Origin of the sequence: Pseudomonas sp. D(2018), assembly GCF_005502555.1 — a bacterium.
Lineage (GTDB): Bacteria > Pseudomonadota > Gammaproteobacteria > Pseudomonadales > Pseudomonadaceae > Metapseudomonas > Metapseudomonas resinovorans.
This window is the reverse complement of sequence record NZ_SCOK01000001.1, coordinates 57106-114529: the sequence shown is the minus strand read 5'-3', so window position 1 is coordinate 114529 and position 57424 is coordinate 57106. Positions and strand designations below refer to the sequence as shown.

General features: G+C 63.3%; 46 protein-coding genes, 1 other RNA gene and 4 pseudogenes (2 of these 51 running past the window's edge). 27 read left to right on the top strand and 24 right to left on the bottom strand.

All coding sequences use genetic code 11. From position 1 onward, the window contains the following. Nucleotides 1-1796 carry the 3' portion of an NAD-dependent DNA ligase LigA gene (gene ligA / locus FFS60_RS00480; RefSeq protein ID WP_137820795.1) on the top strand. Its footprint begins 580 nt before the window's first position, so the window shows 1796 of its 2376 coding nt (coding positions 581-2376); its start codon lies off the left edge, out of view; its stop codon occupies nt 1794-1796. Between the two features lie 69 nt (nt 1797-1865). Here ligA and FFS60_RS00475 read toward each other — a convergent pair whose 3' ends face one another. Then, nucleotides 1866-2165, bottom strand: a complete 300-nt coding sequence (locus tag FFS60_RS00475) for an HU family DNA-binding protein (protein ID WP_256658019.1) — start codon at nt 2163-2165, stop codon at nt 1866-1868. A 255-nt stretch (nt 2166-2420) separates the two neighbouring features. Here FFS60_RS00475 and FFS60_RS00470 point away from each other — a divergent pair. Together FFS60_RS00470 and ffs are read left to right on the top strand one after the other, a co-directional pair. Continuing rightward, nucleotides 2421-2699, top strand: a pseudogene (locus FFS60_RS00470) (methyl-accepting chemotaxis protein); the annotation flags it as partial. 104 nt (nt 2700-2803) lie between these two features. Continuing rightward, nucleotides 2804-2900: signal recognition particle sRNA small type (gene ffs, locus FFS60_RS00465), an RNA gene on the top strand. Between the two features lie 30 nt (nt 2901-2930). On the opposite strand, the gene FFS60_RS00460 is transcribed toward ffs, so the two are convergent. Beyond that, a complete protein-coding gene (locus FFS60_RS00460; protein ID WP_137820794.1) occupies nt 2931-3659 on the bottom strand; it encodes an ABC transporter substrate-binding protein in 729 nt (242 codons plus the stop codon). A 142-nt stretch (nt 3660-3801) separates the two neighbouring features. Here FFS60_RS00460 and dnaX point away from each other — a divergent pair, with 142 nt between their 5' ends. The 7 genes from dnaX to FFS60_RS00425 all read left to right on the top strand — a co-directional run bounded on the left by dnaX (nt 3802) and on the right by FFS60_RS00425 (nt 11036). Next, entirely contained in the window at nt 3802-5973 is a 2172-nt protein-coding gene (dnaX, locus tag FFS60_RS00455; RefSeq protein WP_137820793.1) for a DNA polymerase III subunit gamma/tau, read from the top strand. An 11-nt stretch (nt 5974-5984) separates the two neighbouring features. After that, on the top strand, nt 5985-6311 hold the full coding sequence (locus tag FFS60_RS00450; protein WP_009619439.1) for a YbaB/EbfC family nucleoid-associated protein: 327 nt from the start codon (nt 5985-5987) through the stop codon (nt 6309-6311). A 143-nt stretch (nt 6312-6454) separates the two neighbouring features. Next, nucleotides 6455-7054: a recombination mediator RecR gene (gene recR, locus FFS60_RS00445; protein WP_137820792.1), complete on the top strand. Its 600-nt coding sequence runs from the start codon at nt 6455-6457 to the stop codon at nt 7052-7054. 107 nt (nt 7055-7161) lie between these two features. Beyond that, nucleotides 7162-8310, top strand: coding sequence for an acyl-CoA dehydrogenase family protein (locus FFS60_RS00440; RefSeq protein WP_137820791.1), 1149 nt, complete (start codon nt 7162-7164; stop codon nt 8308-8310). 97 nt (nt 8311-8407) lie between these two features. Continuing rightward, on the top strand, nt 8408-8941 hold the full coding sequence (locus tag FFS60_RS00435; RefSeq protein WP_137820790.1) for a PaaI family thioesterase: 534 nt from the start codon (nt 8408-8410) through the stop codon (nt 8939-8941). 613 nt (nt 8942-9554) lie between these two features. Next, entirely contained in the window at nt 9555-10304 is a 750-nt protein-coding gene (locus FFS60_RS00430; RefSeq protein ID WP_137820789.1) for a tetratricopeptide repeat protein, read from the top strand. Between the two features lie 123 nt (nt 10305-10427). Then, entirely contained in the window at nt 10428-11036 is a 609-nt protein-coding gene (locus tag FFS60_RS00425; RefSeq protein WP_028629784.1) for a flavin reductase family protein, read from the top strand. 55 nt (nt 11037-11091) lie between these two features. Here FFS60_RS00425 and FFS60_RS00420 read toward each other — a convergent pair whose 3' ends face one another. Next, nucleotides 11092-13767, bottom strand: a complete 2676-nt coding sequence (locus FFS60_RS00420; RefSeq protein WP_137820788.1) for a cation-transporting P-type ATPase — start codon at nt 13765-13767, stop codon at nt 11092-11094. 189 nt (nt 13768-13956) lie between these two features. Here FFS60_RS00420 and FFS60_RS29325 point away from each other — a divergent pair. From FFS60_RS29325 to FFS60_RS00390, 7 genes and pseudogenes are all read left to right on the top strand, one after another. Continuing rightward, a pseudogene (locus FFS60_RS29325) lies at nt 13957-15138 on the top strand (HAMP domain-containing protein); the annotation flags it as partial. Beyond that, entirely contained in the window at nt 15112-15993 is an 882-nt protein-coding gene (locus FFS60_RS29320) for a methyl-accepting chemotaxis protein (protein WP_371926345.1), read from the top strand. The pseudogene FFS60_RS29325 and the gene FFS60_RS29320, both read left to right, overlap by 27 nt. 90 nt (nt 15994-16083) lie before the next feature. Then, nucleotides 16084-16704: a glutathione S-transferase family protein gene (locus tag FFS60_RS00410; protein ID WP_137820787.1), complete on the top strand. Its 621-nt coding sequence runs from the start codon at nt 16084-16086 to the stop codon at nt 16702-16704. 114 nt (nt 16705-16818) lie between these two features. Further along, nucleotides 16819-17751: an ABC transporter ATP-binding protein gene (locus FFS60_RS00405; protein ID WP_028629789.1), complete on the top strand. Its 933-nt coding sequence runs from the start codon at nt 16819-16821 to the stop codon at nt 17749-17751. Then, complete coding sequence (locus FFS60_RS00400; RefSeq protein WP_028629790.1) at nt 17748-18527, top strand: ABC transporter permease; 780 nt, start codon at nt 17748-17750, stop codon at nt 18525-18527. Before FFS60_RS00405 ends, FFS60_RS00400 begins: the two co-directional genes overlap by 4 nt. A gap of 109 nt (nt 18528-18636) precedes the next feature. After that, entirely contained in the window at nt 18637-19653 is a 1017-nt protein-coding gene (locus tag FFS60_RS00395) for an efflux RND transporter periplasmic adaptor subunit (RefSeq protein WP_137820786.1), read from the top strand. Further along, nucleotides 19650-22709: an efflux RND transporter permease subunit gene (locus tag FFS60_RS00390; protein ID WP_137820785.1), complete on the top strand. Its 3060-nt coding sequence runs from the start codon at nt 19650-19652 to the stop codon at nt 22707-22709. The genes FFS60_RS00395 and FFS60_RS00390 overlap by 4 nt, the downstream gene beginning before the upstream one ends. 297 nt (nt 22710-23006) lie before the next feature. Here the strand turns inward: FFS60_RS00390 and FFS60_RS00385 are convergent, their stop codons facing one another. From FFS60_RS00385 to FFS60_RS00365, 5 genes are all read right to left on the bottom strand, one after another. Then, on the bottom strand, nt 23007-23564 hold the full coding sequence (locus FFS60_RS00385; RefSeq protein ID WP_028629793.1) for a putative glycolipid-binding domain-containing protein: 558 nt from the start codon (nt 23562-23564) through the stop codon (nt 23007-23009). 4 nt (nt 23565-23568) lie between these two features. Further along, the gene (locus FFS60_RS28930; protein WP_305955940.1) at nt 23569-23703 is read right to left on the bottom strand and encodes a hypothetical protein; all 135 of its coding nucleotides are present in this window, start codon (nt 23701-23703) and stop codon (nt 23569-23571) included. Nucleotides 23704-23771: 68 nt separating this feature from the next. Next, nucleotides 23772-24119, bottom strand: a complete 348-nt coding sequence (locus FFS60_RS00375; protein ID WP_028629794.1) for an MmcQ/YjbR family DNA-binding protein — start codon at nt 24117-24119, stop codon at nt 23772-23774. 16 nt (nt 24120-24135) lie between these two features. Continuing rightward, a complete protein-coding gene (locus FFS60_RS00370; RefSeq protein ID WP_137820784.1) occupies nt 24136-25317 on the bottom strand; it encodes an MFS transporter in 1182 nt (393 codons plus the stop codon). Nucleotides 25318-25415: 98 nt separating this feature from the next. Next, nucleotides 25416-26324, bottom strand: coding sequence for a LysR substrate-binding domain-containing protein (locus FFS60_RS00365; RefSeq protein ID WP_137820783.1), 909 nt, complete (start codon nt 26322-26324; stop codon nt 25416-25418). A 151-nt stretch (nt 26325-26475) separates the two neighbouring features. Here FFS60_RS00365 and FFS60_RS00360 point away from each other — a divergent pair, with 151 nt between their 5' ends. Next, a complete protein-coding gene (locus FFS60_RS00360) occupies nt 26476-26982 on the top strand; it encodes a DUF1993 family protein (protein ID WP_028629797.1) in 507 nt (168 codons plus the stop codon). Between the two features lie 220 nt (nt 26983-27202). Here the strand turns inward: FFS60_RS00360 and FFS60_RS00355 are convergent, their stop codons facing one another. Then, nucleotides 27203-28471, bottom strand: coding sequence for an OprD family porin (locus FFS60_RS00355; RefSeq protein WP_137820782.1), 1269 nt, complete (start codon nt 28469-28471; stop codon nt 27203-27205). Between the two features lie 174 nt (nt 28472-28645). Here FFS60_RS00355 and FFS60_RS00350 point away from each other — a divergent pair, with 174 nt between their 5' ends. Continuing rightward, nucleotides 28646-29992 (top strand): cache domain-containing protein, encoded by a 1347-nt coding sequence (locus tag FFS60_RS00350; protein WP_137820781.1) that lies wholly within the window; start codon nt 28646-28648, stop codon nt 29990-29992. 25 nt (nt 29993-30017) lie between these two features. Further along, a complete protein-coding gene (locus tag FFS60_RS00345) occupies nt 30018-30650 on the top strand; it encodes a response regulator transcription factor (RefSeq protein ID WP_137820780.1) in 633 nt (210 codons plus the stop codon). 145 nt (nt 30651-30795) lie between these two features. On the opposite strand, the gene FFS60_RS00340 is transcribed toward FFS60_RS00345, so the two are convergent. After that, nucleotides 30796-33159: a DNA polymerase II gene (locus FFS60_RS00340; protein WP_137820779.1), complete on the bottom strand. Its 2364-nt coding sequence runs from the start codon at nt 33157-33159 to the stop codon at nt 30796-30798. 225 nt (nt 33160-33384) lie between these two features. On the opposite strand from FFS60_RS00340, the gene FFS60_RS00335 reads away from it, so the two are divergent. Next, complete coding sequence (locus tag FFS60_RS00335; RefSeq protein ID WP_028630484.1) at nt 33385-33615, top strand: hypothetical protein; 231 nt, start codon at nt 33385-33387, stop codon at nt 33613-33615. Further along, nucleotides 33612-33911, top strand: a complete 300-nt coding sequence (locus FFS60_RS00330) for a cell division protein ZapA (protein ID WP_028630485.1) — start codon at nt 33612-33614, stop codon at nt 33909-33911. The genes FFS60_RS00335 and FFS60_RS00330 overlap by 4 nt, the downstream gene beginning before the upstream one ends. A gap of 44 nt (nt 33912-33955) precedes the next feature. Here FFS60_RS00330 and FFS60_RS00325 read toward each other — a convergent pair whose 3' ends face one another. Together FFS60_RS00325 and FFS60_RS00320 are read right to left on the bottom strand one after the other, a co-directional pair. Then, a complete protein-coding gene (locus FFS60_RS00325; protein ID WP_028630486.1) occupies nt 33956-34906 on the bottom strand; it encodes a phospholipase D family protein in 951 nt (316 codons plus the stop codon). A gap of 163 nt (nt 34907-35069) precedes the next feature. Continuing rightward, complete coding sequence (locus FFS60_RS00320; protein WP_028630487.1) at nt 35070-35555, bottom strand: GNAT family N-acetyltransferase; 486 nt, start codon at nt 35553-35555, stop codon at nt 35070-35072. A 118-nt stretch (nt 35556-35673) separates the two neighbouring features. On the opposite strand from FFS60_RS00320, the gene FFS60_RS00315 reads away from it, so the two are divergent. After that, a complete protein-coding gene (locus FFS60_RS00315) occupies nt 35674-36609 on the top strand; it encodes a YeeE/YedE thiosulfate transporter family protein (protein ID WP_137820778.1) in 936 nt (311 codons plus the stop codon). Nucleotides 36610-36750: 141 nt separating this feature from the next. Here FFS60_RS00315 and FFS60_RS00310 read toward each other — a convergent pair whose 3' ends face one another. Together FFS60_RS00310 and FFS60_RS00305 are read right to left on the bottom strand one after the other, a co-directional pair. Then, complete coding sequence (locus FFS60_RS00310; protein WP_028630489.1) at nt 36751-37566, bottom strand: gamma-glutamyl-gamma-aminobutyrate hydrolase family protein; 816 nt, start codon at nt 37564-37566, stop codon at nt 36751-36753. A gap of 323 nt (nt 37567-37889) precedes the next feature. After that, nucleotides 37890-38804: a LysR family transcriptional regulator gene (locus FFS60_RS00305; protein WP_028630490.1), complete on the bottom strand. Its 915-nt coding sequence runs from the start codon at nt 38802-38804 to the stop codon at nt 37890-37892. A 158-nt stretch (nt 38805-38962) separates the two neighbouring features. On the opposite strand from FFS60_RS00305, the gene FFS60_RS00300 reads away from it, so the two are divergent. The 3 genes from FFS60_RS00300 (at nt 38963) to FFS60_RS00290 (ending at nt 42195) form a co-directional block, all read left to right on the top strand. Beyond that, complete coding sequence (locus FFS60_RS00300; protein WP_137820777.1) at nt 38963-40288, top strand: nucleobase:cation symporter-2 family protein; 1326 nt, start codon at nt 38963-38965, stop codon at nt 40286-40288. Between the two features lie 37 nt (nt 40289-40325). Continuing rightward, the gene (locus FFS60_RS00295; RefSeq protein WP_028630492.1) at nt 40326-40832 is read left to right on the top strand and encodes a nucleoside deaminase; all 507 of its coding nucleotides are present in this window, start codon (nt 40326-40328) and stop codon (nt 40830-40832) included. A gap of 265 nt (nt 40833-41097) precedes the next feature. Next, nucleotides 41098-42195, top strand: coding sequence for a DUF1615 domain-containing protein (locus tag FFS60_RS00290; RefSeq protein ID WP_137820776.1), 1098 nt, complete (start codon nt 41098-41100; stop codon nt 42193-42195). A 472-nt stretch (nt 42196-42667) separates the two neighbouring features. Here the strand turns inward: FFS60_RS00290 and FFS60_RS00280 are convergent, their stop codons facing one another. From FFS60_RS00280 to FFS60_RS00240, 9 genes and pseudogenes are all read right to left on the bottom strand, one after another. Continuing rightward, nucleotides 42668-44461, bottom strand: coding sequence for an alpha/beta fold hydrolase (locus tag FFS60_RS00280; protein WP_137820774.1), 1794 nt, complete (start codon nt 44459-44461; stop codon nt 42668-42670). 1139 nt (nt 44462-45600) lie between these two features. Then, nucleotides 45601-46059 (bottom strand): annotated as a pseudogene (locus FFS60_RS00275) (IS5 family transposase); the annotation flags it as partial. A 260-nt stretch (nt 46060-46319) separates the two neighbouring features. Further along, on the bottom strand, nt 46320-47339 hold the full coding sequence (locus FFS60_RS00270; protein WP_137820773.1) for an NAD(P)-dependent oxidoreductase: 1020 nt from the start codon (nt 47337-47339) through the stop codon (nt 46320-46322). A 30-nt stretch (nt 47340-47369) separates the two neighbouring features. Continuing rightward, nucleotides 47370-48392, bottom strand: a complete 1023-nt coding sequence (locus FFS60_RS00265; protein WP_137820772.1) for a TauD/TfdA family dioxygenase — start codon at nt 48390-48392, stop codon at nt 47370-47372. 61 nt (nt 48393-48453) lie between these two features. Beyond that, a complete protein-coding gene (locus FFS60_RS00260) occupies nt 48454-50967 on the bottom strand; it encodes an amino acid adenylation domain-containing protein (protein ID WP_137820771.1) in 2514 nt (837 codons plus the stop codon). A 1-nt stretch (nt 50968) separates the two neighbouring features. Then, on the bottom strand, nt 50969-53440 hold the full coding sequence (locus FFS60_RS00255) for a Pls/PosA family non-ribosomal peptide synthetase (protein WP_137820770.1): 2472 nt from the start codon (nt 53438-53440) through the stop codon (nt 50969-50971). Continuing rightward, nucleotides 53437-54450, bottom strand: coding sequence for a 2,3-diaminopropionate biosynthesis protein SbnB (gene sbnB, locus FFS60_RS00250; protein WP_137820769.1), 1014 nt, complete (start codon nt 54448-54450; stop codon nt 53437-53439). Before sbnB ends, FFS60_RS00255 begins: the two co-directional genes overlap by 4 nt. 11 nt (nt 54451-54461) lie before the next feature. Then, nucleotides 54462-55499 carry a 2,3-diaminopropionate biosynthesis protein SbnA gene (gene sbnA, locus FFS60_RS00245; protein ID WP_137820768.1) on the bottom strand — a complete coding sequence of 346 codons (1038 nt, stop codon included), beginning with the start codon at nt 55497-55499 and terminating at the stop codon, nt 54462-54464. Between the two features lie 350 nt (nt 55500-55849). Continuing rightward, nucleotides 55850-56065, bottom strand: a pseudogene (locus FFS60_RS00240) (transposase); the annotation flags it as partial. Nucleotides 56066-56561: 496 nt separating this feature from the next. Between FFS60_RS00240 and FFS60_RS00235 the strand changes: the two are divergent. Beyond that, nucleotides 56562-56786 (top strand): hypothetical protein, encoded by a 225-nt coding sequence (locus tag FFS60_RS00235; RefSeq protein WP_137820767.1) that lies wholly within the window; start codon nt 56562-56564, stop codon nt 56784-56786. Between the two features lie 144 nt (nt 56787-56930). On the opposite strand, the gene FFS60_RS00230 is transcribed toward FFS60_RS00235, so the two are convergent. Then, on the bottom strand, nt 56931-57424 hold the end of the coding sequence (locus FFS60_RS00230; RefSeq protein ID WP_137820766.1) for a DEAD/DEAH box helicase. The gene runs 1453 nt beyond the window's last position; 494 of the gene's 1947 nt are visible here — the last part of the coding sequence; its start codon lies off the right edge, out of view; the stop codon is at nt 56931-56933.

Here is a 57424-nt window from a genome sequence, read left to right as displayed (position 1 = left end):
TCGAGGCGCTCAATGCCCGCAACCTGGAGCTCGGCGCCAAGACCTTCGCCAATCCGCGAAATGCCGCCGCAGGGAGTCTGCGTCAGCTGGACTCGAAGATCACCGCCAGTCGCCCGCTCGAGTTCTGTACCTATGGTTTCGGTCGGGTGGAGGGCGAGCTGCCAGATAACCAGTTCGCCATACTCCAGGCGCTCAAGGGCTGGGGCCTGCCCATCAGCCGTGAGCTGAAACTGGTCACGGGTGCCCAGGGCTGCCTGGCCTATTACCGCGATATCGGCGAGCGCCGCGACAGTCTCGCCTACGAGATCGATGGCGTGGTCTACAAGCTCAACAACCTGGCCTGGCAGCGTGAGCTGGGCTTCCGCGCCCGAGAGCCGCGCTGGGCCCTGGCTCACAAATTCCCGGCCCGGGAAGAGCTCACCGAACTGCTGGATGTGGAGTTCCAGGTCGGTCGTACGGGTGCCGTGACACCGGTCGCTCGCCTCAAGCCGGTGCAGGTGGCCGGCGTCACCGTTTCCAACGCCACCCTGCACAACATGGACGAGGTCGCGCGCCTGGATCTGAGGATCGGCGATACCGTGATCATCCGCCGGGCTGGTGACGTGATTCCGCAGGTGATGCAGGTCGTTCTGGATCGTCGCCCTCCCAATGCGAGCCCCGTGCATGTTCCCGAGCAATGCCCGGTATGTGGTTCCGCAGTCGAACGTACCCAACTGGTCAAGCGCGCCAAGGGCAAGGAAACCACCAGTGAAGGCTCGATCTATCGCTGCGTCGGTCGTCTGGCCTGCGGTGCCCAGTTGAAGCAGGCGATCATCCACTTTGCCTCGCGCCGCGCCCTGGACATCGAAGGCCTGGGCGACAAAATCGTCGAGCAGTTGGTGGACGCCGGGCTGGTCGCTTCGCCGGCTGATCTGTACACCCTCAAGTACGAACAGGTGGTAGAGCTGGAAGGCTTCGCTGACCTCTCCACTCGCAACCTGCTGGGCGCGATTGCCGACAGCCGCAAGCCCGCCCTGGCGCGCTTCGTCTACGCCCTGGGTATCCCGGACGTGGGGGAGGAAACCGCCAAGCTGTTGGCTCGCGCCCTGGGTTCTCTGGAGCGCATTCAGCGGGCACTGCCTGACGTGCTCACCTACCTGCCTGACGTGGGGTTGGAAGTCGCCCACGAAATCCACGCGTTCTTCGCCGATGCTCATAACGAGAAGGTGATTGGCGACTTGATGGCGCGCGGTATCGAGTTGCAGGAGGAGGGGGATCTGAGTCCGGAGTTTGCCGCCTGCGCAACCTTCGCCGGCTTCATCGAAAAGCTCAACATTTCCGGTATCGCGGCCACAGGCGCGAAAAACCTGGCTGAAAAGACCGGCAACCTGGATGGCCTGATTGCCCTTAGTCGCGACTGGCTGGACCTGAGCGTGATGAAAGGCCTGAACGAAAAGGCCAAGCAGGCCCTGCGCGAATTCTTCGTGGCGGAGGAGAGCGTTCAGCGTGCCCGCGCAATCGAAGCCCAGCTGCGCGACTTTGGCATGCACTGGGAAAGCGAGAAGAAGGCCGTGGATGGGCTGCCGTTGGCGGGACAGACCTGGGTGTTGACCGGCACCCTGGAAGTCATGAGTCGGGAGGTGGCCAAGGAAAAGCTGGAGGCGCTGGGGGCCAAGGTGGCGGGTTCGGTATCGGCACGTACCCATTGCGTGGTTGCTGGGCCAGGTGCTGGCTCCAAGCTGGCCAAGGCCAACGAGTTGGGCGTACGCGTGCTGGACGAGGAGCAGTTCCTCGCCGAACTGGCGCGGCTGGGATGATGGCGGAGGGCCTCAGGGTCGCCTGAGGCAGATGCAAAAGGGGCGAACCATCTGGTTCGCCCTTTTTTATTACTTGTTGACCGCGTCGGTCAGGGCCTTGGCCGGTACGAACTTGACCACCTTCTTGGCGGCGATCTCGATGGCCTTGCCGGTCTGCGGGTTGCGGCCGGTGCGAGCGGGGCGCTCGCCTACTTTCAGCTTGCCGATGCCCGGCAGGGTGATCTCATCACTGTTTTCCAGTGAGTCGCTGACGATCTCGCCCAGTTGCTCCAGCACGGCGCGTACGGCGGCCTTGGTGGTGTCGGTAGCTTCTGCGATGTCAGAGATCAACTGGTCTTTGGTGAGTGCCATGGTGTTGCTCCATTCAATGAGTGTCTGGCTTGTGGCCTGGCCGGTCGCGCCGGCCCTGATGAGACAAGCGGTGCGTCTGGAAGTGCGGCCGAGGTTGTAGGGGACAGGCCGCAACCGGTGAGCAAGCTAGCACAAAAGGTGCGGCGCTCCTGTGCACGAACCCAGGGTTTGCGTCGATTTGACGCAACTTTTACTCGCTCATCGCAACCGACGACAGGTCGTCACCGTTGCTGCGAATCCGGCGTCTACAGATGCTGATGGCCGCAGTTCTGCATGGAGGAGGCGGTCAAGGCGATGCGCTCGGGCAGCCTCCGGGCGCGGGACAGCGCAGAGCGCGCGGCGGGAGTCGACCAGGCGGTGTCCAACATGGGCGGCTCGGTTCAGCGGATCAACAATATGGCGGCACAGATTGCCTCCGCCTGCGAAGAGCAGAGCAGTGTCACCGAAGAGATAGCCCGTAACATCAGCGATATCTGTAGTACCCAGGCCAGCCAGCACCTCTCCCAGCTTTCCAGCGGCCTGGCGCAGTTGGTGGGGCGTTTCCGGGTCTGATCCGCAAGTGCTTGTAAGGAAACCGGTTTTACCGGTTGTAAGTTGGCGAAGAGCCGGTACAATGGCGCGGCTCGCCGATCTGGCGAGCGGCGTGATGGTGGCCCTGCCGGTCCCCCCGCAACGATCAGCCGTGAACCCGGTCAGGCCCGGAAGGGAGCAGCCGCAGCGGTGAAATCGTGTGCCGGGGTGTGGCTGGTGGGGTCACCTCCAATTCCTCCCAGCTACCGAATCTCAGCGGTAGCGCGCCAGAATTCCTTCGATCTCCCCCGATTCCTTCATCTGCAACAGCGTGCGCAGAATGCGCTGCGTAGGCAGGGCCGGGTCATTGCGTACCAGGCAGCTCACGGGTTCTTCTTCCAGGGTGGCGACGTTCTCAAGGCGGTCGCTGTCAGGCAGGTCCCGCTTGAACCAGCCCAGGGCCAGTTCGTTGCTCACTGCAAACTGATAGCGCCCGGCCAGCAGCTTCTGTAGTACCAGTTCCTGGTTGCGGGCTTCGTCGCGATGCAGGGCGCCCCGGTCGATCAGGTGCTGAAGGCGCGGATAGGTGTAACCCAGTACGGTGCCGACGCTTAGCCCGGACAGTGCGTCCGGATTGGTCAGACGCGGGCTGCCCCTGCGGGCCACGATCAGATCGCGCTGGTGGATGAACGGCACGCTCCAGAGGAAGTTCTCGCTGTGGGTGATCCACTTCGGGCGGATATAGCAGCGCACATCGATCTCGCCTTGCGACAGGGCCAGTTCCACGCGGTTGCGCGGCAGGACCTGGATTTGCGACGGCACATCGAGTCGTTGCACCAGGCGTTCGATCACATCATGAATGATGCCGCCGACCAGGCGGTTGTCCTCGAGCTCTGCGAGCGGCATGCCCCAGCTGTCCACTGCCGAAAAGCGCAGCGGCGCCGGTGCGGCGTTGCCAAAGGTGCTCCAGCAGAGGAGAAGGGCGAGGACTAATGAGCGCATCGGGCTCCCTCGTCTGGTTGGGCGGTGCTCCACAATGCCCTTTGCCACATTGATTGAACAGGGCGCCGTTCGCATCGGATGCAATTTACGCATCGCTCCGCTAGCATTAGCGCCTTCTGCTTTCCAGACGCGATGGTTTTCAATGAGTTATCAGGTTCTTGCACGTAAGTGGCGTCCGCGCTCGTTCCGCGAAATGGTCGGCCAGACTCATGTGCTGAAAGCCTTGATCAATGCCCTGGACAACCAGCGCCTGCATCACGCCTACCTGTTCACCGGTACCCGCGGCGTGGGCAAGACCACCATCGCGCGTATTCTCGCCAAGTGCCTGAACTGCGAGACCGGCATCAGCTCCACGCCGTGCGGCCAGTGCTCGGTGTGCCGTGAGATCGATGAGGGGCGATTCGTCGACCTGATCGAAGTGGACGCCGCCAGCCGTACCAAGGTGGAAGACACCCGCGAACTGCTCGACAACGTGCAGTACGCGCCCAGTCGCGGTCGATACAAGGTCTACCTGATCGACGAAGTGCACATGCTTTCTACGCACTCGTTCAACGCATTGCTGAAGACCCTCGAAGAGCCGCCGCCTCACGTCAAGTTCCTGTTGGCCACCACCGACCCGCAGAAACTGCCTGTCACCATCCTCTCGCGCTGCCTGCAGTTCTCCCTGAAGAACATGCCGCCGGAGCGCGTGGTCGAGCACCTGACCCACGTACTCGGCGCCGAGAATGTGCCCTTCGAGGCCGACGCGCTCTGGCTGCTGGGTCGTGCCGCTGATGGCTCGATGCGTGACGCCATGAGCCTCACCGACCAGGCCATCGCCTTCGGTGAAGGCAAGGTGCTGGCTGCTGATGTGCGCGCCATGCTCGGAACCCTTGATCACGGTCAGGTTTACGGTGTGCTTCATGCATTGCTGGAGGGCGATGCCCGCGCGTTGCTGGAGGCGGTGCGCCATCTGGCTGAGCAGGGGCCGGACTGGAATGGCGTGCTCTCCGAGATGCTGAATGTGCTGCACCGAATGGCCATCGCCCAGGTGCTGCCGGATGCCATCGACAACGGCCAGGGTGACCGCGAGCGTGTGCTGGCGCTGGCCCAGGCGTTGCCCGGCGAGGATGTGCAGTTCTACTACCAGATGGGCCTGATCGGTCGGCGCGATCTGCCGTTGGCGCCAGACCCGCGCAGCGGCTTCGAGATGGTGCTGCTACGCATGCTGGCGTTCCGCCCAGCGGATGCTGAAGGCACGCCCAAGGTCCAGCTAAAGGACCCGGGGATCAGCCAGGCCACGGTTGATCCCCGGACGAACCCAGTGGCCGGAGCCGCCTCGTCGGCTCCGGTGGCCGTTGCCGCGCCGCAACCCGCCCCCGTAGAACCGCCTGCTCCCGTCGTTGCGCCGGCACCAGTGGCCAGCCAGCCTATTCCGGCTCCGGCTCCGGCTCCGGCTCCGGCTCCGGCTCCGGCTCCGGTCGTCGAAACGCCTGCGCCCGCTCCGGCGGTCGAGGCTCCTGTCGTGACTGCCGTGGCGGAAGCCATTCCGCCTACACCCGTTGCCGAACCTATCGTTGAAGCTGTTGCCGAGCCGACTGCGGAACCCGCGGTAGACGCGCCCGCGCCTGCGGCTGAAGCCCCAGCCGAGGTGGTCGACCTGCCTTGGGAGGAGCCATCCACGCCAGCGGCAGTGGCGCCTTCTGTCGAGCCCCTGCCTGAATCCGAACCGGAGGTCGTGGCTGAGTCGATGCCAGTTGTGCCCGAGCCTGGCGCTCAGTCCGAGGTGGCTGCAACGGCTGATGAGACCGAAGACGAACCCCCGCTCGGTGACTACGAGGACTACTACGAGTCGGATGCCGACAGCATTGCCTACATGGACGACTTCGGCCCGTCGGAAGAACCCGCCGCGGTACCGGAGATCCTGCCTGCCGCGCAACCGGCCACGGGACTGGCCGCCGAGTGGCTGGACCTGTTCCCGCGCCTTGGTCTGTCGGGCATGACCGGCAACATTGGCGCCAACTGCACCCTGGTGGCGGTGGACGGTGACGTCTGGCGCCTGCACCTGGACCCTGCGCAGAGCGCACTGTTCAATGCCAACCAGCAGCGTCGTCTGAACGATGCGCTTAACCAGTACCACGGGCGTAATCTGAAGCTGGAAGTTGAAGTGCGTCGCCCTGAGCAGGAAACCCCGGCCCAGGCCGCCGCTCGTAAACGTGCCGCTCGTCAGCGCCAGGCCGAAGCGGCCATTGCCAGTGATCCGCTGGTGTTGAAAATGATCGAACTGTTCGGCGCCCAGGTGCGCGCCGACACCATTGAACCACTTGACCGCTGAGGACAATCACCATGATGAAAGGTGGCATGGCAGGCCTGATGAAGCAGGCCCAGCAAATGCAGGAAAAAATGCAGAAGATGCAGGAAGAACTGGCCAATGCCGAAGTCACCGGCCAGTCCGGTGCTGGCCTGGTGAGCGTGGTGATGACGGGGCGTCACGACGTCAAGCGCGTCTCCCTGGACGACAGCCTGATGCAGGAAGACAAGGAAATCCTTGAAGACCTGATCGCTGCTGCGGTGAACGATGCGGTCCGTAAGATCGAGCAGAACAACCAGGAAAAAATGGCAGGCATGACTGCCGGCATGCAGCTGCCCCCCGGCTTCAAAATGCCCTTCTGAGTGGCCATGTGGCGAGCCACTGCTCTGATGCAGTGGCTACGCCGGTCGCGCCCGGCTTCACGTAGGGTGGGCTTCAGCCCACCGCCGGGATTGGTGGGCTTAAGCCCACCCTACCTCTCACTTCCATCCATCCCGAGACGCCCATGAGCTTCAGCCCGCTGATCCGCCAACTGATCGACGCCTTGCGCATCCTGCCCGGTGTGGGCCAGAAGACGGCGCAACGCATGGCGCTGCAGATGCTGGAGCGCGACCGCAGTGGCGGGCTGCGCCTGGCACAGGCGCTGACGGCGGCCATGGAAGGGGTCGGCCATTGCAAGCAGTGCCGCACCCTGAGCGAGGATGAGCTCTGCCCGCAGTGCGCCGACCCGCGTCGCGATGATTCTCTGCTCTGCGTGGTAGAGGGACCGCTGGATGTATTCGCGGTGGAACAGACCGGCTATCGCGGCCGCTTCTTCGTGCTCAAGGGGCATCTGTCACCCCTGGATGGCCTTGGCCCGGAAGCGATTGGCATCCCGGAGCTGATTGCGCGCATCGAGGCGGGCCAGTTCGCTGAAGTGATCCTGGCGACCAACCCCACCGTGGAGGGGGAGGCCACCGCCCACTACATCGCCCAATTGTTGGCGCCCAAGTCCATCACCGTTTCCCGTATCGCCCATGGCGTGCCGCTGGGGGGCGAGTTGGAGCTGGTGGATGGTGGCACACTGGCCCATGCGTTGGCCGGGCGTCGTCCGATCGGGCTCTGATCCGCGAGACGTCGAGGCCGATACGGCCGGATCGATGGCGCAACTCTCATCTTGCTAACCAAGCAAGCGCTCGGTAAGTTCGATCGATCTTACCGGGGAGTCTTGCCATGTCTGCCTATCAGGAATATTTCGACGAGTCCCACCAACTGGTTCGGGACTCTGTGCGCCGCTTCGTCGAGCGGGAAATCCTGCCCCACATCGCCGAATGGGAAGAGGCCGAGGAGTTTCCCCGCGAGCTTTACCTCAAGGCTGGTGCGGCCGGAATCCTCGGCATCGGCTACCCGGAGCAGTTCGGTGGCAGCCACGAAGGTGACGTGTTCGCCAAAGTGGCAGCCAGCGAAGAGTTGATGCGCTGTGGTTCCGGGGGGTTGGTGGCTGGATTGGGCTCCCTGGATATCGGCCTGCCTCCGGTGATCAAGTGGGGGCGCACCGAGTTGCGTGAGCGCGTTGTGCCCCAGGTGTTGGCCGGCGAGAAGATCATGGCCCTGGCGGTGACGGAGCCTTCGGGTGGATCGGATGTGGCCAGTCTCAAGACCCGTGCCGTGCGGGAAGGCGATTTCTATCGGGTCTCTGGCAGCAAGACCTTCATTACAAGCGGTGTGCGTGCCGACTACTACACGGTCGCAGTGCGCACCGGTGGCGAAGGCTTCGGCGGGGTCAGCCTGCTGCTGGTGGAGAAGGGCACGCCGGGATTCACCGTTGGCCGCAAGTTGAAGAAGATGGGCTGGTGGGCCTCGGACACTGCCGAACTGTTCTTCGACGATTGCAAGGTGCCAGTGGAGAACCTGATCGGCATGGAGAACATGGGCTTCGCCTGCATCATGGCCAACTTCCAGAGCGAGCGCCTGGCGCTGGCGATCATGGCCAACATGACGGCCCAGCTTGCACTGGAGGAATCCCTCAAATGGGGCTGCGAGCGTGAGGCGTTCGGCAAACCGATTGGCAAGTTCCAGGTGCTCAAGCATCGTCTGGCGGAAATGGCCACCCAGTTGGAGGTTTCCCGTGAGTTCACCTACCGCCAGGCCGCGAAGATGGCAGTGGGCAAGAGCGTGATCAAGGAAATCTCCATGGCGAAGAACTTTGCCACCGATATCGCTGACCGCCTCACCTATGACGCCGTGCAGATTCTCGGGGGCATGGGTTACATGCGCGAAAGCCTGGTGGAGCGGCTGTATCGCGACAATCGCATTCTCTCCATCGGCGGCGGTACGCGGGAGATCATGAACGAGATCATCGCCAAGCAGATGAATCTCTGAACCGGACCGGAACTTCCGAATGGGCGTTCCGGTTTTTTCTGGATCATATATATTACGATCGACATTCAATTTGAACGAGTGACCCAGGAGTAGTCCGATGCGTGATCTGACCCGCGAAGAAACACTGCAAGCCTGGCTGGCGGCCGAAGCTGAGATTCGTGCCCGCCTCAAGCCCGGCACCATGAGCATCGCGGACGTGGCGACGTTGAGTCCCCTGGAGTTCTTCGACGGCATTGGTCAGGGCGATTTGCCGGCGCCACCCATCGGTGAGCTGATGGGTTTTGTGCCCATCGAATGGTCAAAGGACTGCTTCATCTTCCAGGGCGTGCCGCAGATGCAGCATTACAACCCCATCGGCTCGGTGCACGGCGGCTACGCGGCGACGCTGCTGGATTCGGCGATGGGCTGTGCCATTCACGCCAATCTGGAGAGGGGGCAGGGCTACACGACCACCGACCTGCGCATCAGCTACATCCGTGCCCTGACCGCCAAAACCGGGCCGGTACGCGCCGAGGGTCGGATCATCCATGTGGGGCGTTCCACTGCCCTGGCCGAGGGGCGCATCTACGATGTGGATGGCAAGCTCTATGCGACCGGCTCCACCACCTGCCTGATCCTCGGCGGGAAGTGATTAGCTAGTTGGCGGTCTGTGGGGACTGAGCCAGGAAGGGGGCTGGCCCAGAAAAAGGTTCTTCGCAGAGTTTGGGGGACGAGCGGGTCGACAGTCAGGGAAGTGGGTAAATTGGTGGGAAGTGCTAAAAGCAGTGCTTAAAAGAGGGGGAGTTGATTGGAGGCCACATTCCGCGGGGTCTGTAGGGCTCAATCGCTTCAGTCCATCATCGGCGCCACGGAGAAGCGGCGGGACAGGGCAGGGCGGTCGGTGGGCTGGAGCTGGGCTTGCGGCTGATTCATCGGTAATGATGGCTGTGTTGCGGCGCCGGGCGGCGTGAAGGGCGCGTAGTTTATCAGTAAGCGGGATTTCCCGTCCCGACCACCTCTCGGCGGCGCCTCGCAGTCAAGTCATCCCGTTGGCGCTTCCAATGTTGTTTCCCCAGGTCGCAGACGTCGGCCGGACGCGCAGCTCTGGCGGTTGCTTCGTGGGAACTTCAGGGCACTGGTGCAGGTCGGAGAACGCCGTGATTTCCGTCTCTGGCTCACGCAGGTGACGCCGGGGCGGAGCGGATAACCGGCGCAGGCAAAGCCTGTAACCCGCCATACCCCGAGCCCTGGTGAGAGTGCCCTCGATGTACGCCACGTGTTTTATGTCGATCCTGACGTTCACCCTTTACGCGGTTTCTTCGCTGCCGGCGTACTCCGCTGATCAGTGGGCGGTCCAGGGCAATAACAGTGCGTCAGCTGCCCTATTGGAGGCGGCGTCGCTGCAACTGGAGTTTGGCGAGGTGGAACAGGCTGGCGACACGCTGGAGCGTGCTTTGCGCATCGAGCCGAACAATCCCGCGACCTTGCATTATCTGGGGCAGGTGCGGTTTCAGCAGGGGCAGTTTGAGCAGGCCATCGCCTTGGCCAAGAGATCCACTGCGCGCGCTCGCACCAATACCGAGTTGCGCACTCGCAATCTCCAGTTGATCCAGGCCGCCCGGCAGAGCATGGGGCCGGGCGTGGCGAGTGGTTCGGAAGCGGAGGTCGCGGTGGATGAACAGGCTCAAGTCCGAGTGGGCCTGTATCAGCAACGCGCAAGGCCAAGTGAGGCGGGTATTGCAGCCGGTGGTCTGGCCACAGCGGAGCAGGACGGCTTCGTAACCGAGTCGCAGGCGGGTGACTGGGAATCCCATGATGCCGGTGGTTTCCAGGCCGCTTCGTTCGATTCACAGCCGGCGTATGACGAGGTGCGTATCCCGCGTGGCCAGATGCCACCGCGTGGCAAGTGTCGGATTTGGTTCCCTGATCGCCCGGTGGGACAACAGCCCGCACCTGGTAAATGCAAGAAGCTGCAGAATCAGGTTCCGCAGGGTGCCTACCTGGTGCGTGGCTGAGGCCAGGGTTTGATGGCGCCCAGGTTCCTGCACATAGAGCTCCCGGCCTTCGACCAAGGTACCCGTGTTGCCGCTTGGGGCGGCAAGGCATAATCGCCGCTTTCTCCCTGCTGGAGCCTTTTCATGCAGCTCGACTTCACCCAACTGGCCCCGCTGGACGCCTACCGCTGGCTTGCCTCCACTGTTACGCCGCGCCCTATCGCCTGGGTTTCCACACTGTCGAAGGATGGGGTCAGCAACCTGGCGCCGTTCAGCTTTTTCCAGGTCATCAGCGACAACCCGCCGACCTTGATGGTGAACGTCAACACACGTGACGATGGGCAACTGAAGGACACCCTGCGCAACGTGCAGGACACCGGCGAGCTGGTGATCCAGTTGGTGTCCTTCGAGCAGGCGGAAGCCATGAACGCCAGTGCGGCCTTGTTGCCCCATGGTGTGAGCGAGTTCGAGAAGTGTGGCATTGCCACCGAAGCGTCGCTGCGTGTGCAGGCGCCGCGGGTGCAGGGCGCGCCGGTGGCTTTCGAGTGCCGGGTGGCCGAGGTTCAGCCTTATCCACGTGCCAACCCCAACTGTCATCTGGTGTTCGCCGAAGTGCTGCTGGCGCATGTCGATGATGCGGTGTTGACCGAGGCTGGCCGGGTGGACCCGCATCGCCTGGATCTGGTGGGGCGTCTGGGCGGAAGTGCCTACACCCGCACCCGCGACACATTCAACATGGTGCGGCCGAGCTGAGCCCAGCGCCGCCCACCGGCGTCCGACGCGGGTAGGCGGCGCGCTTGTTCGGGCGCTAGCGGTGCTTACGCAGGATCGTGCGCCGAACGATCTTGTCGACCTCCACTACCGCGCAGGTGGCCACCGCCGTTACCAGGCACCAGCTCCAGCCCACCAGGCTCAGCCCGCTGGTGCCGAACAGCGTCTGCAGCGCCGGCAGGTAGGTGAAGCCCAGTTGCAGCAACACCATCAGGCCGACCATGCCCCAGACCATTGGGTTGTCCCTGAAGCTGAAACGCGCCGGGCCATTCAGCCGGCGGCTGCTGAACAGGTAGCCGATCTCGCCGAATACCAGGGCGTTGACCGCCAGGGTTCGGCTGGCCTCCATGCTCCAGCCGATCTGCTGGGTGTAGATGAACAGTCCGAGGCTGGCCACGGTCAGCAGTACCGATACCAACAGGATCAGCCAGAGCAGCTCGCCCGATAGCAGCGGTGCTTTCGGGTCTCGTGGCGGTCGCTCCATGAGATCGTCCTCGGCCGGCTCGAAGGCCAACGCCAAGGCCAGGGTGACGGCGGTGATCATGTTCACCCAGAGGATCTGCAGCGGCGTGATGGGCAGCGTCAGGCCCAGCAGGATGGCGGTGAGCAGGACAATGGCCTGGGCGCCGTTGGTGGGCAGGATGAAGAGGATCGACTTTTTCAGGTTGTCATAGACCGTGCGACCTTCTTCCACCGCGTGGGCGATGGTTGCGAAATTGTCGTCGGCCAGGACCATCTGCGCCGCTTCCTTGGCCGCCTCGGTGCCCTTGATGCCCATGGCGATGCCGATGTCGGCGCGCTTGAGGGCAGGGGAGTCGTTGACCCCGTCGCCGGTCATGGCCACCCGTTCGCCAATGGCTTGCAGACGCTCCACCAGACGCAGCTTGTGGCTTGGGCTGGTGCGCGCGAAAACGCTGGTTTCCTTGAGTAGGGCATCCAGCTCGGAATCGCTCAGGTCATCCAGGTCAGCGCCGGTCAGCGGATTGCCGGCCGGCAGTCCCAGTCGCTCGGCAATGGCGGCGGCGGTGGCGGCGTGATCGCCAGTGATCATTTTCACGTGGATACCGGCGTTGTGGCATTCCTCGATGGCGAGGATGGCTTCCTCCCGGGGCGGGTCCATCATGCCCACCAGGCCCAGCAGCACGAAGCCACTGTCCAGGTCGGCATGGTTGAGCTCGTGCTGGCCGCTGCCAGCGCTGCGGCGGGCCAGGCCGATCATGCGCAAGCCGGCGGCTGCGCCTTCTCCCAGCACGTCGTCCCAGATGCGTGGGTCCAGCGGCTCGGCGCTGCCGTCACGCCATTGCTGGTCGCAGACTTCCAGCAGTCGCTCTGGGGCACCGATCAGGTAGATGACGCCACGGCCGTGCTCGTCGCGATGCAGGCTGGCCAGGTAGCGGCGCTCGGAGCTGAAGGGGAGGGCGTCGACTCGGGGGTGGCGGCTGGCTTCGTCGTCCGAGTCCAGTTGCAGCTTGCCGGCCAGGGTGAGCAGCGCTGCTTCGGTAGGGTCGCCCGTGATGCACCACTGGCTGTCCACCTCGCAAAGGCTGGCGCTGTTGGCCAGCAGCCCGGCGCGGGCCAGTTCGTGCAGGTCGTGGGCGAGGTCGATGGTGGGGCTGACGTCACCGTCGGGGGCGTACCCCACGCCAGAGATTTCGTAGCGTCGGGTTGCGGTGTAGACGCGCTGCACGGTCATCTCATTGCGGGTCAGGGTGCCGGTCTTGTCGGAGCAGATCACGGTCACCGCGCCGAGGCTCTCCACTGCCGGCAGCCGGCGGATGATCGATTGGCGGCGGGCCATGCGCTGGACGCCCAAGGCCAGGATGATGGTCAGCACAGCCGGCAGGCCTTCGGGAATGGCCGCCACCGCCAGGCCGACGGCGGCCATCAGCATGTCGCTGGCGCTGTAGCCGCGCAGCAGGATACCGAAGGCGAAGGTGGCCACCGCCAGTACCAGGATGATCAGGGTAAGTTGGCGGGCGAAGCGCGCCATGTCCGCCAGCAGCGGTGTCTGCAGCTGCTCCACCGAGCCCAGCAGGTGACTGATGCGCCCCAGTTCGGTTTCGCCGGCGGTGGCGACCACCAGGCCGACGCCGCTGCCGGCACTGACCAGGGTGCCGGAGTAGGCCATGCTGTGGCGGTCGCCCAGGCTGGCATCGGGGGTGACTGGGCGGCTGGTCTTGTCGGTGGGGACGGATTCCCCGGTCAGTGCCGCTTCCTCGATACGCAGGTCGCGTGTTTCCAGCAGGCGCAGGTCCGCCGGAACGCGGTCGCCGGCTTCCAGCAGCACCAGGTCGCCCGGCACCAAGTCCTCCGCCGGCACCTGGCGTACCTCGCCGCTGCGTTTCACCCGGCTGTCCAGGGTCAGCAGCTTCTGGATGGCGCGCATCGCTGATTCGGCCTTGCCTTCCTGGATGAAGCCGACCACGGCGTTGATCAGCACCACCCCGAAGATCACCGCGCTATCCAGCCATTCGCCCAGGGCCAGGGTAACCAGGGTGGAGGCCAGCAGCACATAGATGAGCAGGTTGTGGAACTGCAGCAGAAAGCGCTTCAAGGGACCGGCGCTGGCGCGTTCGGGTAGGCGGTTGGGGCCAACGCTGGCCAGGCGGCGCTCGGCTTCATCCGTGTCGAGCCCGGTTGGCCCGCTGTCCAGTTGTCGCAGGCTGTCATCGACAGACTGAGCATGCCAGTGGGTGGAAGTTGGAGCGGTCATGGCGTCCTCCTTGGCGAGTCGTGAGTCAAGCCTAGTTCCCCGGGCAATTTCCTTTATTGGCGTGGGTCAGTTCCTATGGCTTCGTGAGAAGCATAGAAAGCTATCCAAAAGCGACCTCCAGTTAGTCAAAAACAGCATGGCCTCCGAGCTGACAGGATTGTGGCTTGTCGCCAGTATTCTGCAGCTCCTATGTTCGGCCTTTCAGGGAAGCGGATAGCAGATCGCGTCCATGCAGTTGTCGCCTTGTGGGGAGGTTGGAGCATGTGGACTGTCTTGCAACGCAGGCTGGCGAGCCTGAGCACGGCCAACAAGCTGATACTGGGGTTCGGCATCGTACTGGCACTCACCCTGGTGGTAGCGGCCACCGGTTTCAGTGCTCTGCGCGCGGTGGACGGCCGGGCTCGTCTTCTTGAAGAGATGCGTGCCATCAGCGGTGATGTGCTGATGATCCGGCGCACGGAAAAGGACTATGCCCTTACCTCTGACGCCAAGCACGCCGAGGCGCTGCGTCAGCAGGCCGAAGCCATCGTCACCCGCAGCGAGGCACTGGCCGCGCAATTGTCTGGTCCGGGGCGCGAGGCCCTGGGCGAAGTCACCCAGGCCATGGCGGAGTACCGCGCGGCTTTTGACCGTTACGTAGAGCTCACCGACAACCAGCGCCTGGCGCTGGAGGCTGCCAACTGGCTGGTGGTCAGCGCGTCCAACAGCCTCGACGTGCTGCAAAGCGGTCTGAACGAGGATGGCGTCGACCTGCTGAAGAGTTCGCAGGGGGCCGAAGGCGCGGAGCTGGTGACCCAGGGCGGGCAGATCAGCCGCGTTTATCAACTGCTCCTGCAGGCGCTCAACCAGGCCCGCCTGCGCCTGGAGCAGAGCCGGGGCACGGAAGGGGCCGGTGCTCCGCAGATCCAGGAAGCCCTGGACGCTCAGAAGCTCGCCGCCGAGCTGCGCGACGCCATGCAGGACCCCGGCTACGCCGCCGTGCTCACTGAAGTGATCGGCAACGTCGACTCCTTCAATGAACGCTTGAAGGATTACACCGCGTCCCTGGAGCAGCAGCGCCAGGAGTACATGCACCTGGCGACCCAGGCCGACCGGGTGGTGCAGGCCGTAGAGCGCGCCTACGAACTGCAAAAGGCCGACATGCGCGCCCAGCAGGATGCCAGCTCACTGCTGATCCTGCTGGCAGCGGCCCTGGCCTTGGTGATCGGCCTGGCGGCTACTGCTCTGATCAGCCTGTTGATCGTTCGGCCGCTGCGCCGGGTCATCAGCCTGGCTCGGCAGATCGCCGAGGGTGATCTCAGTGCCCGCATCGAGGTGCAGCGCCGCGACGAGATCGGTCAGTTGATGGAAGCCATGCAGGGCATGTCCGGCAATCTGCGGGACATGGTCGGTCGCTTGCAGGGCGGCGTGGCGCAGATTTCCTCTTCGGCCCAGGCGTTGTCCAGCGTCACCGAGCAGACCCGCGTAGGCGTGAATGGCCAGAAGGAAGAAACCGACCAGGTCGCCACCGCCATGAGCCAGATGGCCGCCACCGTGCAGGAAGTGGCGCGCAATGCCGAGGCAGCCGCCAGTTCCACCGAGGCCGCCGACAACCGCGTCAGCACCGGCAGCCAGGTCGTGCGCCAGACCCTGGAGCGGGTCAATCAACTGGCCCGTGCGATGGAGGAAACCACTTCCAGCATCCAGCGCCTCAGCCAGGACACTCAAAGCATCGGTACCGTGCTCGACGTGATCAAGAGCGTTGCAGAACAGACCAACCTGCTGGCGCTCAATGCTGCCATCGAAGCGGCCCGTGCCGGTGAGCAGGGACGTGGATTCGCCGTGGTCGCGGACGAAGTGCGGGCGCTGGCGCGGCGGACCCAGCAGTCCACCGCCGAGATCGAACGGCTGATCGCTACCCTGCGCGATGGCGTGCGCAGTTCGGTGGAGCACATGCAGCAGAGCGAAAGCCTGGTCGGACTGACCGTGCAGGATGCCAACCTGACCGAGGAAGCACTGGCCGGCATTGCCGATGCCGTGACCCTGATCCACCAGATGAACCAGCAGATCGCTGCGGCGGCCGAGCAGCAGAGCGCGGTAGCCGAGGAGATCAATCGCAGCGTCACCAGCATCCGGGATATCGCCGACCAGTCCGCCATGGCCATGGACGAAACGGCAACCTCCAGCGTCCAGCTCGCGCGGCTGGGACAGGAGTTGCAGGGCATGGCGGGGCATTTCCGGCTCTGAGTCCGCAGCAAGTGTGGAGGATTCGGCATTCCGTCGTGCGGACCGGGGCCCTAGAATGGTGCCCCTGTCCAACCGGCCTGGAGTGTTGCAATGCTGAAGATCTGGGGGCGAATCAATTCCACCAACGTGCGCAAGGCGCTCTGGTGCGCTGAAGAAGCCGGAGTCGCCTACGAGCAGCGGGACGCCGGCGGTGCCTTTGGCCTGGTCAACGAGCCGACCTACCGCGCGCGTAATCCCAACGGCCTGGTGCCGATGATCGAGGACGGCGACCTGGTGCTCTGGGAGTCAAACGCCATTGTCCGCTACCTGGCCGCGCGCTATGCCATGGGTAGCCTCTATCCCGAGTCGCCGGTGGCGCGTGCCGAGGGTGACAAGTGGATGGACTGGGCCACCTCCAGCTTTGCCACACCGTTTCGCGACCTGTTCTGGGGCACCCTGCGCACACCGCCGGCCGAGCGTAACCAGGCGCTGATCGATACCGCGCTGACCCGCTGCGGTGAGCTGCTGGCCATTCCCGATCGTGCCCTGGCCGAGCGCCCCTACTTGTCGGGTGAAGCCCTGGCGATGGGCGATATCCCGCTTGGCTGCTTCGCCTACGCTTGGTTCGAGATGCCGATCCTGCGCCCCGAGCTGCCCAACCTCGAAGCCTGGTACGCGCGCCTGAAGGCCCGGCCGGCGTACAAGAAGGCGGTGATGACGGCGCTGACCTGATCCGGCTCGCCGATAGAGCCATTGGAACCTAGGCTGAGTGGCAGCGATCCCCGGTTGAATTAGCTGGCATTCGGCCTTATCTAGCCCCTTTCCTTAGAAGCAGACGAATCCATCATGAGTTCCGCCCTGTCCATCCGGCAGTTGACCAAGACCTACGGCAATGGCTTCCAGGCCCTCAAAGGCATCGATCTGGAAGTGGCCGAAGGTGATTTCTTCGCCTTGCTCGGCCCCAACGGCGCAGGCAAGTCCACCACCATCGGCATCCTGTCCACCCTGGTGAACAAGACCAGCGGCACCGTCAGTGTTTTTGGCAATGACCTGGACAAGTCGCCCTACGCGCTCAAGCGCTGCCTGGGTGTGGTGCCGCAGGAGTTCAACTTCAACCAGTTCGAGAAGGTCTTCGACATCGTCGTGACCCAGGCGGGCTACTACGGCATTCCAGCGAAGATCGCCAAGGAGCGCGCCGAGCAGTACCTGAACCAGCTCGGCCTGTGGGAGAAGCGCAATTCGGCTTCCCGCGAACTCTCCGGCGGCATGAAGCGCCGCCTGATGATCGCCCGCGCGCTGATCCACCAGCCGCGCCTCTTGATCCTCGACGAACCCACTGCGGGCGTGGACATCGAGCTGCGCCGCTCCATGTGGAGCTTCCTCACGGAGCTGAACGAGCAGGGCATCACCATCATCCTGACGACGCACTACCTGGAAGAGGCCGAGCAGCTCTGCCGCAACATCGGCATCATCGACCACGGCCGCATCGTCGAGAACACCAGCATGAAGGAGCTCCTGAAGAAGCTGCACAAGGAAACCTTCCTGCTGGACCTCAAGGAGCCCCTGGAAGTGCTGCCCCAGCTCAATGGCTACCCCGCCGAGCTGGTGGATGACCACACCCTGGAAGTGCAGGTGGAGAAGACCCAGGGCCTGACCGAGCTGTTCCGTCAGTTGGCCGCCTTGAACATCGACGTGCTGAGCATGCGCAACAAGTCCAATCGCCTCGAGGAGCTGTTCGTGTCCCTGGTGGAGAAAAACCTGGCGAAGGTGGCCGTATGAGTTCGGAACTCTCCGCAAACCTGGTCGCCCTCAATACCATCGTCTATCGCGAAATCCGCCGTTTCATGCGGATCTGGCCGCAGACACTGCTACCCCCGGCCATCACCATGGCCCTGTACTTCGTCATCTTCGGCAACCTGATCGGCCGGCAGATTGGCGACATGGGCGGCTTCAGCTACATGGACTACATCGTCCCCGGCCTGATCATGATGTCGGTCATCACCAACTCCTACAGCAACGTGGTGTCGAGCTTCTTCGGCAGCAAGTTCCAGCGTTCGGTGGAGGAGTTGCTGGTATCGCCGGTGTCGGCGCACACCATCCTCCTCGGCTACACCATCGGTGGCGTGCTGCGTGGGCTGGCGGTGGGGGTGATCGTGACCTTCCTGTCGTTGTTCTTCACCAAGCTCCAGGTGCACCACATCGGGGTGACGGCGCTGGTGGTGCTGCTGACTGCCACCATCTTCTCCCTGGGTGGGTTCATAAACGCGGTCTATGCGCGCAACTTCGACGATATCTCGATCATTCCGACCTTCGTGCTGACCCCGCTGACCTACCTGGGCGGCGTGTTCTACTCGATCCACCAGCTGCCGCCGTTCTGGCAGACGGTGTCCCTGGGCAACCCGATCCTGCACATGGTCAACGCCTTTCGTTACGGCATCCTGGGTGTTTCCGACATCAATATCGGCGTCGCCATCGCCCTGATGCTGCTGACCATGGTCATTCTTTACGTCGCCTGCATCCGCCTGCTGGTCAGCGGTCGCGGCATGCGCCAATAAGGCGAAACAAAGCGACACAGAGTGGCATTATCTTCTGGATGCCGCTGATCGAGGTCTGCCGATACAGTCGGCAGACTTCTTTCCTTCCGAATCGTCCCAGGGGCTCCTAATGATGGTCCGCCGCAGTGTTTGGCTGTTATTCGGGGCGCTTGCCTCGTTGTCCGCCGTGGCCCAGGAGGCGCCGCTGGTGGAAGTGGCCGAGCCTCAGCGGGCGCTGGTGCGCGACGAACTGGTGACCTTCGGTTCGCTGCGCTCGGACGAGTCGGTGATGATCCGCCCGGAAGTGGAGGGCAGGGTGGCCAGCCTGCATTTCCGCGAGGGTGAGACGGTCAAGGGCGGCGAGCTCCTGATCAGCCTGGACGACGCCATCGCCCGCGCCGAGCTGGCCCAGGCCCGCGCCAACCTCGACCTGGCCGAAAAGAGCTATGAACGGGCGAAGATGCTGTACTCGCGCGGCGCCAGCAATGCCCAGGCGCAGGACGAGTCAATGTCCCAGGAACAGGCGGCGCGTGCCAGCCTGGCGCTGGCCCAGGCGCGCCTCGACAAGACCCAGATCCGCGCGCCCTACGACGGCACCCTGGGGCTTCGCCAGGTCAGCGTCGGTGACTACCTCAGCGCTGGGCAGGACATGGTCAACCTGGAAGTGCTGGACCCGTTGAAGGTGGATTTCCGTATCCCGCAGAAGGCGGTCAGCCAGGTGAGTCTTGGCCAGCCGGTGGAACTCAGCCTGGACACCTATCCGGGAGAGCGCTTCCGCGGCAAGATCATCGCCCTCAACCCGCGCCTGGACGAGATCGGCCGCAGCCAGGCCATCCGCGCGCAGATTCCCAACAAGGAACACCGACTCAAGCCCGGCCAGTTCGTGAAGGTATCGGTGATCCTCGCCGAGCGCCCGCAGGCCCTGCTGATTCCCGAAGAGGCCGTGATGCCTGTGGGGCAGCAGTTGTTCGTCAACGTCGTGGTGGACGGCAAGGTGGAGCGCCGGCAGATCAAGATCGGCCAGCGCCTGCGCGGCAAGGCCGAGGTTCGTGAGGGCCTGCAGGGCAACGAGCAGGTCATTACTGCGGGCTGGCAGAAGGTCAGTCCCGGGCTGGAGGTCCGCACCGTAGCGCGAGGTGGGGCATGACCCTCTCTGATGTGTGCATCCGCAGGCCGGTATTTGCCACCGTCCTGTCGCTGATCCTGGTGCTGCTCGGGCTGCTGGCTTATCAGCGCCTCGCGGTGCGGGAATACCCCAACATCGACGTGCCCATCGTCACCGTCAACGTCATCTATCCCGGCGCCAGCCCGGAGATCATGGAATCCCAGGTGGCCCAGCCCATCGAGGACGTGCTGTCGGGCATCGAGGGCCTGGACTTCGTGGCCTCCATCAGCCGCTCGGAAAACACCCAGATCACCGCCCAGTTCCGCCTCGGCACCAACGCCGACGAGGCTGCCAACGATGTGCGCGACCGACTGGGCCGGGTACGCGGCCTGCTGCCGGACGAGATCAACGAGCCCATCGTGCAAAAGGTCGAGGCCGACGCCCAGCCGGTGATCTGGATCGCCTTCTACAGCGAGCGGCATTCGGCGATGGAGATCACCGATGTGCTCGAACGGGTGATACGCGACCGCGTGCAGACCATTCCCGGCGTCTCCGAGGTGCAGATCCGTGGTGCCCGGCGCTTCGCCATGCGCATCTGGCTGGACCCGGAAAAGCTCGCCGCCCACGACCTCACGGTGCAGGACGTGGAAGATGCCCTGCGCCGGCAGAACGTTGAAATTCCGGCAGGGCGCATCGAGTCCGTGCAGCGCGAATTCAGCGTGCTGTCGGAAACCGACCTGCGCACCCCCGAGGAATTCAACGACCTGATCCTCAACGACCAGCGCGGCTACCTGCTGCGCCTGGCCGACGTCGGTCATGCCGAGATCGGCGCCGCAGACGAGCGCAGCATCGTGCGCTTCAATGGGCGCTCGGCCGTGTCCCTCGGGCTGGTCAAACAGGCTACGGCCAATCCGCTGGAAATCTCCGACGGTCTCAATGCCGCGCTGCCGGAACTGCAAGCCTTGCTGCCCGACGGCATGAAAATGACCATCGCCAACGACAGTTCGCTGTTCATCCGCGAGTCCATCGACAACGTCTACACCACCATCTGGGAAGCGGTGGTGCTGGTCATCCTGATCATCTTCCTGTTCCTGCGCTCCCTGCGCGCCACCCTGATTCCGCTGGTGACCATCCCGGTGTCGCTGATCGGCGCCTTCAGCCTCATGGTGCTACTGGGTTTCTCCATCAATACCCTGACGCTGCTGGCCATGGTGCTCGCCATCGGCCTTGTAGTGGACGATGCCATCGTCGTGCTGGAGAACATCCACCGGCACATCGAGGAGGGCATGTCGCCGCTCCAGGCTGCCTACAAGGGCAGTCGCGAGATTGCCTTCGCGGTTGTCGCCATGACCCTGACCCTGGCGGCTGTCTATGCCCCCATCGGTTTCATGCAGGGCACCTCCGGCAAGCTCTTCACCGAATTCTCCTGGACCCTGGCCGGCGCGGTGCTGGTGTCGGGCTTCGTCGCCCTGACCCTGTCGCCGATGATGTGCGGCCACCTGCTCAAGCCCCACGGGGCGCAGCAGCACGGGCGCTTCTACAACCTGGTGGAGTCCTTTCTTCACGCACTGACCTACAGCTACCGCCACCTGCTGGAGCGGGTGCTGCGTGCCTGGATGCTCATTGTCCTGCTGTTGGCGGCGATCCTGGTGTTGTGCCTGGTGCTGTTCAGCGGCTTGCGCAGCGAGCTGGCCCCCACCGAGGACACCGGCACCATCGTCGGCTCGTTCAACGGCCCCGACGGCGCCACCATCGAATACACCAGTCGCTACGCGAAAATGCTGGAAGAGGCCTACCAGACCATCCCCGAAGCCAACCGCTACATGGTGGTGGTGGGCTTCCCGACCGTGGCCCAGGGCCTGTCCTTCCTCAAGCTGGAGCCCTGGGATGACCGCGAGCGCAGCCAGTTCGAAATCCGTGACGAACTCCTGCCCAAACTGCGCGACATTCCCGGCGTGCGGGCCTTCCCCATCAACCGTCCGCCCCTGGGGCAGAGCGCACGCAACCAGCCGGTGAACTTCGTGATCCGCTCGTCGCTGGAGTACAGCGAGCTGCAGGGGTACGTCGATCAGTTGATGGAGCGCGTGCGCGACTTTCCCGGGCTGGAAAGCCTGGACAGCGACCTCAAGCTCAACGCGCCGCAGCTCAAGGTCACGGTCAACCGCGAGCAGGCGGTGGCGGTGGGCACGGACACCGCGGCCATCGGCCGTAGCCTGGAAAGCCTGTTCGGCAGCCGCCAGGTAACGCGCTTCAAGCAGAACGGCGAGCAGTACGACGTGCTGGTGCAACTGGCCAACGTCGACCGCAGCAACCCGGACGATCTCAACCGCGTGTACGTACGCGGCCGCAACGACAGCATGGTGCAACTGGCCAACCTGATCGACGTACGCGAAACCGTGGCGCCTCGCGAGCTCAATCACTTCAACCAGCTGCGCGCGGTCACCGTGACCGCCAACGTCGGTTCCGGCTACACCCTGGGTGAGGCCCTCGACCACCTGGAAGTGGCGGCGCGCGAGGTGTTCCCGCCAGACACCCAGTTCGACTACACCGGCACCTCGCGTGACTTCAAGGATTCCAGCAGTGGCGTGGCGCTGATCTTCGCCCTGGCCCTGGTGTTCATCTACCTGGTGCTGGCGGCGCAGTTCGAGAGCTTCATCGACCCGATGATCATCCTCTTCAGCGTGCCGCTCTCCATGGCCGGTGCGCTGCTGGCGCTGACCTTCTTCGGCGGCACCCTGAACATCTACTCCCAGGTGGGCATGGTCACGCTCATCGGCCTGATCACCAAGCACGGCATTCTCATCGTCGAATTCGCCAATCAGTTGCTGCGCCAGGGCGTGGACCTTCACGAAGCGGTGATGGAAGCCTCGGTGAAACGCCTGCGGCCGATCCTGATGACCACTGGTGCCATGGTGCTGGGCTCGGTGCCACTGGCCATCGCCACGGGCGCCGGTGCGGAAAGCCGGCAGCAGATCGGCATGGTGATCGTCGGCGGTCTGCTGGTGGGGACCTTCTTCACCCTGTTCGTGGTGCCGACCCTCTATCAACTGCTGCGCCGCTGGAAGCCGATCCACAAGCTGGAGGCGGCGCCAGCGTGATCCTGCTCACCTGATGGTTGCGCTTGTGGGGGCGATTTCAATCGCCAAGGGCAGCGCAGCTGCCCCCTGAGGTCCTTGAGGCCGAACCTGCGGTCCGGTTGGCGAATGTATTGGCTCTGTCCGCATGACGTGTTGCATGCAGTCGCGTTACCCGTAGGAGCTGGCTTGCCAGCGAATGGCCCCGTTTCGCTGGCGAGCCAGCTCCTACAGGGCCCTTGGTCGGAGGGTGAATCTCTCGCAACAGCTAACGAAGACAGAGCGAATGAATTCACCCCTACAACAGGTTGCCCCTACCCGTTACAAGCGCTGAAAGAACTTCGGATAGCGGTTCACCAGCCCATCCTCGTCCAGGGTCAGCACTGCTTCGAAGCCGCTGCCGTCGAGGTTCTGGTAGAGGTAATGGCTCTGGTCGAGGCGGGTGTAGGCCTGGCGCATGCGCCGCACGCTCAGATGCGGCGCTTCGACGAACACTGCCTCGATCTCCCGGCGCTCTTCCGGGTTGAGGAACAGCCGCCAGATGCTCGGGCTGTTGGTGAAGGGGGTGGGCCAGAGGTCCAGGTCGAGGCTACCCGACAGCTCGGGCAGCTTCTGGCCGTTGCCATCGAACCAGTGCAGGCCGTCACGGCGCAGGGTCAGGGTGCGGCTGCCGCGCCCATCACGCACCGTGGCGCTGAAGGCCCTGGGTTCCCAACCCTTTTCGTATTCCAGGGTGTAGTTCAGCCGGTACGGCTTGCCATCGTCGTCAAAGGCCAGCATGCCGCTGTCCACCCGGCGCCCCTCCAGACGGAAGTCCTCCAGGCCATGGGTGGGGGCGCGGTTGTTCCAGAGGTGGGTCCAGAGGGCTGTGGTTCTCATCAGCTCATGCCTCGTGGCGCTGGGTCTTTCGCAGGACCAGATAGAGCAGTGGCCCGATGGAGGCGAACGCTGCGGTCAACAGGTAGAAGGGTAGCAAGTAGGCCAGGCTGTGGCCCTGGCGGCGATTGTCCTGGTACATCCGAACAGGAGCAGGGCGATCAGGGCAAACGAGCGAACGGGCATGGGACTTCCTTGTCGTTGGGGGAATCAGTCGAGCAGCAGCCCCACCTGGCGGATCTTCGGCAGGCGCGCGACCACCAGTTGGTGGGAGCGGGTGATCAGCTCGCGCAACTCGCCGTCGCCCATGGGGTAGGGGCGTTGCATGGCGATCCAGTGGGCCCGCGCCAGGTAAGGCGCGGGAATGATGCCGGGGCGGTCGACGTAACCGAGGAACAGGTCCTTATCGACCTTGAAGGTCAGGCCATCACCCAGGAAATTAATAATGGCGAACATCTTGTTGCCGGCTATCGAGAACACCCGGTTGCTGCCCCATTTGAGGTCTTCCCGGGCACCGGGAAGCTGCAGGCAGAAGGCGGCGACTTGATCAGGGGTCATGCGTGCTCCTGTTCCTTCAGGTTCGGGTTTCGCTGCGTAGCAGCCAGAGGCTCACTAGCATGCCGGTCAGGGCCATCAGCGCAGCGACCAGGAAGATCGTGGCGAAGCCCGCACCACTGGCAATTGCGCCCATGAGTGGCCCGGCGATACCCAGGGCCAGGTCGAAGAATACCGCGTAGGCGCCCAGGGCCGAACTGCGGCTGGCGGCTGGAATGCGCGTGACGGCCTCGACACCGAGGGCAGGATAGACCAGCGACAGGCCGAAACCGGTCAGCGCCGCGCCGGCCAGCGCCAGCCAAGGCGTCGGCGCCGCCCACAACAGGAACAAGCCGAGGCTTTCCACCACCAGACAGACGATGGCCACCCGGTAACCGCCCAGGTGCTTGATGCTGTTGACGAACAGCAGCCGGGCACCGATGAAGGCGCAGCCGAAGGCGGTGAGGCAGTAAGCGGCACCTTCCCAACCCACGCTGGCGTAGTAGAGGGTGATGAACGTGGCCAGGGTGCCGAAGCCGATGGAGCCCAGGGCCAGGGCCGTGCCGTTGGGGGCGATGCGCAGGAAGACATTGCTGAAGGGCAGCCGCTCGCCGTGGACGATGGGCGAGGGGGGCTTGGGACAGGCCAGCAGCAGGGCAATGGCACAGAGCACTGCCATCAGCCCACCGATGCTCCATAGGCCGAGGCCATCGACCAGAACCACGCCCAGTGGCGCGCCGATGGCCACCGCGCCATAGGAGGCGATGCCGTTGAAGGAAATCACCCGCGCCATGTTTTCCGCACCCACCAGGCCCACGCCCCAACTGATGGAACCCGTGCCCACCAGGCCCTGGCCAATGCCCAGCATTACGCGCCCGCCGAGCAGAAGCGCCAGACTCAGCAGGGGGAACTGCGCCAGCGAGGTGGAGAGCAGCGTCAGTACCCCGGACAGGCCGCAGCCCGCCATGCCGTACATGACCGCGCGCTTGGCGCCCAGCCGGTCGGCCAGGCTTCCCGACATGGGGCGGGAGAGGAGGGTGGCGAGGTACTGCACGCTGATGACGATCCCCGCCATCACCGATCCGTAGCCCATGTCGTCATGCACGTAGCCGGGCAACACGGCAATCGGCAGCCCGACACAGAGGAAGCTGATGAAGGTGAAGAAGACGACGGTAATGATCTGCAGCGTGGAGGAGGACGCGGACGGCCGTGGCGTGCTCATGGCAGAACCTGGAATTGGGACGGACGGGGAATGTCGCCATCATCCCCGACTCGCGGCGGCAAAGGAAGCTAGCTAATGGTTGTCTTGCTGGCCAAGGTTCAGATGATGGGAATCTGGCTGTGGGCGAAGGCTTCCACGAGGTGCTCGATCCAGGCGCGGACCGCCGGCAGCATGCCGCGCCGGTGGGTGTAGACCGCTTGCAGATGGCCGCCCGGCAGGCTCCATTCCGGCAGCAGGCGCACCAGGCTACCGTCGCGCAACTCGGCTTCGCAGTTCATCTGCGGCAGCATGCTGAAACCCAGGCCCGCCAGCACCGCGTGCTTGCGGACATCGAAGTCCTCGATGCCCAGGCGGGCCTCCAGGACCACTTCGCGGCGATTGCCGCAGCCGTCATGCAGGTAGTGGTGGATGCGTCGGTCAGCCTCCAGGCCGCCGAGGGCTGGCAAGTGCTGGAGGTCGTCCGGGGTACGGATGCTCCTGCCCTCCAGCAGGCTGGGCGCGGCCACCAGGAAGGCCTGCGCCGGTCGCAAGGGACGAGCGATCAGGGTCGGGTCTTCGTCCCCTTCCTCGCGCACCCGAAGGGCTACGTCCACGCCTTCCTCACGTAGATCCACCCGGCGGTTGGTGAGGATCATGTCCAGTTGCACCAGCGGATAGTGCTGGAGGAACTCGGCTATCACGTGCTTGAGCATCGAGTGCGCCAGCTCCACCGGGCAGGACACCCGCAGGCGACCCCGGGGTTCGACGGTAAGACTGGCCACCACTTCCTCGGCCTGCTCGGCCTCCAGCAGCATGGCCTGGCAATGGCGCAGGAAGCGCTCGCCGACATCGGTCAGCGCCAGCTTGCGTGTGGTGCGTTGCAGCAGACGCGCGCCGAGCCGGGTTTCCAGTTCTGCAATGCGCCGTGAAAGGCGCGACTTGGGTATGCCGAGCAGGCGGCCGGCAGACGAGAAGCCGCCGTGCTCCACCACCTTGGCAAAATAGAAGAGATCGTTGAGGTCTTGCATGGTTTTGTCCTGCGGGTGGGACGAGCTATCGCGTTGGGTGACTTTACCGCGCCATTGCCCGATCTGGCGGGACTTTCGCGCACATTGCCGGGCGGCCGGCCAAGCGCTATACCTGAGCCTCTCCCATCCACCCGAAAACGGAGCGATCACCATGTCCTTGTCTATGTACGAGGCGTCTATCCCGGTTCTGGCGCGCATGCTCGGCAACCTGTCCAACATCCTCAAGAAAGGCGAGGCCAACGCCCTGGCGCGTGGCATCGATCCCAAGGTGTTCATCGAGTCGCGCCTGGCGCCGGATATGTACGCCTTGGCCCGTCAGGTGCAAATCGCCAGCGATATGGCCAAGGGATGCGCGGCGCGCCTGGCCAACATCGAGGTACCGAGTTGGGTCGACAGCGAAACCACCTTCGAGGAACTGCAGGCGCGCATCGCCAAGACTCAGGCGTTCATCCAGGGCATAGACGCTGCCCAGCTGGAAGGCAGCGAAAGCCGCACTGTGGTGCTGAAGATGCGCAGTGGCGAGATCAGCTTCAGCGGTCGCGACTATCTGCTCGGCTTCGCCCTGCCGAACTTCTATTTCCACATCACCACCACCTACGCCATCCTCCGCCACAACGGCGTGGACGTGGGCAAGATGGATTACCTGGGCGGCGTCTGACGCGTTCGTCCGGTGCCAGTTGGACACCGCATTTCGTGTCTGCCGTTCGTGGTTCGGATTGCATCCGGGCTACTGACAATCCGACTTCATTCTGTAAATCAGGCAATTCGATCGTCACAAGCAGTGCCGATCACTCATGGCCACGCCCTAAGGGCGTGGTTTCCCACGTTCGAATGAAAGAAGCCCACCGGATGGGTGGGCTTCTTCGTTTGCGGTGGGCTTACCAGAGCGGCAGCACGTAGCTGAGGATCAGGCGGTTTTCGTCGATATCGCTACCGAAGTTGGTGGAGCGCACCGTTGCGTTGCGCCATTTGACGCCGAAGTTCTTCAGCGGGCCTTCCTGGAAGACGTAGGCGATGTCCATGTTGCGTTCCCACTCCTTGCCGTCTTCACGACCGGCACCCAGGTCGATGTTGTCGCCGGTCAGGTAGCGGGTCATGAAGGTCAGGCCGGGAATGCCGAGGCTGGCGAAGTTGTAGTCGTAACGGGCCTGCCAGGATTTCTCGTCCTTGTTGGCGAAGTCGCCGATCTGCACGTAGTTGACCAGGAAGGGGTCGGTGCCGTTGATGTAGGCGAAGCCGGTGTCACCGCTCATGCTCTGGTAGCCGAGGCCAAAGGCGTGGCCGCCGAGGGCGTAGGTGAACATGGCGCCGAAGGCCTTGTTGTCGACGTTGCTGGAGCCTTCGTCGGTGGAACGGGCGTAGCGCAGGTCGCTCTTCAGCGATTGCTTGTCGCCCAGTGGCAGCAGGTGGACGGCGCTGAAGAAGTGCTGCTTGTAGAACTCGTCCAGTTCGCCGTAGTGGTAGCCGGTGGTGAGGTTGCCGTTCCACTTGTAGCTGGCGCCGGCGAAGTTGAACTCGTCGCTGGTGGTGCCCGTGCGGACGCGGACATTCTTCACGCCGACGGTGGAGATGCTCATGTCCTCGTAATCGGAGGAGTCACGCTGGTTGACCTGCTTGAGCTGGCCGGCATCGAAGGTGAGGCCGTCGAGCTCCATGGCGTTCAGGTGGCCGCCCTGGAAGGTCTGCGGCAGCAGGCGCGAGTCGTTGTACTGGACGACCGGCAGCTTGGGCAGCAGGGTACCGACCTTGAGCACGCTCTTGGAGGCGCGCAGTTTGGCGGTCAGGCCGAGTTCGCCGTACTCGTCCTGGGCACGGCCGCTTTCACGGTCGCGCTTGAGCAGGCCGGTGTTGCTACGGTCGGCGCTGGAATCGAGCTTGACGCCGAGCAGGCCGAGGGCATCGACGCCCACGCCGACGCTGCCCTCGGTGTAGCCGGATTCGTAGCGCAGGAGAAAGCCCTGGGCCCATTCCTCGGCTTTGGCCTGCGGGGCGTTTTCCTGGCGGAAGTCGCGGTTGAAGTAGAAGTTACGCAGTTCCAGGCTGGCCTTGCTGTCCTTGATGAACTCGGCCTGGGCAGGGGAGACGACGCCGATGGCGGTGCCGGTCAGCAGGAGCAGGGAGGAACAGAGACGGGTATGTCGGGACATGTTCTTTCTCTTGTTATTGTGGAAGCGGGTGAGCTGGCGGGCCTCTTGTTGGAGGGTCAGCACAGCCGCGCAACTATTCACGGGCGAGCTGCCCATTGAAATGCGCTGTTCTACCGACCGCAGGTACGTAGAACTACCGAGCCGCTGCTCGGCAGCGCTTAGATGCGAGTGACCATGCAACTCAAATACAAGATCGTGACGCTCAGCGTCCTGCCCCTCATCGTGTCGGTGCTCTTTATCTGCGTCCTGGTGTTCGCCCAGAGCCGCAAGCTGGAGGAGGAACAGGCCAGGCTGGTGGAAAGCAGCATCATGGCTGCCAAGAAGGCCGAGCTGAAAAACTACCTGGAGCTGGCCCTGAGCCTGATCGCTCCGCTGTACCAGAGTGGCCGGGACGACGAGGAGGCCCGGCAACAGGCACTGCACATGCTGTCACGGGCGAACTTCGGCATGGACGGCTACTTCTTCGTCTACGACCGCCACGGCAAGAACCTGATGCACCCCCGGCAGGCGAACCTGGTGGGCAAGGAACTCATCGGCATGAAGGACAAGAACGGCCTGCCGGTGATCCAGGCGCTGCTCGACAGTGCCGAGAAGGGGGATGGCTACCAGCTCTACACCTGGGAGAAGCCCTCCAGCCGGCAGGTGACCGAGAAGCTCTCGTACGTGGTGATGCTGGACCGCTGGGGCTGGATGCTGGGCACCGGCATCTACATCGACGATGTGGAGGTGGCGACGCTCAAATCCCGTCAGGAGGTGGCCACGGGCGTGCTGACCACGGTGCTGGCGATTGCGTCCTTCTCACTGATTGCTGTGCTGGTGGTGTTCACGGGCGGCCTGATGCTGAACTTCACCGAACACCGCCTCGCCGACCGCAAACTCTCCGCCCTCAACCAGCGCATTGTCCACCTGCAGGAGGAGGAGCGCTCGCGAGTATCCCGCGAGCTGCACGACGGCATCAGCCAGCAACTGGTGTCGATCAAGTTCCAGTTCGAGCTGGCCAGCCTGGAGTTGGAGAGCGGGCAGAGCAGGGGGCTGGAGAACCTGCGCGCGGGTACGACGCGCCTGGGCGAGGCCATTGGCGAGATCCGCCGCATCTCCCACGACTTGCGCCCGTCATTGCTGGACACTCTCGGCCTGTCGCCCGCCATCGACCAACTGGTGCGTGAGTTCGAGCAGCGCACGGCGATCCGCACCCAGTATGAACGCGGGCTGGACGACGCCAGCCTCGACATGGACGTTCGTGTCACGCTGTTCCGCATCATCCAGGAGGCCCTGGGCAACATCGAGCGCCACGCGAAGGCCAGCGCCGCTATAATCTCGCTTTCCGCCAACGGGGACAGCATTGTCCTGCGGGTGGAGGACAACGGCGTGGGATTCGATCCCGGCCTGATGGATAGGAGCCAGGGAATCGGTCTGCGCAACATCAGGGAGCGGGTGGACCACCACCACGGCGCTTTCAGTCTTTCCTCGATAACCGGCCGCACGGAATTGCAGGTCGAGATTCCCCTGCAAAGAGCTTGACGGCTCTACCCAACCAGAGGCCGTGATGAGCTTTCCCCGCCCCATCAGAATCGCGCTGATCGACGACCACGTGCTGGTGCGCGATGGCGTGAAATCCCTGCTATCGGCAATGCCGCACTTCGAGGTCGTGGCCCAGGCCGAGTCCGGCGCCGAAGCGCTGGAGCTGGTGGCCTCCACCGAGCTGGACCTGCTGCTGGTGGACGTCGGCCTCAAGGACATGAACGGCCTGGAACTGACGCGCAAGCTGTGCAGCCTCTATCCGGGCATCAAGATCCTGATCCTCAGCATGTACGACAACCAGGAGTACGTGCGCACCTCCATCAACGCCGGCGCTTTTGGCTACGTGCTGAAAAACGCGCCTTCCACCGAGCTGATCGCCGCCATTGAGGCCATCGTTGCCGGCGGCAGCTTCTACAGCCCGGAAATCGCCCGCAAGCTGGCCACCAACATCCGTGATGAGAACGAGCTCACTCCCCGCGAGTTGCAGGTCCTGTCGATGATCGCCAAGGGGATGAACAACAAGGAAGTGGCGCGCGAGCTGGATATCAGCGTGCGCACCGTGGAAACCTACCGCCTCAGCATTCGCCGCAAGTTGAATATCGACACCCCAGCCGCACTGGTGAAGTACGCCCTGGAGCATGGGCTGATTTCCATCTGAACCTGATCCCGGCAACCTGCGGGCTGCGTTGATGGGTTTCGTTTCATGTTCTACCGGGACCGCGCCGTAGGATGGGTAGAGCCTGCGAAACCCATCGCTCTGTCATGGGGTTGCAGCGCTGTAGAACGGGCAGCCCAACTGCCGACTAGAACAGCACCATCTGCTTGTCGACCAACGAGGCGAAGTCATCCCCCACGAAGGGCAGGATGGCATCTGCAATGGGTTGCAGCTGTCGGGTGAGGTAGTGGTCGTAGTCGATGGCCGAGCGGCGCGTTTCCAGTGGCTCGGGACCATTCACGGTGATCAGGTAGCTGATCCAGCCTCCGTTCTGGTACTGGCGCGGTCGGCCCTGGCGGTCGTTGAACTCGTCGGCCATGCGCGCGGCGCGAACGTGGGGCGGCACGTTGCGGGTGTAGTCGTCCAGTTGGCGGCGCAGCCGCTTGCGATAGACCAGGTGTTCATCCAGTTCCCCGGCCAGGGTGCGTTGCACGTAGTCGCGCACGTAATCCTGGTAGGGCTGGCGATTGAAGATGCGCTGGTAGAGCTCCTTCTGGAACAGCTGGGCCAGGGGCGACCAGTCGGTGCGCACGGTTTCCAGGCCCTTGAAGACCATCTCGCGACTGCCGTCCGGACGCGCCACCAGGCCGGCGTAGCGCTTCTTGCTGCCTTCCTCGGCGCCACGGATGGTGGGCATCAGGAAGCGCTGGTAGTGGGTTTCGAACTGCAGTTCCAAGGCGCATTCCAGGCCGTACTCCTGCATCAGGTGTTCGCGCCACCACTGGTTGACGTGTTGCACCAGGCTGCGACCGATTCGCGTGGCGTCGTCTTCGCCATGGGGGCGCTTGAGCCAGACGAACGTTGAGTCGGTGTCGCCATAGATCACGCTGTAGCCCTGGGCTTCGATCAGCTCACGGGTGCGGCGCATGATCTCGTGACCACGCATGGTGATGGAGGAGGCCAGGCGCGTATCGAAGAAGCGGCATCCGCTGGAGCCGAGCACGCCGTAGAAGGCGTTCATGATGATCTTCAGCGCCTGGGACAGCGGCTTGTTGCCGTCGCGCTTGGCGGCCTCGCGGCCTTGCCAGACCCGTTCCACGATGGCCGGCAGGCTGTGCCGGCTACGGGAAAAGCGGGCGCCGCGGAATCCCGGCACCGAATGCGCGTCGTCCGGCTGCTTGAGCCCCTCGATCAGGCCCACCGGGTCGATCAGGAAGCTGCGGATGATCGACGGGTAAAGGCTCTTGTAGTCCAGCACCAGTACCGACTCATAAAGGCCGGGACGCGAGTCCATGACAAAGCCGCCGGGACTGGCCTCCGGTTTCTTCTCGCCGAGGTTGGGGGCGACGAAGCCCTGGCGGTGCATCAGCGGCAGGTAGAGATGCGTGAAGGCCGCCACCGAGCCGCCACTGCGATCGGTGGCCAGGCCGGTGACCGTGGCACGTTCCAGCAGGAAGTGGAGCAGTTCGGTCTTTTCGAAGATGCGGGTGACCAGCTCGCAGTCCTTGAGGTTGTAGCGCGCCAGGGCGGGCTTGTCCTCGGCGAACATGCGGTTGATCTCGTCCATGCGCTGGTAGGGCGTGTCGATCGCCTTGCCTTCGCCGAGCAAGGTCTGGGCCACGTTTTCCAGGCTGAAGGACGGAAAGCTCCAGGTGGCCGAGCGCAGTGCCTCGATGCCGTCGATGATCAGCCGCCCGGTGGCTTCGGCGAAGTAGTGATTGTTGCCGCTGCCATGCTCGCGCCAGCCCATGGGGTCGCCGTCTCGGCCCAGGCGCAGCGGTACTTTCAACTGCTCGGCATGGGCTTGCAGCACGCGCAGGTCGAACTGCACCAGGTTCCAGCCGATGATGGCGTCCGGGTCATGCTCGGCGAGCCACTGGTTCAGGGCCTCCAGAAGCTCGGCGCGGCTGTCCCGGTAATCGAGTTGGAAATCGACATCGCTGGCGTCGCCGTTGGCCGGGCCGAGCATGTAGACCTGCCGTTGGCCGCAGCCCTCCAGCGCGATGGAATAGAGTTCGCCGCGCTCGGTGGTTTCGATATCCAGGGACACCAGCTTGAGCTGTGGGCGGTAGTCGGGAGTCGGTTTGAGCTGGGCGTCCAGCAGCCGGCCACTGGCATCCGGGGTGCCGCCGAAGAGCACGGGCGCGGTGATGAAACGCTCCATCAGGTAGCGCTCTGGCGGACGGATATCCGCTTCGAAGACATCCACGCCGGCCTTGCGCAAGGCCTTGTCCAGGCGCATCAGCTGGCGATATTGCTTGCAGTAGAGGCCGAGCACCGGGCGGTGCTGGAAATCGCAGAGGGCAAGGGGGCGCAGTTCCACGTCTGGCTCGGCCCGCAGCAGGGGCTCAGCGCGCTCGCGTTGCTCGGCGGGAATGAAGGCCACCGAAGTCTGGACGGGCAGGCGTATCTGTCGCGGGCCGGCGTCGGTGGCCAGCCAGAATTCGACTTCCGTCCCCTCGGGTGTGTCCCGCCAATGCCGGGTCAGGACGAACCCTTGCTGTAAATCCACGACTGAAACCTCGGAACCTTTTTTCACTGCGGGATTCTACTCGTCATCGTTTCGCCGCGTGCGGTGGACGAGGTGCTGCTCATGGTGTCTGATTGACATGAAGAGCATGAGCTAAGCCATTGAATCGACAGCATACGGTCTGTCTGAGCAAGACTATTTTATCTGGCCAGCAAGGGGGCTTTTCTTTATGCTCCGCGGCCATTTTCATCCGTCCGGGAGACGATCATGCTGGACAATACCCTCGTACAACTCGAACAGCTTGTCGGCGAGCTGCTGCAACAGAACCAGGCCATTGCCGACGACAACGCGCGCATCCGTGCCGAGCTGCGCAAGGTCCGTGAAGAGAATGACAGCCTGCAACTGGCCGCGATGGAGCAGGAAGAGAAGCACAGCGCCACCGCGGAGCGCCTGCAGGCACTGGTTCGCCGCGTCAGTGAGAGCCGCGCCAGCGCATGAACAGAGACGGCATCCGCGTGCTGCGCATCCTCGGGCGCGAGTACAGCATCAAGGCGCCACCCGGTGAGGAGCAGGTGCTGCGGGATGCGGCTGCGATGCTGCAGGCGGAGATCGCCGCCAACAACAAGAAATTCCCCTACGTCACCGGCAGCGAGCTGGTGGTGCTTTCCGCGCTCAACCTTTGTGCGCGCCAGTTGAACGCCGGCGACAATCCCCAGGATGAGGCCGACGTTACCCAGCGCCTGGCCGTGCTCAATCGGCGCATTCGCGAGCAGTTGGACAACGCTGGCAATTGACCCAAGGGTGGAAATTCACAATGTGGATTTCCACCCACCGGGGGTCACTGGATGACGCGCAGGATATCGGCGCGGTTGATCTCGGTGCGGCCGTCTTCGTACCACGCCGGAATGGCGTCCTTGAGCAGTTCCTTGTCGCCATCCAGCTTGAACGGCTGGGTGTAGCGCTTCTTGCGGTAGGCGTAGATGTAGTAGGTGCCTTCGCGATAGAGGATGCGGTCGAAGGTGTAGAAGCCGATGTGCGAGCCGTTGCAGCGCGCGGTCAGCACCACGTCGCCTTCCTCGTAGGGCAGGGCGCCTTCGGCGCATTCATAGGTGAAGAACTCGCGAACATCGTCCCAGGCCACGCCGTCGCTGCTGGACTTGAGGTGGTTGCGCGCCTCGTCTTCGGATTGCGGCGAGTGGTCGCTGTACCAGATGAACAGCGGGATGCTCTGGTTGATGTCGTCGCCCAGCCAGCCTTCGCTGTCCAGGTACTCGGCGGTGCGCGCCAGGCCGGCCTGCATGCGACGGTGGTTCTGCTTGTAGCTGTCCAGTGCGTCTTCGAAGGCTTGCGAGTGGCTGCAGGCCATCACGCCGTCGATGGCCTTCAGTGCCTGGACTCGCGCCAGGTAGGCATCGTACAGGGCTGCGTCGGTGATCACGGTGCAGGTATCGCGCACCAGGCTGACGCCCACTTGGGTCAGGTTGGCGCTGCCGACTATCACCACATCCGGCTCGATCAGGTAGAGCTTCCAGTTCACGCTTGCCTGGTAACGGAAGTCCACCGACAGGGCCAGGTCAGGATTGGACTCGTTGAGGCAATGCTCGATGAAGTCGGGGGAAGTCAGCGAGTTGATGCTGCCGACGATGATGTCCAGCTGGTTGCCGTTCTCGATCATCTGGTCGATCAAGGGCTCGGTGCCGCTGGCGAAGGCCGAAACTATCGTGATCTTCTTTCCGTTCAGTTCGGCCAGATAGGTTTCAAGGCTGTCTTCGTAATCCAGAATTTCCATACAGTCTCCAGCGACATCTACTCTGCAATTTCCGCATTTTCGCACAGGCGATGCCATAAGCCAGCGTCCGAATTGCTCTGCGGACCCGCTGCATGGCTTGGACGTCTGGCGTGCAGCCTGGAGCACGAGGCTACGGGGCTGGAATGCACGGGAATTGGACGCTTCAATCGTTGCTTTCGGCAAACTCCCGCAGGGCATCGCCGTCCAGACGGTAGCGTACCCATTCGTCCTGGGGCAGGGCGCCGATGGCGCGATAGAAGTCGATGGCCGGTTGATTCCAGTCCAGTACGCTCCATTCCAGGCGCCCGCAGTCGTTGGCGCGGGCCTCGCGGGCGATTTCCCGCAGCAGTCGACGGCCGGCGCCGATGCCGCGTTGCTCCGGGGTGATATAGAGGTCTTCCAGATAGATCCCGTTGCGCCCGAGCCAGGTGGAGTAACTGTAGAAGTACACCGCGTAGCCGATTGGCTGGTCGTCGAGCAGGCACATCAGGGCGCGGGAGGGTGCATTGTCGGCGAACAGGGTGCGGCGAATGTCTTCGACACTGGCGATGACCTCGTGGCCGGCACGCTCGTAGACCGCCAATTCGGTGATGAAGTCGAGGATCTGTTGCGCGTCTTCAGGCTGGGCGGGGCGGATCGAGAGGGGCACTGTGACTCTCCATGGGCAGTTGAGGCGGCCATGCTAGTGCCTTTGACGGTCCGCATGAAGCGTCTGCCGAATCGCTCGCTAAGCTTGAGGGAATACCCGGCCTGCGGAGGGCGAGGGCGTGATACTGCTGGCGAGCGTTCTCCTGGCCCTGTTGATGGGGTTTGCCGTGCAGCGCGGCGGCACCTGCCTGGTGGCTGCGCTGGAAGAGGCCGTGAACAAGGGCCATTGGGCACGCTTCCGGGCACTTCTGGAAACCTCGCTCTGGGTGCTTGGCGGCTTCGTCCTGCTGCGCGCTTTCGATCGCCTGCCCATGGTGCCCATGGGCTATTCGTTGCATTGGCATGCTGCGCTGGGCGGGGCCTTGTTGGGTATCGGGGCCTTCATCAACGGGGGGTGCGCCTTTGGCGTGGTGGCGCGGATCGGCTCCGGGCAATGGGCCTGGTTGGCGACGCCGCCGGGCTTTCTCGCCGGCTTTGCCCTGGCCGGACGCAGCCAGGCAATGACGTCGGCCATGCCGGTGGCCATTCCGGACTGGTTGCAACAGGTTCCCATCGGCCTGGTACCGCTGATCATCGCGGCGCTGGTGGCACGTCTGGGCTGGCTGGCCTGGAATCGGCACAACGGTTCGGCGAATGCGTCCATCTGGTCGCCGCATCACGCCACCATCGTCCTCGGGGTTGCCTTCCTGCTGCTGTTCGTTTGCGTGGGTGCCTGGGCCTACACCGACATACTCGCCGAACTGGGCACCGGACGCTTCATGGAGCTGGGTCTGCGCGGCCTGCTGCTGCCGGTGATGTTCGCCGGGGCGCTGCTGGGCGGCTGGACGGCTGGTCTTTGGGAACATCGCTGGCCTACGCCGTGGGCGCTGCTGAAGTGTTTCTGTGGCGGGGTGATGATGGGCCTTGGCGCCACCCTGGTACCCGGTGGCAATGACAGCCTGATTCTGTTCGGCATGCCGCTGCTCTGGCCGAATGCGTGGCTGGCCTTCGCCAGCATGTGCGTGGTGGTGGTGAGCTCGCTCTGGTTGGTGCGGCTGCAGAAAGGGCGTGCGTAATGGAGCAGCGGACATCGCCCGTGCCAGGCGGGCCCATTCCCGGATTGCATCCGGGCTACATTTGGTGGCTTCTGAGGGTTGGGGAACGACAAAAAAAGCCCGGCGATTGAGGCCGGGCTTCTTCTTTCGACGGGTGCAGACTCAGGCAGCGTGATCGAACGCCTTGCCCTTGGCCTTGCGCTCCACCTGCTTGCGGCAGGCTTCGCCAAAGGCTTCGAAGATCTTCACCGAATCGGGGTTCTTCGCCGCCTGCCATTCCGGGTGCCACTGCACCGCGAAGAGGAAGGGCGACAAGTTCGGCGCGTGGATGGCTTCCACCAGGCCGTCTTCAGCGCGGGCGATCGCCTCGATGCCTTTGCCGAGGGTTTTCAGGCCCTGGCCGTGCAGCGAGTTGACGCGGATTTCATCAGTGCCCAGCACCTTGTGCAGCCAGCTGTTCTGCTGAATGCGCACGCTGTGCGCCGGAGCGTACTGGACGTCTACCGGGTCTTCGGTGTTTTCGCGGTGGTCGTTGAAGCCGGGCTCGGCGTAGACCTTCTGGTACATGTCGCCGCCCAGGGCGACGTTGATTTCCTGCATGCCACGGCAGATGCCGAAGATCGGCAGTCCGCGTGCGAGGGCAGCACGAATCAGGGGCAGGTCGAAGAGGTCGCGATCCTTGTCCTGGCCTTTCTCCGGGGTCAGGTTCTCCTGGCCGTAGAGCGCCGGGTCGATGTTGCTGCCGGCACCGGTGAGGTAAACGCCGTCAGCCATATCGAGGTACTGCTCGAGGTCTTCGGTGCCGCAGCAGGTGGGCACGAGGACGGGTACACATTCGGAGAACTCTACCAGCGGGACGATGTACTTGTGGGTCATCACCTGGTAGTCGTGGCCCTTGCGTTCCTGGGCGCCCATGGACATCAGGACGACCGGTTTACGAGTGGTCTGTTTCTTATTGCCAATGTTGCTGTTGGACATATTTCACCTTGGGACAGGCTCAGCCTATCGTTGCTGTGCAGGCGCGCCAGTGAGGGTTAGCGCTACCTGAGATCCCGAGCACTGCCGGCAATCGGCGGGGCGATTTCCGGTCGAGACCTGCTATATAGCCTGCCAGAGCCGTTTAATATGTCAAACGATACCGACGAAAAACGTAAAAAATAATGGCCGATTTTTATCGGTTTTTCACGATTAAGTCATTGATTTATAATAATTTTGTCGCGTGTAAGAAAATATTTTTCGGTTCAGCATCCAGAACGAGTGTTCAGAATGATGGACTTTACGCCGGGTGGGGAAGTCTCGTCCTAGAGCGTCGTCGCCTTGCCCTGGCGGTCCAGCTCAAACACCTTGTTGCGCATCAACCGCTCCCTGAGCCAGCGCTTGGCCTTGCCGCGCCCCTGCCGTCGCGGCCAGAGCAGGTCCACGCCCACCAGCCAGTCTGTGTGCGGATAGGCCTCCAATTGCAGTTCCACCAGATCGCCGTTGGCCAGGTCCCGATGGATCAACTGGCGGGGCAGGGTTGCCCAGCCGACGCCTGCGCGCACCATTTCCAGCAGTGCCATGTAGCTCTCCGCCTGCCATAGCCGGGTCGCGCGCAGGTATTCACTGCTGGGCAGTTTGCTGGCATGGGCGCTGAAGGCCAGGCGGCGATGGGCATGAAGGTCGGCGAAGCGGACCTGGGGGAGCTGCGCCAGCGGATGCCCGGGGTGGGTGACGTGGACCATGATCAGCTTGCCCAATTGCTGGAACTCCAGTTCTCGTGGGTACTCAGGTTGGGAAAAGGCGATGCCCATCTCCACCTCGCCCTTCTGCACCATGCCAGCCACATCCCCGTGTACCGGGTGGCGGACGATCAGGTCCACATAAGGAAAGGCCTGCTCGAACTCGCAGAGCACCGGCATCACGGTGTTGTAGGGCACCTCGATGGCCAGGGTCAGGCTGGGCTCGGTTTCCTCCGTCAGGCTGTCGGCATGACCTTCCAGCGCCAGGCAGCGCTCCAGAACGGCCTCGGCCTCCAACAGCAGCTTCTGGCCCGCGGCGGTCAATGTCGGGATACGCGTGGAGCGGTCGAACAACTCGACGCCAAGGTCCGTTTCCAGGTTGGCGATGGCGGCGCTGACGGTTGACTGCGTGCGCCCGAGCCTGCGCGCCGCTGCAGAGAAGGAGCCTGTCTGCGCAACGGTGACCAGTACCTGCAGCTGATCCAGTGAAAACCTCATCATGCCTTTCCTTTCATCCATCGATGGAAACGATGGTTATTCATTTGGTCCATCGCTATCAAGCGGGGAATATGGCGCCCAACCAGCACTGCCTCCTCGAATCGCTGGGCAACCCAAACCTCATAACAAGAACACGTTGCTTCCCAGGAGAATCCCCGATGAGCCATCCCCATCCCGTGGACCAGTTGCTTCCCGTCCGCCAACTCTTCACCTACGGCCTGCAGCACGTGCTGGTGCTCTATGCGGGCGCGGTCGCCGTGCCGCTGATCCTCGGCAGCGCCCTGGGCCTGACGTCTGCCCAGATCGTTCTGCTGATCAACGCCAACCTTCTGACCTCCGGCATCGCCACCCTGATCCAGACCCTCGGTTTCTGGCGCTTCGGCGCGCGCCTGCCGCTGGTGCAGGCCTGCTCCTTCATCGCCCTGGCGCCCATGGTGATGATCGGCAAGGCCTACGGGTTGCAGGAGGTGTTCGGTGCGGTGATTGCCGCCGGTGCCATCACGATTGCCCTGGCGCCGGTGTTCAGCCGTTTGTTGCGCTTCTTCCCGCCAGTGGTGATCGGCAGCCTGATCACCATCATCGGCATCTCGCTGATGCCGGCGGCGGCCATCTGGCTCGGCGGCGGCAACCCCGGCGCGGAGGATTTCGGCAAGCCGGCCAACCTGCTGCTGGGGCTGGCGACCGTAGCCATCACGTTGGTGGTTCACGCTCGGTTTTCCGGCTTCGTCGGTAACCTGAGCGTGTTGATCGGGCTGTTCGCCGGCAGCCTGATCGCAGCCGCATGCGGCATGACCGACTTCAGCCGGGTAGGCGAGGCGGACTGGTTCGAGCTGTCCGCGCCGATGGCCTTCGGCACGCCGCAGTTCTCGCTCACGCCCATCCTGATCATGACCCTGGCGATGCTGGTGATCATGGCCGAGACCACCGGCAACTGCCTGGCCATCGGCAAGCTCACCGGCCGAAACATCACCCAACGCACCCTGGGCGACGCGTTTCGCGCGGATGGCCTGTCCACCATGATCGGCGGCCTGTTCAACAGCTTCCCCTACAACGCCTTCACCCAGAACACCGGTCTGATCGCGCTCTCCAGTATCAAGAGCCGCTTCGTGGTGGCGGCTGCCGGCGGCCTGATGATCCTCATGGGCCTGTTTCCCAAGCTGGGCGCCCTGATCGCCGCGGTCCCCACGCCGGTGCTGGGTGGCTGCGCCATCGTGATGTTCGGCATGACCACGGTAGCCGGCATCCAGGAACTGTCGCGGGTGCGCTTCGAAGGCACCCGCAATGCCCTGGTGGTGGCGGTGTCCGTGAGTGTGGGCGTGCTGCCGATGTCCTTCCCGGCGCTCTTCGAGCACTTCCATGGCGCCCTGCGCCTGGTGCTGGAAAGCGGCATCTTCCTCGGCGCGGTGAGCGCCATCGTCCTCAACCTCCTGCTCAACCGGGAGGAAACCGCCAGCCAGGGCGACACCGCCGAGCTGGCCGACTGATTCGCGCATTCGCGCCTTTACTGCCAAGGAGTCATCCATGACCTTCAGCAATCTCGTTCCCACCGGAATCAGTGATCTCGATCTGGAACTGCTGCGCCTCTCCATTCGCCTTTCCGAAGAGTCCCGCGAGCGCGGTCGCCACCCGTTCGCCGCACTGGTGGCTGACCGCAACGGCCAGGTGATCGCCCAGGCCGGCAACAACTCCATGCCGCCGGAGGGTGACCCGACCCAGCATGCCGAACTGGTCGCTGTCGCCCTGGCGGCCAAGGTGCTGAGTCCCGACGAGCTGGCCCTTTGCACCCTCTATACCAGCGCCGAACCCTGCTGCATGTGTGCCGGTGCGGTGTATTGGACCGGCATCGGGCGGGTGGTCTACGCGCTGTCGGAACACGCGCTGCTGGGTTTGACCGGTGCCCACCCGGAGAACCCGACCTTCTCCCTGCCGTGCCGCGAAGTGTTCGCGCGCGGCCAGCGCCAGGTCGAGGTGCTGGGGCCGATGCTGGAGTCCGAGGCCGCCACCGCCCACGACGGCTTCTGGTCGTGAGAGGCAGCCTCTCCATTCACCCGGGCGGTGTGGCCAGAGGCTGCGCGGCAGAGCATCTGGAGCGCCATTGCGGTCCTTCGTAGGGCGTGTTTGAGCGGCGCGAAGCCCAACGTTGCGTGACGCTGACCGATCACCCACGTTGGGCCGCGCTGCGCTTGGCGCCAACCGACAAAAAACCAGCGCTCTTGCCTTGTGCAAACCATTTCCCACAGCGGCTGTCTTTCATGCCATGTTTTCCCGGCATGAACCGCAAGGCAGCCCCTTCATGAGCAAGCTCGTCACACGTTTCGTCATCCTTGCCACGCTTTTGACCCTGGCCGCGTGCGGCACCCGGGGACCGGAGGAACCGGTACTGCGGCCCGCGGAGGTGCGCGCCAAGGTGGTCAGGCTGATGCCTTCCAGCGTGGCGGATCGTCAGGGTTGGGCCGCCGATATCCAGGCCGCCTTCGCCGCCCAGGACATCCCTCCCACTAACAGCAACCTGTGCGCCGTTCTGGCGGTCACCGAGCAGGAATCCACCTACCAGGTCGACCCGCAGGTGCCAGGGCTGGCGAAGATTGCCCGGCAGGAAATCCAGCGCCGCGCCAGCCGCGTGCATGTGCCGGCGTTCCTGGTGACTTCTGCGCTGAAACTCGACTCACCCAATGGCAAGACCTATGAGCAGCGTCTCAGCCGTGTGCGCACGGAAAAGGAACTGAGCGTGATCTTCGACGACTTCATCGGCATGGTGCCCCTGGGTCAGAAGCTGTTCGGCAACTTCAACCCCGTGCATACCGGCGGCCCGATGCAGGTGAGCATCGCCTTTGCCGAAGCCAATGCGCAGGGCTATCCCTATCCGGTCAAGGGCTCCATCCGCCAGGAGGTGTTCACCCGGCGCGGCGGTATGTACTTCGGTATCGCCCACCTGCTGGGCTATCCGACCCACTACTCGAAGCCGCTGTACCGCTTCGCCGACTTCAACGCCGGCTGGTACGCCAGCCGCAATGCGGCCTTCCAGAATGCAGTGAGCCTCGCCTCGGGAATTCCCCTGGCACTGGACGGCGACCTGGTCATCCACGGCTCGAGCAAGGCGGGCTCCACCGAACTGGCGGTGCGCGCCTTGCGTAAGTCGCTGGATCTCAGCGACTCCGCGATTCGCCGTGCGCTGCTCAAGGGCGACAGCCTGGCGTTCGAGGAAACCGACCTTTATGAGCGGGTCTTCGCCTTGGCCGACAAGGTGGAACGACGCAAGCTGCCGCGAGAAGTGATGCCGGGCATCGACCTGAAGAGCCCAAAGATCACCCGCAAGCTCACCACCGAGTGGTTCGCCAAACGGGTGGATGAGCGCTATCAACGTTGCATGAAGCGCGCCCCGGGGGCGTGAGGCTTCGTTCGAGCGCCAGGCGCATGGGGGCGGGCGGCACCGGCGCTGAGTGCATAGACGATTCGGGTTGGGAATGCCGCAGGTAGTTCCCGCCTTCGTCATCGCGTACGCGCGGCTTAGTACTTGATATCCCGAGCTCTCTCCCGCCCTTGCTGTTTGGTCTGCCGCTTATCCTGCCTGCACTGGGGGTTGCTCTGCTGGTCGGCTGCGCGGCAGTCCTGCTTTATCTGTCGCGCATCCTGACGGGTTTCCTGCCGGACATCTCGCGCGGCACGACGTTGTTGACCCTGCTCTGTAGCCCAGGATGCTCCTGCCACGGTCACCAGGAATATCGCGGCTACCAAGGCAGGTAGGCGAAGAATTGGCATAAGATGAGCTCCTGTAATCAAGGTGGCTGAACTACAAGTACAGCTGATTTCCCCTTCGCTTGCCGCTGGGCCGAGAAACGGAGCGTGCAAGCGGGCGTCCCGCCTCAACGCTCCATCACATAGGTTCCGGGTGCGGGGCAGAGAGGCGGGTACTTGCGTGCCCCCAGCTTCTTCGGCGCTGGCAGGCTGTCGCCTGAGCGTTGTTGAATCCACTCCCGCCAATGGGGCCACCAACTGCCTTGCTGGCGTTCGCCGGCGTTCTGCAGCCAGGTCTCTGGGTCATCGGCAGCAGCAGGCGCCGCATAGAAGAATGACTTGGGATTGCCCGGCGGGTTGACCAGGCTCTGCAGGTGGCCGGCGTTGGACAGCACGTAGGTGGCGTCCGCACCGAACAGGCGGGCCGTGCCGTAGCAGCCTTGCCAGGGCGTGATGTGGTCGGTGGTGCCGCCAATCACATAGGCGCCGACCTTCACTTGGGTCATGTCGATCGCTTCGCCGGCAATTTCCAGGGTGCCCGGGTTGCTGTAGGGGTTGAGTTGCACCAGGTCGAGGTAGTCCGCGTGCAACTGTGCCGGTAGCCGCGTGGTGTCGTTGTTCCAGGCGAGGATGTCGAACGCCGGCGGCTTGTTGCCCAGCAGGTAGTTGTTGACCCAATAGTTCCAGATCAGGTCGTTGGGGCGCATCCAGGCGAACATGCGCGCCATGTCCTGGCCGCTCAGCACGCCCTTGCGCCGCGAGCTGGCCTTGGCCGCGCGCAGGGCGGCCGGGGTGGTGAAGAGGCCGAGCGTGGTGTCGTCCAGTGCCGAGGGCATGTCGAGCACACACACGGCCCAACTGGTGTTGGCCACCTTGTGGCCTTCGCCACGGGCCGCCAGCCAGCCCAGGTAGGCCGCCAGGGTGATGCCGCCGGAACAGGAGCCCCACATGTTCACGTCTGGGCTGCCGGTTACCTTGCGCGCCACGTCCACGGCCTGGTCGAGGCACAGGGCGTAGTCGGACAGGCCCCAATCGCGGTGTTCGCTGGTGGGGTTGCGCCAGCTGATGACGAACAGGTTCACGCCGCTGTCCTGGATCCACTTGATCAGGCTCTTTTCCGGCGCCAGGTCGATGGCGTAGTACTTGTTGATCTGCGGCGGCGACATCACCAATGGCCGCGCATAGGTGTTCGCGGTGGTCGGTGCGAACTGCAGCAGCTCGAACATGTCGTTGCGGAACACCACTTCGCCCTTGGCCGTGGCGATGTTCTCTCCCACCTTGAACGGTGTGCTGTCGACTTGCGCCGGGAGTCCCCGGTTATTCAGCAGGTCGTGGGTGAACTGTCGAACGCCCTTGGCGAGACTCACACCGCCCGTGTCCACCAACTTGCGCAGGGCCGCCGGATTGGTCAGGGGCGAATTGCTCGGCGACAGGGCGTCGGCCAGCAGCGATGCGACGAACTGGGCCCGGCTTTTCTCCATGGGAGCAAGATCGGTGGATTCGATGAAGCGAGTGAACTCGCTCTGGCCGGCCAGATAGCTTTGCAGCAGGGCACGCAAGAGGAAATTGGATTGCCAGGCCGGATCGGCGAAGCGCCTGTCCCTGGGGTCTGGAGCAATGCTCGACGTACCCCCGACGATGGCGCGCAGCTCCTTCAGGTAACCCCCGAGGTGGTAACCGGCCTTGAGCGGCGATTTGCCCAGGGCCTTGAGCAGGTAGCCGGTAGAGCTGGCCAGGTCGGCTGCGCGCACGCTGACCAGCGGGTTGCCCGCCAGAGTCTGACTCGTTGCCGTACCGATCAGCTCGTGCTGCTCGGCGTTCTGCGGGAGGTCGGCGTCCTTGCGGGGGCGGCGGGTTCGGCCTGCTGCTGGAAGTCGCTTGGCGGTTGTTGCGGTCTGGCTCGTTCGAGGGGATTTGCTCATTACGACTCTCGTGTTCCCGGGCAAGGAGCCCTGCTTGCGTTGAAGAGCATCGACTCTAGGCGGCGCGCCGACCGGAAGCCTTGCATCGCACGACAGCGGTTTTTCATTTCATGACAGTGGCTGCGCTGAGCGACGGGGGGCAGGGGCGGAGCTGCCTCGGTCGACTAACCGAGTTGCGATTACGTTTCTCATTGGTACTGACGTAACTGGAGCAGGGCGCCGTTCACCTTGTTGAACCTGGGATTGGCAAGTCGATAAGTGCACGGAGTGTGCATTTGTAAAGTACATGAATCAGTTGCTTGCCCGCTGCCCGGCAAGGTCGGGAAGATAGAGATTGTTTGAGTTTGGATAAACCGATCGTCCGAATTTGAAGCTAATTTTGCTCATGCTTCTTGCTGTGGCTCGTCGATTAAATTTGATCTGGATCAAATTTGCAGAAGATATAACCCGTTATTTGCCGTGTGTCTGGTTTTGATAGTTTTTGTGGGGATAAGCCGGTTTGTGTGGGCGTGGTCTGATTATTATCCGCTCGTCATTTTTTACAGGGTGTATCGGTTGGTCGTGTCCTGCTGTTTTATAGTGCTGGGTCAGGAATATATCGATCGCTGGTGTTGGCGGCGCTCCCTTTGAATATAGCCTTTCCGGCTGACTTTGGAGGGCGGCTTAGTATTGCCTTCAATAAGCGAAAGAGATCTTTTTGGGTCGCGGTGTCATGTTTTTGCAGTTGGTCTATCGGTTCGAATATTGCGTCTCGTTGCTGTTTGGTAATGTTTTGTTCGGATTCGCAAAGTTTCCATTTTTTGATCTTCATCAAAATGTTTTTTTGGGTTGAGGTTGAAATGGATTTACAAGCAGGTGGGATGCGTGGCTCTGATGGCTTGATGGTTTTTGTCTGGTATCTCCGCGCCGAATCTTGTTTGTTGGCTTGGTTGTTCCAGGTCGCGTTGAATGTTAATTGCGATTACGTATGGGGATCGATTGTCGACTAACTAAGGATGGTCTGAAGTAGCCATGCATTTCTGGCTGACTTCAGCCTCCGCCGATTTTGAAAGCGGCAAACCGATCAAAAACGATCAGATCACCCGCTCATTTCAGTGTTTCTGGCCGCCGCGATAACCTCGCAGCGGTCATTTCCCTCATTACAGGCGCACCTCTCCTGCATTCGTCAGCAAATGTCGGCGTGCCATCCACAGATTCGACAGCGCGAACAGCGTCACCAGTTGTGCGGTGTTCTTCGCCAGGCCACGGAAGCGTGTCTTCACATAACCGAACTGGCGCTTGATCACCCGGAACGGGTGCTCGACCTTGGCGCGCACCTGGGTCTTGGCCTTCTCGATCTTGCGCTTGGCTTTGTACAGCGCGCTGCGCTTACTCAGCTTCTTGTAGGTACTGCGGCGGGCCGCGATCTGCCAGATCACCTCCCGGCCTTCATGTTCCGGGCGCTTCTCGACGCCGGTGTACCCCGCGTCGGCACCCACCATGTTTTCCTCAACGTGCAGCAGCTTGTCGACCTGGGTAACGTCTGCAACGTTGGCTGCCGTCCCCACCACGCTGTGCACCAGACCGGACTCGGCATCGGCGCCGATGTGCGCCTTCAGTCGGGTAAAGCAGGGGTGTTACCACCCCTGCCTCCCCTGAGAACCGTACTTGAGAGTCTCCCCTCATACGGCTCAAGCCTTCCAACAGCCTGAATAAGACCGGGCTACCAGACGACGCGCTCTTCGGCGCTCAAGGTAAAACGTCCATGCCGGATCAAACGGGTTCCCTAGCTCCCCCCACTGCTCACGTAGCGAGCCTTGCCGCGAACGCCTGAAGGCGAGTTAGCGACGGCGCTCAATGTTTTCACAACCTCTGAGCGCTACAGCTGCTCCAGAAGTATCTGCGCGATCTCCATGCCGATCCGCGCCTGGGCCTCCTGCGTCGAGGAGCCCATGTGAGGCGTGCAGACAACGTGGGGATGGCGGGCGAGTCGCAGGTCCGTGGGCGGCTCCTCGGCGAAGACGTCGAGGGCAGCGCCACGAACCTTACCCGACTCGAGCGCAGCGAGAAGCGCATCCTCATCTACCACGCCGCCGCGTGAGCAGTTGATCAGCAGGACGCCATCCTTCATCTGCGCGATTTCCTTGTATCCGATTGCCGCGCGGCCATCTGCGCTCGGCGGGATGTGCATCGTCACGAAATCGGCACGGCGAAGGAGCTGTTCGAAGGAGAGGAGCTCAAGGCCCTCGAAGTAGCCCGAGGGTTTGGTGAACTCCTTGTCGGTACCGACCACGATCATACCGAGCGCCGCGGCACAGCGCCCCAGGCTTCCCCCGATCCGGCCCACACCGATGATGCCCAGCGTCTTACCCTCGAGTTCGATCCCGTCTGCGAATTCCTTCCTCGGCCAACGCCCCAACTTCAAGGCGGCGTCGGCCTGGGGAATCCGCCGCGCAAGGGTAAGGAGTAAACCCAGAGCAAGCTCGACCACCGAGGTAGTCGGGGCCTTGGGGGTGTTGAGTACCGCGATCTCTCGGGACGCGGCCGCGGCAAGGTCGATGTTGTCGGTGCCGACACCAGCGCGGACGATCAGCCGTAGCCTGTGCGCCGTCGCGATGTGCTGCTTTCCAATCTTGGTGGCGGAGCGGACGACGACAGCGTCGTAATCGCTGATCAAGGCCTCAAGCTCCTCGGGCGTGAGGCCTACCCTCTCGTCCACCGTGAGTCCTCCCGCGCGCATCTGCTCGATGGCCACAGCGGGGATCGAATCACAGATCAGGACATTGGGTTGGCCCAACCGAGGAATGATATCCATTTCCGAGTGGCTGCACCCATCCACCAAGGGAAGCATCGGCACCTGCTCGTCCTGCACCACTATTGTGTATTCATTGGCTGACATAACGGACTCCGTTGTTTGGAAAGGGGGCGGTCAACCGCCGATCACTTCGATTGTTGGTGAGCAGTCGGCCAAGCTCACTGCGTCGGCCATCCCGACCAGCACTTCGCGCAGCCCCTTGAAACGCTCCCGGCCGTGCGCAGTGCGGATGTTGTCCACCAGCATCAGGTCGCCGGATTGCCACCGATCGCGCGTGGTGTTCGCCTCGTATATCTCGTTGAGCAACTGCACGATGTCCGGGCCGATCGGGTCGCCGTTGCCAAAGTGCGTATTGAATGGCAGCCCGTCCTCGCCGTAGATGTCCACGAGGTATTCGCGCACCTCCGCCTCTATCGTCCACTTGTTGAGGAATGCGATCTGGTTGAACCAGCAGCGCTGGCCGGTGCACGGGTGGCGCACGATCGCACTGCGGCGCTGCCAGGTGCGCAGGCCACCGCCCTGCTGCCACTCGAACCTGATCGCATTCGCCTGGCAGTAGCTCTCGACGGCGCGACGGTCGTCGCTGCCGAATGCGTCCGCGATCGACGCGCCGATTTCTCCGTTGTAGTTGCGGATCAGCAGCCAGCCCACTCGCTCGAAGCGATCGAGCAATTCGCTGGGCAACGCTTGCAGCACGCTAGCTGCGTCGGCCAGCGGGGTCGCGCCGCCCTCAGGTGGCGCGGCGAGGCAGGCGAACAGCATGGTCGAGGGGAACTCGAGCGCGTAACTGAGTTCGTGGTGCATGCACATGGGCTGGCTGGGCGGCCACTTCGACGAAGAATAGAGGTCGTCGGCGTAGCGCTGGCGGGCGGCGAAGGCCTCCCGCTCGGTCATCAGGTGGCCTAGTTGGCGAAAAACGGCTGCAACCTCGGCCACATCGCGCAGCCCGAGACCGCGAACCAGCAGCGCCCCTTGCTCTACCACGGCGGCTCGCAGTGCGTCGCGGTGCTCGCTGGCCCAGCGGCTGGCGTCCTCGGTGGCACCCACCTGCAGCAGCGGCGGTTTGCCGGGTCGCACCTGCACATCGAGCGCTGAGGTCGGCACCGAAGTCAGTTGGGTTGCGAATGACGATGACATAATGGCTTACCTCCTTCAGTAGCTGCTGCCCCACGCCTTAGCACCCTGGGGTGCCTGGCGGTTACTGGGCGGATCGCGCATCGAGCAACCTGGCCAGCTCGGCGAGCACTGGGTGCTCGGTCAAGTCCGCCACGGACACCGCGCGGTTCAACTCGATCACCAGCCGCAGCGCCGCTAGCGAGGTGCCGCCGAGCTCAACGAAGTGCGCGCCACGGCCGATCTGCTCCTGCGGGATGCCGAGCACAGCGGCCCAGGCTCCCGCCAACCGTTGCTCGGTCGGCGTACTGGTCTGGTCATGCTCCGACTTGACCCTGTCGAGTTCTCCTGCGAGCGCTCGCAAAGCCTTGCGGTCGATCTTGCCGTTGTCCGTCAATGGCAGCCTGTTGCGCCAGTGGAAGGTCGTCGGAACCATGTACTGGGGCAACGACTCACGGAGCGGGGCCTGTAGCACGCTGGTATCGAGTGGTTGCGGGCCTGCGTAGAAGGCCACCAGTTGCTGGATGTGATCGGCCCGCTCGGCAACCACGACTGCGCCGTCGCGCACGCCTGGCAAACGCAACAGGCGGTTCTCGATTTCGCCAAGTTCTATGCGGAAGCCGCTGATCTTGACCTGGCTATCCCTGCGGCCGAGGTACTCCAACTTGCCCTCGGGCAGCCAGCGGCCATGGTCGCCGCTGCGGTACAGCCGCTGCCCTGGGCGGTGTGGATCGAGCATGAAGGCGCGTTGCGTGCGCTCGGGATCGTTGACATAGCCGCGGCCGACACAGACCCCGGAGAAGACGATCTCACCGGGAGCGCCGAGCGGCACCGGCACCAACTGCTCGTCGACGACGTAGACCTGCACGTTGTTGAGCGGGCGACCGAGCGGAATACGCTTGCCGTTGGGCACGCCGTCCATGAGTTCATGATTGGTATCGTCGGAGGTCTCGGTCAGCCCGTACGCATTCACCAGCCTGATCCCGGGCTGGGCCGCGAACCAGCGCTGGGCCAGCTCCTTCTTCAGGGCTTCACCGGTGACCGCCACGTAGCGCAGGTCCGGCAGCGCACGGGGGTGCTGCTCCAAATAGGCGAGAACGACGTCAAGGTAGGACGGCACGACCTGCAGCACGTTGACCCTGCCGTCGACTATTGCGTCGATGAAACGCTTCGCGTCGAGGATCACCGCCTGGTCGACCAGCAGCGTTCTGCCACCGACCAGCAGCGCGCTGACCAGTTGCCACAGCGAGATATCGAAGCACTGAGGTGCCGTCTGGGCTACCACTGTCCCTGCGCCTATACCCAAGTCGTCGATCTTGGCGAACAGGTGGTTGAGCATGCCGGCGTGCTCGCACATTGCGCCCTTGGGTTCGCCGGTCGAACCTGAGGTGAAGTAGATGTAGGCCAACTGATCGGGCGTGACGTCGACGCCAAGATCGCTAGCGGTGGCGCCGTCGGCAAGGCTCTCCTTGTAGACCGCGTCGATAAGCAGTCGGTGGATCGTACCAAGCGAGGCAAGTGCCTGATCGAGCATCGCGCTGCTGCCTCGTTCGCTCAGGACCAGTCGGCAGTCCGCCCGGCCGAGCATCTTGGCGATGCGCTCTGCCGGAAAATGCGGCTCGATGGGCAGGTAGGTGCCACCGGCCTTGAAGATCGCGAGCACGGCGATCAGCCAGTCCAGGTTGCGCTCGGTCACCACGGCGACCACTTCTTCACGGCGCAGCCCGCGCGCCAAGAGCTCCCGCGCAAGTTGGTTGGCGCAAGCATTGAGCTGGCGGTAGGTGAGCTGGCTGTCGCCGTGCACGGCCGCAACGGCGTCCGGGTGCAGCCGAACGCGCTCCTCGAACAGCTCATGGACCCGACGCTCTGGCAGCTTGCGCTGTGGTCCGCCGAGGTCGTGCAGCTGCAAGCGCAGCTCCTCAGCGGATAGCAGACTCTGTAATGCGTGCTCGGCGTCCGGGTCGGCCGCTATCGAGGCCAGCGCGGTGAGGTGATAGCCGGCGATCCTGGCTGCGCATGCGCCGTCGAGCACGTCGGTCCGGTAACGCAGCACCAGCTTCTGCCCTTGCGCAAAGCTGACCTGGAGTACCGCGCCATCGGCCAGCTCGCCACTGTCGCTGCCCTGGTGTTGGACCGGTTCGAACAGCGTTTCGAACAACGGCTCGCTCAGGCCCAGTTCGCGCCTGAGCGCGTCGAGCGGAAAATCCCTGTGCATTAGCAGTTCCGACTCCGCCCGAGCCGTTTCCAGCAGCGCCTCCCGCCATGAGCCGGCGCCTATCGTCATGGGCAGTGGCAGCGCCAAGCCGGCCCGCACGGCGTAGCCGGTAGTCACCTCGCGCTCGCCGCAGAGCACACCGAGCACTTTGGCATGCGCGGTCAGCAATACCGACCTGAGCGGCACCGCCAGCTCCTTCGCCAACTGGTGCAGCGCCGCCATCAGTTCAGCGGGGATGGTTGCCTGGTGTTCGCCGATGCCGCAGACCGGGTTGAGCGACCAGCGCGGGAGTGCGGCGAATCCGCCGGCAAGCAGGACAGCGCGCCAGAATGCCTGATCGCTCTCGGTCACGGCGCCCGCTTTTTGCAATGCGTTATAGCTCATCTCAGACCTCCTGCGCCGGGTTCCCGGCCCACTGCGCGCCAGGTGGGACATCTTCACCCTTCATCAGGAAAGCGTCGGCAGCGAGCAGCGAGCCCGCCCCCATCGTCACGCCGTAGTGGACGAAGGCGCCCACACCGAGCGTGCAGCCGGCGCCAAGCGTGGTGTAGCCGGACTTGTAGGTGCCGTCCTCCTGCGAGTCGCACTGGATCTTGCTTAGGTGATTGAGCACGCACTCGTCGCCGACGGTGGTCAGAAGCGGCTCGGAGATGTGGCTGCCGTCGTCGAACACCCGCCTGCCGATCCGCACCCCGATCAGCCGCCAGAGCAGGCTCTTGAACGGCGTGCCGTTGAAGATGTTGTAAAACTGGATCGGATGCAGCTTCCACAGGCGCTCGACCCACCAGAAACCCGGGTCGTAGATGGAGCAGATGCCCGGTGGCGGCGGGCCGAGCGCTTCGCAGCCACGCTCGACCAAGGCGTAATAGACCGCGGCGACGACCGCGCTGAACGCGAAGAGCACCGCCATGACCGCATGGGCAAACATGCCATAGAAGAACACGATGGCAGCCAGGTTGATCAGCATGATCAGGAAGACCCCCAGCCACCGCGTGAGCAGGAAGATACCGATGGTCCTGAGGTTGAAGCGATTTTTGGCGGCAAGGCCGAGGCGCAGCGCCTCCCCGCTGCGCAGATGATCGAACTGGCTGTCGCGTTCGACGGAACGTGGAATCTCGAACGGCGGCGAACCCAGCAAACCCACCCCTTGGCGCATCTTGCCGTCGAGCGGGACCATCACCTTGATCGCCAGCAGGCAGTTGCCGGCCGTCCGCCCGCCCGCCGGGTAGGTCACGTAGTTGCCGACGAAGTTGCGCGGCCCTATCGCCGCCCGGGACACCCGGAACGAGGTGCTAGAGACCTCGTCGTTAATAATGTTCAGCCCATCGGCGACCATGGTTCCGCTGCCGATGGAGGTGAGCAAGGGGTTCGTGGTCATCACCTCGATGCCGAAATTCGACCCTGTCTGCACCACGGGAGACAGGTGATAGCCGGTCCAGCTCAAGTAGTGGACGATGTAGGAGCTGTCACCGAAGAGGTACTGGAAGAACCGCAGCCTGCCCAGCCCCGCGATGACCCGGTGTACTGCGTAGTGCAAGCCAAAGAGCGGATAGACCCTGTCCGGCTCGATGAACAGGTTCAAGACCCGCGGAATGGTGCCGACGGCCAGCAGGCCGACCAGCAGTCCACCGAAGAACAGCACGACCGAGAGAACCAGCGACTCGATCATCAGCCCCGACAGCGTCAACGCCCCACTGGCGGTTTGCACGCTTGGGTCCAGCATTTCGACCAGTGACGACACCCAAGGGAACAGCAGGCCGAGGCCAACCTCCAGAAGTGGCGCGAGCACAAACAGGATGCCGAGCAAGGAGCAGGCGGCATAGATGGCGCGACGCAGCCTGCCACAGCGCGCCGGCGCGACTCGCACATAGTCCGTCTCGGTAGGCTGTGCCGGAGAGCCATGCCAGCGTTCGCCGGCCGGCACCGCCTGGCCGCTGAGCAAGGTGGAGCTGTGGCCGAGTTGCGCGCCATCGCCCATCGAGGTGTTGATGTCGAGCACGGCCGTTTCGCCGACATAGACATCCCGGCCAAGGGTCACCGGGCCGATCTCGATCCGTCCGGCTTGTGCCCGGTAGCAGAGAAAGCTCGAATCCCGGCGGATCACCGCTCCGGCGCCGATTGTTAGCAGGTCGGTACACACCGGGATCTGCCGCGAAAGGATCACGGCCCCCGGCCCGACCTTCGCGCCCAGCGCCCGCAGATACAGCCCGTACAGGGGCGAGCCGACGAACAAGTGGACTCCCGGGTTCGACCAGATCAGCCACTTGACCACCCAGAAGCGAACGTAGGCGAGGCTCCAGAGGCGAATCTGCTGCGGCTTCCAGCGACCGATCAGCAGCCACTTCGCCGCGATCGGCACGGCGCACACGACAAGGAACGCCACACCGGTAAACAGGATCAGCCGCAGGTAACTCTCGATCCCTTCCGATCCCGCCACCAGCCACTGGTGGCCTTCTATCGCGGCGAGCACGCCCAGGTACGAATAGCCAAAGTAGAACAGCGCTTGCAGCGCCCCGCACAGGACGTACTCGCGTGCATTGGTCGCCGTCGGCGGCTCCAGCACTGCCGCAACCGTCGAATTGGCGGTGGCGGGCCCGGCGTTTGCCAGTGCCGCTGCCAGGCTACTGATCGTCGGGTGCGCGTAGATGTCCTTCATCGACACCGGCGGCAGGCCTCCTTGCTTCCTCACTCGCGCGCAGAAATGGGCCATCACCAACGAATCTGCCCCCAGTTCGTCGAAGAAGTGGCTATCGACCGGCACGCAGTCGACACCCATGACGCCCGCCAGCACCTCGGCGAGGCTGCTCTCGTCACGCTTGGCGGCGGCGCTACGCCGATCCGCAATGGTCGTACTCATCGCGTCACTTCGTAGAAGAAGTCGGACAGGCACAGATCCCGGCCGCTGGCGACCGCCTGGTCGTACACCCACTTGCCAACCGCCAGGTCGAGTATCCCCATGCCGAAGGGCGAGAAAATGATCGGCCGGCTGCGATCGACTGTTCGGTGTCCACCCATGATCTCGGCCAGCGTGCCCGTCACGAAGCTTCTATTGCCGGTTTGCTGCTCGGCGAGATGGGGGGAGGTGTTGGCCTTCATGACGTGCTCGACGTCGTCGACCACGTTCTGCGAACGGAGAAGGATTTCGGGGGCCAGATCGCGCAGGGAAAGGTGCAACACCAGCGGATTGTGCTCGAAGAGGGTTGCATCCGTGATGTGCGGCGCCGACGCGACGGTAGTGAAGACGATCAGATCGCAGGCACTGATCAGGTTTTCCATGTCGGGGGCCACCACGACCCTGCAGTGCCGCTCGGGGCTGCACGCGCTATGCATGAATTTCTCGCTTTCGAGAGGCGAGCGGTCGTACAACCGGACCTCGTCGATCTCCCACGCCGTATCGATCAAGAACTCGTAGACGTAGCGGGCGATGAACCCGGTGCCCACGATGCCCAGCGCATGCGCCCGGCGCGATCGCCCATTCAACCAGTAGGCAGCCAGGATCGCCGATGCGGCGGTACGCGCGGCCGAGATGATCGAACTCTCGAGGATGGCGAAGGGGTAGCCAGTGTCGTAGCTATTGAGCACGAGCACGGCCGAAGCCCGGGGAAAGCCGCGCTGAACGTTGCCGGGAAAACTCGCGATCCACTTCAATCCGGCCACGTCGAAGCCGCTTCCGAGGTAGGCTGGCAACGCGATGATCCGGCAATCGGGCTTGTCGGGGAAGCGCAAGAAATAGCTATCCGGGTTAACTGACCGCCCCTCGGCGTGCGCGAGATACGCATCCTGGACAGTGTCGATACATTCGCCCCGTTGGGCGCGGATGATGTCGGAAACGGTCTTGCCGTTGATGATCGATAACTTGAATTCCATGACCACCTCTCCTATTCGAGCGTGGTCGCCCACGCCGGGTTGTACACCGTGTCGAGGTAGGGTGTGCCGCGGTCCGCGCAAAGGAACAGCACGCTGGGCCGCCTGACCCCGGCGATCTTCGGCGCAAGCCGCTTGACCGCCGCGAACGCCGTCCCGCTGGAGCCGCCGACGAACAGCCCGTGGATATTGAGGAGTTCCCAGCACGCTTCAACGGTTTCGCGCTCGGGGATCTTGACAACCTCGTCAATCCTGGCGCGTGCCAGCTGCGGCGGAACAATGCTCGAGCCGAGGCCGGGGATATGGCGTTTGCGCGGGGCGCCACCGAAGATGACCGAGCCTTCGCTATCGACGGCGATGACCTGGATCTTCGGAAAGTGCTCTTTAAGCCGACGCGACACGCCAGCGATGGTTCCCGCGGTGCTGACGGCGATGAAGACATAATCGAGCGAGTCGAAAGCGGTGCAGATCTCGCCCGCCGTGAGTTCGTAGTGCGCCTCCACGGCGTCCGGATTTCCGTACTGGTTCGTCCAGTAGGCGTTTGGAATGGTGGCACACAGCTGCTTCACCATTTCCAGGCGGGTCTTGAGGAATCCACCGGTGTCATCGCGTTCCTCGACCTTCACTACTGTGGGACAGATACGCCGCAGAAACGACTCGTAACTGCCGGAGATGTTGGGGTCGATTACCGGAATGAAGCGCAGGCCGACCAAGTGCGTGAAGGCGGCCAGGGCTGTGGCGAAGTTCCCGGAGGAGGACTCGATCACCGTGGTGCCTTCGTTGATATCACCGCGTTCGACCGCGCGCTTGAGAATCCAGTAGGCGGAGCGGTCCTTGATGCTTCCCACCGGGTTGACATACTCGAGCTTGGCAAAGAGATCCATCCCCTCCATGGCCAATGGCACATACGGGGTGGGTCGTAGGGTCTTGCGGAGTAGTTCCAAGCGTATGGCGAGCCGTGACGCTAGGGGAGGCGCCGAGCCAGCAGCCGGAACAATTTCTGATCCCGTTTCCCTGTCCTTTGGGAGTATCTCGTTAGTTGACGGACGCATGACAGGGCACCTCTGGCAAAAACCGATCTGGAGAGATGCGACATCGGCGATGGACTGAAATGAAAGCGCGGAAGCATGCCGATATTCGGCCAGCATCGATGCCTGATTTCTCGTAGCCAAGTCGAAGTCACACTCACTTTGTTGCAGCTTCAGTTCAAACCCGGCGGGTCACGCCGCCGACAACATACAACCCCGCGTCCTTAAGGATGGTCTGAAGTAGCCCGGTAATTTTGGCCGACTTCAGCTTTCGCCGATTTTGAAAGCGGGCCGCTGATCAAAATCGACCAGATAGCCCGCTCAATTCTCCGTTATTAGCCGTCGCGAGCAGCTCCCAGCGGCCTTCTTCCGCATTACAGGCGCACCTCTCCCACGGTAGTCAGCAAATGTCGGCGCACCATCCATAAGTTCGACAGCGCGAACAGCATCATCAACTGCGCGGTATTCTTGGCCAGGCTACGAAAGCGCGTCTTCACGTAACCGAACTGGCGCTTGATCACTCGGAACGGGTGCTCGACTTGCGCTCGTACTTGCGCCTTGGTGTTTTCGATCTTGCGCCAGGCTTTGTAGGGAGGTTTGATGTACATCAATTTTCCCCAAATTCTTTTTCAAGCGACACTGTGTAACCGGCCGGCCGCTCTTGCAGACTGCCGGTAATAGTCAACCCGCCAGGTAACCCCAAGCGCTTGCCGCTGTCAGAAAGTAATCCGCGTCAGACCACAGCGAAGCGTTGCTTGCAACCCGCCCACACGTTGGCCAAGTGAACCGCTATGGAAGCTTCGAGCCTTTGGGCCCCGCCGCCTGTGACAAGCATCCCGAGGCTTTCCCATCTGAAACGACGTCGTTCTTCTCGGTGATTGATCACGGTCAATTCTCCGACACTGCTGTGGCTGCACGGAGGAATTGGGGGACTACCGCCCGGAATAGCGGACGGGCAGCGATAAGTTGACCTAATCGTCTTTGATCAATTCGCCGTATTCAAAATCGACGGTGGCTGAAGCCAGCAGAAATACATGGCTACTTCAGACCATCCCTAACTAATTAATAAGCAAGTCGGAGGTTCTGATGTCCATTAAAAAATGTTTGCTGGCCCTGGCGATTGGTGGAGTGCTGTCGGCGTCCACCGTTCTTATTCCTGACTATATCTCCAGTGATTCCAGCGCTATCGCGAGTGAGAAAGGAGGCGATCACGGCGGCAAGGGTGATCACGGTGGTCGCGGCGATCACGGTGGAAAAGGTGGACACGGTGGACAAGGTGGACACGGTGGTTATGGCGGCGGGCGTGGCTAGTGACCTCAGGGCCTGAAGGCGCTCCCCCGGGACCATGGAGGTAAGGGGAAGCGTTCTCGGGCGAGGATCAGCACTCGTCAAGGCAAAAGGCCCGAATTCGTTCGGGCCTCGTGCTTCTTGTCTTCAGCAAAGGAAACGGCGCGTTCATCCGCGCCGCGTCAGCACCTCGACCGCCCCCTGCACCTTGTTGGTGTACCAGATCACCCGGCTCACGCCCCGTGTAATAGCCACATAGGCCAGGCGCAGGCTCTCGTCCTGCATGGCCTGGTCGTAGCTGTTACGGAAGAAGCCCGAGTAGGCGTAGAGCGCGTTGCGCAGCGGATGTTTCTCCGGGGGCATGCAGTCGTCGACGATGATTGCCACCTCGGCCTGCAACCCCTTGGCGCGGTGAATGCTGTAGGCGCGTACCGGCAGCGTTGAATCCAGTTGCGCCTGGATTTGCCGCAACGGTTCATTGCGCCGGCTCAGTACCAGCACGGCATTGCGGTCGGCACTGGCGCGGCTGGCGACGTGTGTGCACTGCGCCTGGATCTCCTTCACCAGTTCCGGTAGGCGCGCCTTGAGGTCGAAGCGGGTCACCAGCTTCACCCCATGGTCGCCCGGTTGCATGGCCTTGAACGCCTTGCTCGCTTTGCTTT

What these genes read in the sequence shown, in the direction of transcription:
- recR (WP_137820792.1), top strand. Translation starts at nt 6,455, where the DNA reads ATGAGCTTCAGCCCGCTGATCCGCCAACTGATCGACGCCTTGCGCATC.
- FFS60_RS00385 (WP_028629793.1), bottom strand. Translation starts at nt 23,564, where the DNA reads ATGAGAACCACAGCCCTCTGGACCCACCTCTGGAACAACCGCGCCCCC.
- FFS60_RS00440 (WP_137820791.1), top strand. Translation starts at nt 7,162, where the DNA reads ATGTCTGCCTATCAGGAATATTTCGACGAGTCCCACCAACTGGTTCGG.
- FFS60_RS00295 (WP_028630492.1), top strand. Translation starts at nt 40,326, where the DNA reads ATGACCTTCAGCAATCTCGTTCCCACCGGAATCAGTGATCTCGATCTG.
- FFS60_RS28930 (WP_305955940.1), bottom strand. Translation starts at nt 23,703, where the DNA reads ATGTACCAGGACAATCGCCGCCAGGGCCACAGCCTGGCCTACTTGCTA.
- FFS60_RS00425 (WP_028629784.1), top strand. Translation starts at nt 10,428, where the DNA reads ATGCAGCTCGACTTCACCCAACTGGCCCCGCTGGACGCCTACCGCTGG.
- FFS60_RS00330 (WP_028630485.1), top strand. Translation starts at nt 33,612, where the DNA reads ATGAACAGAGACGGCATCCGCGTGCTGCGCATCCTCGGGCGCGAGTAC.
- FFS60_RS00405 (WP_028629789.1), top strand. Translation starts at nt 16,819, where the DNA reads ATGAGTTCCGCCCTGTCCATCCGGCAGTTGACCAAGACCTACGGCAAT.
- FFS60_RS00300 (WP_137820777.1), top strand. Translation starts at nt 38,963, where the DNA reads ATGAGCCATCCCCATCCCGTGGACCAGTTGCTTCCCGTCCGCCAACTC.
- FFS60_RS00460 (WP_137820794.1), bottom strand. Translation starts at nt 3,659, where the DNA reads ATGCGCTCATTAGTCCTCGCCCTTCTCCTCTGCTGGAGCACCTTTGGC.
- FFS60_RS00375 (WP_028629794.1), bottom strand. Translation starts at nt 24,119, where the DNA reads ATGACCCCTGATCAAGTCGCCGCCTTCTGCCTGCAGCTTCCCGGTGCC.
- FFS60_RS00370 (WP_137820784.1), bottom strand. Translation starts at nt 25,317, where the DNA reads ATGAGCACGCCACGGCCGTCCGCGTCCTCCTCCACGCTGCAGATCATT.
- FFS60_RS00435 (WP_137820790.1), top strand. Translation starts at nt 8,408, where the DNA reads ATGCGTGATCTGACCCGCGAAGAAACACTGCAAGCCTGGCTGGCGGCC.
- FFS60_RS00260 (WP_137820771.1), bottom strand. Translation starts at nt 50,967, where the DNA reads ATGAGCTATAACGCATTGCAAAAAGCGGGCGCCGTGACCGAGAGCGAT.
- FFS60_RS00325 (WP_028630486.1), bottom strand. Translation starts at nt 34,906, where the DNA reads ATGGAAATTCTGGATTACGAAGACAGCCTTGAAACCTATCTGGCCGAA.
- FFS60_RS00400 (WP_028629790.1), top strand. Translation starts at nt 17,748, where the DNA reads ATGAGTTCGGAACTCTCCGCAAACCTGGTCGCCCTCAATACCATCGTC.
- FFS60_RS00390 (WP_137820785.1), top strand. Translation starts at nt 19,650, where the DNA reads ATGACCCTCTCTGATGTGTGCATCCGCAGGCCGGTATTTGCCACCGTC.
- FFS60_RS00345 (WP_137820780.1), top strand. Translation starts at nt 30,018, where the DNA reads ATGAGCTTTCCCCGCCCCATCAGAATCGCGCTGATCGACGACCACGTG.
- FFS60_RS00270 (WP_137820773.1), bottom strand. Translation starts at nt 47,339, where the DNA reads ATGTCAGCCAATGAATACACAATAGTGGTGCAGGACGAGCAGGTGCCG.
- dnaX (WP_137820793.1), top strand. Translation starts at nt 3,802, where the DNA reads ATGAGTTATCAGGTTCTTGCACGTAAGTGGCGTCCGCGCTCGTTCCGC.
- FFS60_RS00305 (WP_028630490.1), bottom strand. Translation starts at nt 38,804, where the DNA reads ATGAGGTTTTCACTGGATCAGCTGCAGGTACTGGTCACCGTTGCGCAG.
- FFS60_RS00420 (WP_137820788.1), bottom strand. Translation starts at nt 13,767, where the DNA reads ATGACCGCTCCAACTTCCACCCACTGGCATGCTCAGTCTGTCGATGAC.
- FFS60_RS29320 (WP_371926345.1), top strand. Translation starts at nt 15,112, where the DNA reads ATGGAAGCCATGCAGGGCATGTCCGGCAATCTGCGGGACATGGTCGGT.
- sbnB (WP_137820769.1), bottom strand. Translation starts at nt 54,450, where the DNA reads ATGGAATTCAAGTTATCGATCATCAACGGCAAGACCGTTTCCGACATC.
- FFS60_RS00335 (WP_028630484.1), top strand. Translation starts at nt 33,385, where the DNA reads ATGCTGGACAATACCCTCGTACAACTCGAACAGCTTGTCGGCGAGCTG.
- FFS60_RS00430 (WP_137820789.1), top strand. Translation starts at nt 9,555, where the DNA reads ATGTACGCCACGTGTTTTATGTCGATCCTGACGTTCACCCTTTACGCG.
- FFS60_RS00255 (WP_137820770.1), bottom strand. Translation starts at nt 53,440, where the DNA reads ATGAGTACGACCATTGCGGATCGGCGTAGCGCCGCCGCCAAGCGTGAC.
- FFS60_RS00290 (WP_137820776.1), top strand. Translation starts at nt 41,098, where the DNA reads ATGAGCAAGCTCGTCACACGTTTCGTCATCCTTGCCACGCTTTTGACC.
- FFS60_RS00365 (WP_137820783.1), bottom strand. Translation starts at nt 26,324, where the DNA reads ATGCAAGACCTCAACGATCTCTTCTATTTTGCCAAGGTGGTGGAGCAC.
- FFS60_RS00355 (WP_137820782.1), bottom strand. Translation starts at nt 28,471, where the DNA reads ATGTCCCGACATACCCGTCTCTGTTCCTCCCTGCTCCTGCTGACCGGC.
- FFS60_RS00265 (WP_137820772.1), bottom strand. Translation starts at nt 48,392, where the DNA reads ATGTCATCGTCATTCGCAACCCAACTGACTTCGGTGCCGACCTCAGCG.
- sbnA (WP_137820768.1), bottom strand. Translation starts at nt 55,499, where the DNA reads ATGCGTCCGTCAACTAACGAGATACTCCCAAAGGACAGGGAAACGGGA.
- FFS60_RS00450 (WP_009619439.1), top strand. Translation starts at nt 5,985, where the DNA reads ATGATGAAAGGTGGCATGGCAGGCCTGATGAAGCAGGCCCAGCAAATG.
- FFS60_RS00235 (WP_137820767.1), top strand. Translation starts at nt 56,562, where the DNA reads ATGTCCATTAAAAAATGTTTGCTGGCCCTGGCGATTGGTGGAGTGCTG.
- FFS60_RS00360 (WP_028629797.1), top strand. Translation starts at nt 26,476, where the DNA reads ATGTCCTTGTCTATGTACGAGGCGTCTATCCCGGTTCTGGCGCGCATG.
- FFS60_RS00310 (WP_028630489.1), bottom strand. Translation starts at nt 37,566, where the DNA reads ATGTCCAACAGCAACATTGGCAATAAGAAACAGACCACTCGTAAACCG.
- FFS60_RS00280 (WP_137820774.1), bottom strand. Translation starts at nt 44,461, where the DNA reads ATGAGCAAATCCCCTCGAACGAGCCAGACCGCAACAACCGCCAAGCGA.
- FFS60_RS00410 (WP_137820787.1), top strand. Translation starts at nt 16,084, where the DNA reads ATGCTGAAGATCTGGGGGCGAATCAATTCCACCAACGTGCGCAAGGCG.
- FFS60_RS00350 (WP_137820781.1), top strand. Translation starts at nt 28,646, where the DNA reads ATGCAACTCAAATACAAGATCGTGACGCTCAGCGTCCTGCCCCTCATC.
- FFS60_RS00395 (WP_137820786.1), top strand. Translation starts at nt 18,637, where the DNA reads ATGATGGTCCGCCGCAGTGTTTGGCTGTTATTCGGGGCGCTTGCCTCG.